The 57,671-nt window shown below is 56.8% G+C and carries 47 protein-coding genes and 2 tRNA genes (1 of these 49 running past the window's edge); 16 read left to right on the forward strand and 33 right to left on the reverse strand.

What is annotated here, in order from left to right; all coding sequences use genetic code 11:
- Positions 1 to 112: 112 nt before the first annotated feature.
- Positions 113 to 1,414 carry an ISL3 family transposase gene (locus tag ACQQCD_RS10485; RefSeq protein ID WP_364275828.1) on the forward strand — a complete coding sequence of 434 codons (1,302 nt, stop codon included), beginning with the start codon at positions 113 to 115 and terminating at the stop codon, positions 1,412 to 1,414.
- Positions 1,415 to 1,521: 107 nt separating this feature from the next.
- Here the strand turns inward: ACQQCD_RS10485 and ACQQCD_RS10490 are convergent, their stop codons facing one another.
- Positions 1,522 to 2,985, reverse strand: coding sequence for a glycosyltransferase (locus ACQQCD_RS10490; protein WP_430268333.1), 1,464 nt, complete (start codon positions 2,983 to 2,985; stop codon positions 1,522 to 1,524).
- Between the two features lie 11 nt (positions 2,986 to 2,996).
- Positions 2,997 to 4,316 carry a hypothetical protein gene (locus ACQQCD_RS10495; RefSeq protein WP_430268334.1) on the reverse strand — a complete coding sequence of 440 codons (1,320 nt, stop codon included), beginning with the start codon at positions 4,314 to 4,316 and terminating at the stop codon, positions 2,997 to 2,999.
- A 271-nt stretch (positions 4,317 to 4,587) separates the two neighbouring features.
- Between ACQQCD_RS10495 and ACQQCD_RS10500 the strand changes: the two genes are divergently transcribed.
- The 5 genes from ACQQCD_RS10500 (at position 4,588) to ACQQCD_RS10520 (ending at position 12,587) form a co-directional block, all read left to right on the forward strand.
- The gene (locus ACQQCD_RS10500) at positions 4,588 to 5,892 is read left to right on the forward strand and encodes a hypothetical protein (RefSeq protein WP_430268335.1); all 1,305 of its coding nucleotides are present in this window, start codon (positions 4,588 to 4,590) and stop codon (positions 5,890 to 5,892) included.
- 308 nt (positions 5,893 to 6,200) lie between these two features.
- Complete coding sequence (locus tag ACQQCD_RS10505) at positions 6,201 to 7,457, forward strand: nucleotide sugar dehydrogenase (RefSeq protein ID WP_430268336.1); 1,257 nt, start codon at positions 6,201 to 6,203, stop codon at positions 7,455 to 7,457.
- 9 nt (positions 7,458 to 7,466) lie between these two features.
- The gene (locus ACQQCD_RS10510) at positions 7,467 to 10,253 is read left to right on the forward strand and encodes a glycosyltransferase family 2 protein (RefSeq protein ID WP_430268337.1); all 2,787 of its coding nucleotides are present in this window, start codon (positions 7,467 to 7,469) and stop codon (positions 10,251 to 10,253) included.
- 197 nt (positions 10,254 to 10,450) lie between these two features.
- Positions 10,451 to 11,707 carry a glycosyltransferase gene (locus ACQQCD_RS10515; protein ID WP_430268338.1) on the forward strand — a complete coding sequence of 419 codons (1,257 nt, stop codon included), beginning with the start codon at positions 10,451 to 10,453 and terminating at the stop codon, positions 11,705 to 11,707.
- Between the two features lie 277 nt (positions 11,708 to 11,984).
- The gene (locus ACQQCD_RS10520; RefSeq protein WP_430268339.1) at positions 11,985 to 12,587 is read left to right on the forward strand and encodes a hypothetical protein; all 603 of its coding nucleotides are present in this window, start codon (positions 11,985 to 11,987) and stop codon (positions 12,585 to 12,587) included.
- Here ACQQCD_RS10520 and ACQQCD_RS10525 read toward each other — a convergent pair.
- The 8 genes from ACQQCD_RS10525 to ACQQCD_RS10560 all read right to left on the reverse strand — a co-directional run bounded on the left by ACQQCD_RS10525 (position 12,580) and on the right by ACQQCD_RS10560 (position 22,174).
- Complete coding sequence (locus ACQQCD_RS10525) at positions 12,580 to 13,323, reverse strand: DUF6270 domain-containing protein (RefSeq protein WP_430268340.1); 744 nt, start codon at positions 13,321 to 13,323, stop codon at positions 12,580 to 12,582. The two genes, ACQQCD_RS10520 and ACQQCD_RS10525, sit on opposite strands and share 8 nt — an antisense overlap.
- Entirely contained in the window at positions 13,323 to 14,615 is a 1,293-nt protein-coding gene (gene wecC, locus ACQQCD_RS10530; protein ID WP_430268341.1) for a UDP-N-acetyl-D-mannosamine dehydrogenase, read from the reverse strand. The genes ACQQCD_RS10525 and wecC overlap by 1 nt, the downstream gene beginning before the upstream one ends.
- Before the next feature lie 66 nt (positions 14,616 to 14,681).
- Positions 14,682 to 16,373 (reverse strand): glycosyltransferase family protein, encoded by a 1,692-nt coding sequence (locus ACQQCD_RS10535; RefSeq protein ID WP_430268342.1) that lies wholly within the window; start codon positions 16,371 to 16,373, stop codon positions 14,682 to 14,684.
- A 212-nt stretch (positions 16,374 to 16,585) separates the two neighbouring features.
- Entirely contained in the window at positions 16,586 to 17,467 is an 882-nt protein-coding gene (locus tag ACQQCD_RS10540; RefSeq protein WP_430268343.1) for an ABC transporter ATP-binding protein, read from the reverse strand.
- Positions 17,454 to 18,332: an ABC transporter permease gene (locus tag ACQQCD_RS10545; RefSeq protein WP_430268344.1), complete on the reverse strand. Its 879-nt coding sequence runs from the start codon at positions 18,330 to 18,332 to the stop codon at positions 17,454 to 17,456. Before ACQQCD_RS10545 ends, ACQQCD_RS10540 begins: the two co-directional genes overlap by 14 nt.
- Positions 18,332 to 19,888 carry a glycosyltransferase family 4 protein gene (locus ACQQCD_RS10550; protein ID WP_430268345.1) on the reverse strand — a complete coding sequence of 519 codons (1,557 nt, stop codon included), beginning with the start codon at positions 19,886 to 19,888 and terminating at the stop codon, positions 18,332 to 18,334. The genes ACQQCD_RS10545 and ACQQCD_RS10550 overlap by 1 nt, the downstream gene beginning before the upstream one ends.
- A 224-nt stretch (positions 19,889 to 20,112) precedes the next feature.
- A complete protein-coding gene (locus ACQQCD_RS10555; protein ID WP_430268346.1) occupies positions 20,113 to 21,309 on the reverse strand; it encodes a glycosyltransferase family 4 protein in 1,197 nt (398 codons plus the stop codon).
- A 55-nt stretch (positions 21,310 to 21,364) separates the two neighbouring features.
- On the reverse strand, positions 21,365 to 22,174 hold the full coding sequence (locus ACQQCD_RS10560) for a hypothetical protein (RefSeq protein ID WP_430268347.1): 810 nt from the start codon (positions 22,172 to 22,174) through the stop codon (positions 21,365 to 21,367).
- A 273-nt stretch (positions 22,175 to 22,447) separates the two neighbouring features.
- On the opposite strand from ACQQCD_RS10560, the gene ACQQCD_RS10565 reads away from it, so the two are divergent.
- On the forward strand, positions 22,448 to 24,106 hold the full coding sequence (locus ACQQCD_RS10565; protein WP_430268348.1) for a sensor histidine kinase: 1,659 nt from the start codon (positions 22,448 to 22,450) through the stop codon (positions 24,104 to 24,106).
- Here ACQQCD_RS10565 and ACQQCD_RS10570 read toward each other — a convergent pair.
- Genes ACQQCD_RS10570 through ACQQCD_RS10580 form a run of 3 tightly spaced genes read right to left on the reverse strand, consistent with a single transcriptional unit; the run spans position 24,075 to position 26,901 of the window.
- Entirely contained in the window at positions 24,075 to 25,547 is a 1,473-nt protein-coding gene (locus ACQQCD_RS10570) for a glycosyltransferase family 2 protein (RefSeq protein WP_430268349.1), read from the reverse strand. The genes ACQQCD_RS10565 and ACQQCD_RS10570 overlap by 32 nt on opposite strands.
- On the reverse strand, positions 25,547 to 26,530 hold the full coding sequence (locus ACQQCD_RS10575) for a HEAT repeat domain-containing protein (RefSeq protein WP_430268350.1): 984 nt from the start codon (positions 26,528 to 26,530) through the stop codon (positions 25,547 to 25,549). Before ACQQCD_RS10575 ends, ACQQCD_RS10570 begins: the two co-directional genes overlap by 1 nt.
- A gap of 2 nt (positions 26,531 to 26,532) precedes the next feature.
- The gene (locus ACQQCD_RS10580) at positions 26,533 to 26,901 is read right to left on the reverse strand and encodes a response regulator transcription factor (RefSeq protein ID WP_430268351.1); all 369 of its coding nucleotides are present in this window, start codon (positions 26,899 to 26,901) and stop codon (positions 26,533 to 26,535) included.
- A 182-nt stretch (positions 26,902 to 27,083) separates the two neighbouring features.
- On the opposite strand from ACQQCD_RS10580, the gene ACQQCD_RS10585 reads away from it, so the two are divergent.
- On the forward strand, positions 27,084 to 27,530 hold the full coding sequence (locus tag ACQQCD_RS10585) for a DUF3515 domain-containing protein (RefSeq protein ID WP_430268409.1): 447 nt from the start codon (positions 27,084 to 27,086) through the stop codon (positions 27,528 to 27,530).
- Positions 27,531 to 27,551: 21 nt separating this feature from the next.
- On the opposite strand, the gene ACQQCD_RS10590 is transcribed toward ACQQCD_RS10585, so the two are convergent.
- From ACQQCD_RS10590 to leuC, 6 genes are all read right to left on the reverse strand, one after another.
- Complete coding sequence (locus ACQQCD_RS10590; protein WP_430268352.1) at positions 27,552 to 28,682, reverse strand: D-alanine--D-alanine ligase family protein; 1,131 nt, start codon at positions 28,680 to 28,682, stop codon at positions 27,552 to 27,554.
- A 23-nt stretch (positions 28,683 to 28,705) separates the two neighbouring features.
- Positions 28,706 to 29,779 (reverse strand): NAD(P)H-dependent glycerol-3-phosphate dehydrogenase, encoded by a 1,074-nt coding sequence (locus tag ACQQCD_RS10595; protein WP_430268353.1) that lies wholly within the window; start codon positions 29,777 to 29,779, stop codon positions 28,706 to 28,708.
- On the reverse strand, positions 29,776 to 30,552 hold the full coding sequence (locus ACQQCD_RS10600; RefSeq protein WP_430268354.1) for a lysophospholipid acyltransferase family protein: 777 nt from the start codon (positions 30,550 to 30,552) through the stop codon (positions 29,776 to 29,778). The genes ACQQCD_RS10595 and ACQQCD_RS10600 overlap by 4 nt, the downstream gene beginning before the upstream one ends.
- Before the next feature lie 12 nt (positions 30,553 to 30,564).
- Positions 30,565 to 31,890, reverse strand: coding sequence for a UDP-N-acetylglucosamine 1-carboxyvinyltransferase (murA, locus tag ACQQCD_RS10605; RefSeq protein WP_430268355.1), 1,326 nt, complete (start codon positions 31,888 to 31,890; stop codon positions 30,565 to 30,567).
- A 224-nt stretch (positions 31,891 to 32,114) separates the two neighbouring features.
- Complete coding sequence (leuD, locus tag ACQQCD_RS10610) at positions 32,115 to 32,714, reverse strand: 3-isopropylmalate dehydratase small subunit (RefSeq protein ID WP_430268356.1); 600 nt, start codon at positions 32,712 to 32,714, stop codon at positions 32,115 to 32,117.
- A gap of 28 nt (positions 32,715 to 32,742) precedes the next feature.
- Positions 32,743 to 34,197 carry a 3-isopropylmalate dehydratase large subunit gene (gene leuC / locus ACQQCD_RS10615; RefSeq protein WP_430268357.1) on the reverse strand — a complete coding sequence of 485 codons (1,455 nt, stop codon included), beginning with the start codon at positions 34,195 to 34,197 and terminating at the stop codon, positions 32,743 to 32,745.
- A 112-nt stretch (positions 34,198 to 34,309) separates the two neighbouring features.
- Here leuC and ACQQCD_RS10620 point away from each other — a divergent pair, with 112 nt between their 5' ends.
- Both ACQQCD_RS10620 and ACQQCD_RS10625 read left to right on the forward strand, forming a co-directional pair.
- Positions 34,310 to 35,029, forward strand: a complete 720-nt coding sequence (locus ACQQCD_RS10620; protein ID WP_430268358.1) for an IclR family transcriptional regulator — start codon at positions 34,310 to 34,312, stop codon at positions 35,027 to 35,029.
- Positions 35,030 to 35,064: 35 nt separating this feature from the next.
- Positions 35,065 to 35,607: a DUF1697 domain-containing protein gene (locus ACQQCD_RS10625; RefSeq protein WP_430268359.1), complete on the forward strand. Its 543-nt coding sequence runs from the start codon at positions 35,065 to 35,067 to the stop codon at positions 35,605 to 35,607.
- Here the strand turns inward: ACQQCD_RS10625 and ACQQCD_RS10630 are convergent.
- The 4 genes from ACQQCD_RS10630 to ACQQCD_RS10645 all read right to left on the reverse strand — a co-directional run bounded on the left by ACQQCD_RS10630 (position 35,585) and on the right by ACQQCD_RS10645 (position 39,380).
- Positions 35,585 to 37,204, reverse strand: a complete 1,620-nt coding sequence (locus ACQQCD_RS10630; RefSeq protein ID WP_430268360.1) for a GTPase — start codon at positions 37,202 to 37,204, stop codon at positions 35,585 to 35,587. The two genes, ACQQCD_RS10625 and ACQQCD_RS10630, sit on opposite strands and share 23 nt — an antisense overlap.
- Positions 37,201 to 38,961 (reverse strand): dynamin family protein, encoded by a 1,761-nt coding sequence (locus ACQQCD_RS10635; protein WP_430268410.1) that lies wholly within the window; start codon positions 38,959 to 38,961, stop codon positions 37,201 to 37,203. Before ACQQCD_RS10635 ends, ACQQCD_RS10630 begins: the two co-directional genes overlap by 4 nt.
- A gap of 166 nt (positions 38,962 to 39,127) precedes the next feature.
- A tRNA-Glu gene (locus tag ACQQCD_RS10640) sits at positions 39,128 to 39,200 on the reverse strand.
- A gap of 108 nt (positions 39,201 to 39,308) precedes the next feature.
- A tRNA-Gln gene (locus ACQQCD_RS10645) sits at positions 39,309 to 39,380 on the reverse strand.
- Between the two features lie 334 nt (positions 39,381 to 39,714).
- Between ACQQCD_RS10645 and ACQQCD_RS10650 the strand changes: the two genes are divergently transcribed.
- Positions 39,715 to 41,394 carry a hypothetical protein gene (locus ACQQCD_RS10650; RefSeq protein ID WP_430268361.1) on the forward strand — a complete coding sequence of 560 codons (1,680 nt, stop codon included), beginning with the start codon at positions 39,715 to 39,717 and terminating at the stop codon, positions 41,392 to 41,394.
- Positions 41,395 to 41,409: 15 nt separating this feature from the next.
- Here the strand turns inward: ACQQCD_RS10650 and ACQQCD_RS10655 are convergent, their stop codons facing one another.
- From ACQQCD_RS10655 to ACQQCD_RS10670, 4 genes are read right to left on the reverse strand one after another with little or no spacing between them, the layout of a single operon-like run.
- Positions 41,410 to 42,171 (reverse strand): HAD family hydrolase, encoded by a 762-nt coding sequence (locus ACQQCD_RS10655; protein WP_430268362.1) that lies wholly within the window; start codon positions 42,169 to 42,171, stop codon positions 41,410 to 41,412.
- Between the two features lie 17 nt (positions 42,172 to 42,188).
- Positions 42,189 to 43,700, reverse strand: coding sequence for a glutamate--tRNA ligase (gene gltX / locus ACQQCD_RS10660; RefSeq protein ID WP_430268363.1), 1,512 nt, complete (start codon positions 43,698 to 43,700; stop codon positions 42,189 to 42,191).
- A 21-nt stretch (positions 43,701 to 43,721) separates the two neighbouring features.
- Positions 43,722 to 44,498, reverse strand: a complete 777-nt coding sequence (locus tag ACQQCD_RS10665; RefSeq protein WP_430268364.1) for a fumarylacetoacetate hydrolase family protein — start codon at positions 44,496 to 44,498, stop codon at positions 43,722 to 43,724.
- Positions 44,499 to 44,533: 35 nt separating this feature from the next.
- Entirely contained in the window at positions 44,534 to 45,310 is a 777-nt protein-coding gene (locus tag ACQQCD_RS10670) for an MBL fold metallo-hydrolase (protein ID WP_430268365.1), read from the reverse strand.
- Positions 45,311 to 45,438: 128 nt separating this feature from the next.
- Here ACQQCD_RS10670 and ACQQCD_RS10675 point away from each other — a divergent pair, with 128 nt between their 5' ends.
- Positions 45,439 to 46,047 (forward strand): hypothetical protein, encoded by a 609-nt coding sequence (locus ACQQCD_RS10675; protein ID WP_430268366.1) that lies wholly within the window; start codon positions 45,439 to 45,441, stop codon positions 46,045 to 46,047.
- A gap of 97 nt (positions 46,048 to 46,144) precedes the next feature.
- On the opposite strand, the gene ACQQCD_RS10680 is transcribed toward ACQQCD_RS10675, so the two are convergent.
- Together ACQQCD_RS10680 and ACQQCD_RS10685 are read right to left on the reverse strand one after the other, a co-directional pair.
- The gene (locus ACQQCD_RS10680; RefSeq protein ID WP_430268367.1) at positions 46,145 to 47,257 is read right to left on the reverse strand and encodes a branched-chain amino acid aminotransferase; all 1,113 of its coding nucleotides are present in this window, start codon (positions 47,255 to 47,257) and stop codon (positions 46,145 to 46,147) included.
- Between the two features lie 139 nt (positions 47,258 to 47,396).
- Positions 47,397 to 48,449: a 3-isopropylmalate dehydrogenase gene (locus tag ACQQCD_RS10685; protein ID WP_430268368.1), complete on the reverse strand. Its 1,053-nt coding sequence runs from the start codon at positions 48,447 to 48,449 to the stop codon at positions 47,397 to 47,399.
- Between the two features lie 169 nt (positions 48,450 to 48,618).
- Between ACQQCD_RS10685 and ACQQCD_RS10690 the strand changes: the two genes are divergently transcribed.
- The 4 genes from ACQQCD_RS10690 to ACQQCD_RS10705 all read left to right on the forward strand — a co-directional run bounded on the left by ACQQCD_RS10690 (position 48,619) and on the right by ACQQCD_RS10705 (position 53,952).
- On the forward strand, positions 48,619 to 49,815 hold the full coding sequence (locus ACQQCD_RS10690) for a sensor histidine kinase (protein ID WP_430268369.1): 1,197 nt from the start codon (positions 48,619 to 48,621) through the stop codon (positions 49,813 to 49,815).
- A gap of 1 nt (position 49,816) precedes the next feature.
- Complete coding sequence (locus ACQQCD_RS10695; RefSeq protein WP_430268370.1) at positions 49,817 to 50,518, forward strand: response regulator; 702 nt, start codon at positions 49,817 to 49,819, stop codon at positions 50,516 to 50,518.
- 90 nt (positions 50,519 to 50,608) lie between these two features.
- Positions 50,609 to 51,421 carry an ABC transporter ATP-binding protein gene (locus ACQQCD_RS10700; RefSeq protein ID WP_430268371.1) on the forward strand — a complete coding sequence of 271 codons (813 nt, stop codon included), beginning with the start codon at positions 50,609 to 50,611 and terminating at the stop codon, positions 51,419 to 51,421.
- Entirely contained in the window at positions 51,421 to 53,952 is a 2,532-nt protein-coding gene (locus ACQQCD_RS10705) for an FtsX-like permease family protein (RefSeq protein WP_430268372.1), read from the forward strand. The genes ACQQCD_RS10700 and ACQQCD_RS10705 overlap by 1 nt, the downstream gene beginning before the upstream one ends.
- Positions 53,953 to 54,090: 138 nt before the next feature.
- Here the strand turns inward: ACQQCD_RS10705 and ACQQCD_RS10710 are convergent, their stop codons facing one another.
- The 4 genes from ACQQCD_RS10710 to ACQQCD_RS10725 form a co-directional block, all read right to left on the reverse strand.
- On the reverse strand, positions 54,091 to 55,335 hold the full coding sequence (locus tag ACQQCD_RS10710; protein WP_430268373.1) for a type II toxin-antitoxin system HipA family toxin: 1,245 nt from the start codon (positions 55,333 to 55,335) through the stop codon (positions 54,091 to 54,093).
- On the reverse strand, positions 55,319 to 55,663 hold the full coding sequence (locus ACQQCD_RS10715) for a helix-turn-helix transcriptional regulator (RefSeq protein WP_430268374.1): 345 nt from the start codon (positions 55,661 to 55,663) through the stop codon (positions 55,319 to 55,321). Before ACQQCD_RS10715 ends, ACQQCD_RS10710 begins: the two co-directional genes overlap by 17 nt.
- 124 nt (positions 55,664 to 55,787) lie before the next feature.
- The gene (gene metG / locus ACQQCD_RS10720) at positions 55,788 to 57,344 is read right to left on the reverse strand and encodes a methionine--tRNA ligase (RefSeq protein ID WP_430268375.1); all 1,557 of its coding nucleotides are present in this window, start codon (positions 57,342 to 57,344) and stop codon (positions 55,788 to 55,790) included.
- A 44-nt stretch (positions 57,345 to 57,388) separates the two neighbouring features.
- Positions 57,389 to 57,671: the 3' portion of an ABC transporter ATP-binding protein gene (locus tag ACQQCD_RS10725; RefSeq protein ID WP_430268411.1), read on the reverse strand. 470 nt of this gene lie beyond the right edge of the window; 283 of the gene's 753 nt are visible here — the last part of the coding sequence; its start codon lies off the right edge, out of view; the stop codon is at positions 57,389 to 57,391.

Raw genomic sequence — 57,671 nt, forward strand, 5'->3', positions numbered from 1 at the left:
GGCTCTTCGCAGTTGAGGGTGTAGTCGAGGGTCGGCGGCTGGTTCGTGGATAGACGTCGAGGTCTTCCAGGATGGAAGTTCTCACACTGCCCATCTGCCGGAAGACCTCGACTTGCACCACCCTACGTTCGCGACCCCTGACCTCACCACGTTCTGCCGTCTCGATGAGCTCGGCCTCGAAGCCATCGGCCAGTTGATCGAGCCCGACCGGGCGGTACTCGAGTGCCGCGTCGTTGACGATGACCCGTGGTGTCGGAAGTGCGGCGCCGAGGGCGTGCCGCGCGACACCGTGACGCGTCCGCTCGCGCACGAGCCGTTCGGGCACCGGCCCACGACGCTGCTGGTGCGGGTGCGCCGCTACCGGTGCGGCCACTGCCGCCGCACCTGGCGGCAGGACACGACGAACGCGGCGGCGCCGCGGGCGAAGATCTCCCGCGGCGGGGTCGGGTGGGCGCTGAAGGCGATCGTGGTCGACCACCTCACCGTCTCCCGCGCCGCGGCAGGCCTGGGTGTGTCGTGGCACACCGCGAACACCGCGATCCTCGCCGAGGGCAAGCGGCGGCTGATCGACGATCCGGCCAGGTTCGACGGCGTCACCACGATCGGCGTCGACGAGCACGTCTGGCGTCACACCCGGTTCGGTGACAAGTACGTGACCGTGATCATCGACCTCACGCCCGCCCGCAACAAGACAGGTCCCGCACGGCTGCTGGACATGGTCGAGGGTCGGTCGAAGGCGGTGTTCAAGCAGTGGCTCGCCGCCCGGCCCAAGGAGTGGTCGAAGCAGATCGAAGTGGTCGCGATGGATGGGTTCAGTGGGTTCAAGACCGCCGCGTCCGAGGAACTCCCCGACGCGGTCCCGGTGATGGATCCGTTCCATGTCGTCCGGCTCGCCGGTGACGCCCTGGACCGGACCCGGCAGAGGGTTCAGCAGGACACTCTCGGGCACCGCGGTCACGCCGGGGACCCGCTCTACGGGGTCCGCCGCACCCTCCACACCGGCGTGAGCTTCCTCACCGAGAAGCAGACCGCACGGCTGGACGCGGTGTTCGCGGTCGAGGAGCACGTCGAGGTCGAAGCGACCTGGGGCATCTACCAGCGCATCGTCGCCGCCTACCGCGAACCCGACAAGAAGAAGGCGAAGGAGATGATGCGGTCGGTGATCGATTCCGTCAGCAGCGGCGTCCCCGCGATGCTGGCCGAGATTCGCCGGCTCGGTCGGACGTTGAAGCAGCGCGCCGCGGACGTCCTCGCGTTCTTCGACCTGCCCGGCACGAGCAACGGTCCGACAGAGGCGATCAACGGCCGACTCGAGCACCTCCGCGGCTCCGCGCTCGGCTTCCGCAACCTCGCGAACTACACAGCCAGGAGCCTGCTCGAGGCCGGAGGTTTCAGACCCTCGCTACACCCTTGATTCCGAAGAGCCGGTTTACACCAAAAATAAAGAGAGCAGGCCAGCCGATAAATCGCAGGGCCTGCTCTCTCTATCTACAAGCCCGAAGCCAATAAGACAGGCACTTGTTAGAGCGATTCGCGACGAGCCGCGGTTACGCCACGGCGAATCTGCGACGATTCAAACATGTCAATCCAACGTTGAATTACTGCTGGCCCGCTGTAGGTCTTCGCCTTTTCCAAAGCCGCTGCCCTCATACGGTCTCTTGAAGCTGAATCCGCTTCGAGGACCCGGAGCATTGCTCGTTCCAGCTCCGCTATATCTCCCGATTCGACCAGATAGCCGTCTTTTCCATGAGAGATCATGGTTCGGGGACCATAGTCAATGTCATATGCGACTACCGGGCAGCCCCGCGACATGGACTCCAGAATGGTCATGCCGAATGCTTCTCGTGTGCTCGTCAGCAATGACAAAGCCGCGCCCGCGCAGGCCTGGGCAGCACCGGCGCTATACCCGTGGAGCACCACAGCGTGTTCGACTCCTAACTCAGCAATCAGTTTGAGCAAGTCGTCACGCGATGGCCCCTCGCCAAATACCTCTAGTGTTGCGCCTGGCCGCTTCTTGAGGACTCCACTGAAAGCCAAAATCGCGTCGCCAACACGTTTAAGCGGTGTCAAAGAGGCAATCAGGATGCAGCGTTCTCCATCTTGGTTCGACTGCTCGAAACTGTCGACCATGCATTCGTGCGGGATCGAAAATTGGTTGGGATTTTGGCCGAAGCGATCCGACCAATGCTCCAGCTGTTGGTCCGTAAGAAACACCAGCCCATCGGACTCTGCGTTATATCGATCAGCAGCAGCCCATCCGGGAACCAAGTGTGTAGTGGGAGTGATCGGGGCAGCCAGCGTTGCGCCGTGGGCAACACGATAATTGTAGACATTGCTACCGCTGATCAAATCAAAGAAGATCTCGTCGCCAGACTGAGACATGTATTGGAAGTCCTGAATGACGAACACCTCATCATCCCCGGCAATCTGTTGCAACCAGAACGCCCATAGATCACGTGTCGATGCCAGCTCGGCGCGAACTTGACCGTCGGAACCTAGGAGTTGAATATCTTGGGCACCCTTCCACATGGAGCGATCCCCGATTACGGTCGCACGCATATAAATCGAACCGTTGTCACGGAAATACTCAACGAAGTGCTTGTCTTCCCCTATCGGCCAACTTCGAGAGCGAATGATCAACTTATAACGAAGAACATCGGCCTCTGATTCTTCGAAATCATCGCCCACAGGTTTCGCATCAATAACCGGTAGGCTATCTAACGCATCGGACTTTAGGTATTCGTGGATGTTTACAAGATCAACTTGATCGTTCATACGTCCGGATTGAACTAATTGCTCTCGAATAAGCGGATAATCCAGATGGTAATCAAATGTCAATATTTGCGCGCTCAGACCGTATTCTACGAATCGCCGAGCTCTCCACAGGACCGACAGCATTCCCCCACGAACCCCTGAACGAAACGCCCCGAAGACTATTACAATCTTCGCGTTGGTGAGACTGGATGGAATTTGGACATCACTCATTTGACAGACCTTTACGATTTGGTGCGCGCCGCGGGGGAAGGAACGGCACGGATCCGTTGTCTGGGCGAATTAATATAGGCGTTGATGCGGGCAATTGAATCTGCACGGGACAGAGGGAAATGCCCTCCCTTTTTGAGATGCCACGCGCTATACGTTTCAACACTGAATTGCGCGTGCGCCCAGTCGTGTTCTTCCATGAGTTCGCTGATTTTGTACAAGAACGCCCCCATTTGCTTCGCCACATGCTGGCTGTCTCGGTTGTTCTGCAGGTAGAGGAAGTCCGGAACGTACTTTTCGCGTCTGAAGCGTTCCACGACGTCAATGCGGTGGCGAAATTCGGGTTCGACGTCTTCGGCCGTTTTGTAGCCGAGTCCGGCGGCGATGGTTGCATCCGATGCGGAGCGGGCAAAGTACTTGGTTAAATCAACTTGGGGAATATCAACAATGGCTCGGGAACCGTGGAGGACAGCAGCCATTTGGAACGATGAATACCCCCCTGCGGATGCTCCGAAAAATGTCACATTTTCCGCCAAGATGCCCTGTTCAGCCATGATCTTGCGAATAATCGAAACCATTTCCTCGATGTAGTCACGTTCCCTAGTTCCTACCCACCATCCGGCCAGTAGCCTTTCGTCGGCATAGATAGAAGGGTCATTCAGGAATAAAGCCGAGGCATCGATCTCACGAGCCCAAGACCACCTATAAAAGTGAGGCAATCCGACAACTTGTCGGTTCAATGCGTCCTGACCGAAGACAACGAGCTTCTTCGAATTTGCCTTAAGCTCGCTAATGAACTCGAACCTGACGCCGCCTTCATTGACCTCGACTACGGTTCGCTTTCCGACGGTGGGGGCGTAATCAGCAATGGACGCGAATTTTTCCGTTTCTGTGGGGAATTCGTCATTCTTGGGATTGTATTTAGACCCGGAAGGCTGATTGCTAACGAGGCGGTGAATATGCCCAGTCACTTTCAGCTTGAACTCGTCATCCGTTTCGGCCGCTACCAGACGGGAAACGATGCTTGGGTGGCCTGTGTCGACATAGTGGCGCAAAAACACCATAAGCTGCGATGCCTCCGGCAGTGCGTCTAAGATCTCAATCAAGTGGTCCACAGTGACAGGAGCTTCGAAAACCGCAAGGCCCAATACGTGAGTTCTGTCCATCGCGGCAGCCAGCGATCGCGCGTTTTCCAGCGGGATCGCGTTGCGAACGGCAGTCCGATCCGCTAGGAAATGCTCGTATTGAAGGTGCTCTAAGGCGGCATCTATTACGCCCCCCGGAGCGTCCAAATTTACAATCCAGTCAAACCGCCCTGACACCTCGACCGCCAAAATATGAGTCCGTTCTCCTAAGTTCAAGCACAGGTAAACCGCCTGCGCCTATGTACTTTCATTACTGTCTCATGTTGCCCCTCCAATCCGGTAGCTGCCAGCCGCCTGGCAAAGTTTCCAATGCTGAATCACCCTCGTCTGGCGCGCAAGTCCTGTCTGCAACTAGTTAGTTTTCGCATTCGATCGCAACGCGCTTGCACGAACATGTAGAATGTGGCGACCTCTACTAAAGCCGCTGCGACCGGTGCTGTCCTCCAGGAGACTTAACCATATGTTCGACCAAGATCCGGCTGTCATCGATTGGCTTGTGAATTTAGATGCTCCAGGCGGCACGATTGATTCCTACATTGAATCTATGCAGCTACATCACCGAGATCTGACATCAAACTTCCAGCGGGGCCAGTCTAGGACCGCCAACCTCGAATCATTCATGACCTATTGGCGCTCGACTGGCATTCAAGACCAACGTGTGGTGGCACTGGTATCGGCGCCTAGTGGAGCGCCCAGCATCGATTATGTTGCCCTGAATAAAGCCCTTTCCCCAAACGTTCATGTGCTGGCGTTCGTGCGCAATTATCAAAAGTCTGAGTTTCCTCAAATCTTCGTCCAAGGTTGCACAGTGGATCTACCGAAGGAGTTCGCCCTGAAAATTGGCGGTCATATGTCACGGCTCATCCGGGCCCAACCAGAAGGATCTCCATTCAACCCTCCATCGGTTCCTTTCCCAACCACTCGATATGACTACGTTGGGATTGATTCCTACAGTCCCGTTGTCGATGAAGTGCACACGCTGAGCGTCGATCTCGATGGAGTCAAGTTCGACATGCTTTCAGATTTGCGTTCGAGATCCCGTAAGTTGGTCGTAATTGGCCAGAGCGCACTGACTCGAAGCCAAGTGAATTTGCCGCTCTTCCATCGCTGGAGCTGGACTGCTGACCTCGATGGTTCGGCGCTCGTCCTGAATGATCCCACCCTCTATCTTGATGACGCGCTCGATGCAGGTTGGTGGATCGGCACAAGAGAGCGAGATTACGCACGTGAGATGTCGGCAATAGTGGCGAAAACGGCTTCGTCGTTGGGACTCAGCAACGAAGACGTCATTTTCTATGGCGGATCGGCTGGCGGGTTCGCGTCTTTCCATATGGCGGCTTGCCTCCCCGGCTCAAGTGTGATCGCAGATATTCCACAAACAAACCTACGGCTCTACCACGTCCGAAAGGCCGTCGACCACGCGGCCAAGGCCGGCTTGGGATTCGAGTCAATTGAGCACGTAGATGCGGACTACCTGCACCGAATCGACGTCATCGAACGCTTCGTTCACGAGCAGCACGTACCGGATTTCCTGTACCTGCAAAATAATCGAGATCAGAGTCATCTAATGTCTCAGTACGTGCCGTTCGTTACCCGTCTCGCCGAGCTTCAAATGAAGCATTCCTGGGCGCGCAGTCGGAGTCGAATGGAGATCTACAGTGCTTGGAGCAAGATTCGCGGAGGGCACTTTCCCCTGAATCGCCACGACACCATGCAGTACCTAAACAATTGGAAAAAAGAGTTAGTGGGCCCGATTTTCCGCTGAAATCCGACTGCCATGGGCCGAACCATCTATGCAAGATGTAACGCGCCACTTTTTACCTAGTAAATCGCTGACAATCGAGCCCTAAAATTATGCTGTCGATATGAGGCATCGATCGTCAAGACGGTATGATCATCAGACTTGGGGATCGCGCCGTCTTTTGGCACGGCTCACTGACATCCCATCCAAGGGGTCATCGGGGATTGCATTTGTCGGGATCGGTCACAAAACTCCAGCTGGAGAGATCCTCCCGACAAATTCGGTATGAACCGACATTTTCCATTAGGGCAACGTTGAAGAAGGATGAACGGTTGAAAAATCTCGTTGTTATTGGTCAAGGTTACGTCGGATTGCCATTGGCGCAAGGCGCAGTGTCTGCCGGACTAAGCGTGACCGGCCTAGAGCTAAACCAAGCTGTCGTCGACAACCTGAACAATGCCGTGTCGCATGTCGATGACCTCAGCAATTCCGAAATCCAAGCCATGATCGATGGCGGCTACAACGCTTCATCCGACCCATCCGTGATCAAAGATGCAGACGTCGTAGTCATCTGCGTGCCCACGCCGTTGGGTGAAGCAGGAAGCCCCGATTTGCGAGCAGTTACTTCCGCTACCACCACTATTGCGGCACACCTCACAAAGGGAACTCTTGTGGTCCTAGAGTCAACCACTTACCCCGGCACCACCGAGGATCTTTGCCAACCCATCCTTGAAGCTGAAGGCCACAAGATCGATTCTGATTTCTACCTAGCCTTCTCCCCCGAGCGAATCGACCCCGGAAACAAGGTCTACAAGCTTAAAAACACGCCGAAAGTAGTCGGTGGTGTCACCTCAGAATCGACTCGATTGGCCACGGATTTCTACAGCAAGTTCGTTGACACCGTCGTTCCAGTCAAGGGTGCCAAGGAAGCCGAAACGGCGAAGCTCCTCGAAAACACCTATCGTCACATCAATATTGCCCTCGTCAACGAAATGTCTAAGTTCTGCCACGAGCTGGGCATTGATCTCTGGGACGTCATCGACGCCGCCAAAACTAAGCCCTTCGGATTCCAAGCGTTTTACCCGGGCCCGGGCGTAGGGGGCCACTGCATCCCAATCGATCCGAATTACTTGAGCTACCAGGTTCGCAGCGCCCTGGGATACCCGTTCCGCTTCGTGGAACTGGCTGAAGAAATTAACAACTCCATGCCCCGCTATGTCGTGGACCGAGTACAGTCGCTGCTGAACGATACCTTGAAACCCCTTCGCGGCTCCCGCGTCCTTCTCTTAGGCGTTACATACAAGTCAGACATCGCAGATCAGCGCGAATCACCCGCTATGGATGTCGCCGAAGTACTAGCGGCACGCGGAGCAGAAATCTCCTACCACGACCCGAAAGTATCTACGTGGACGGCTGCAGGTCGGACCTACGAGTCGATTAAGGACCTTGGCGATGCCGTTTCGGACGCCGACGTCGTTGTGCTTCTTCAGAACCACACGGCGTACGACGTCGAGGATCTGAGCTCACGCGCAAAGATCTTCTTCGACACTCGCGGCGCGACAAAGTCCGATTCAGCGGACCGTCTTTAGAATTTGCGAGTGCGAGTGCTCAAAGGCATAGGTAAATGGCAGGCAGTCGGCGGTCTTATTGCGAGTGCAGGACTGCTGGCCACCGTCGTCGGCTCGATTCTCGATCTCCGCATTCTGGTGGTAGCTGGTTTCGCTCTGTTCTCTTGGGCCGCGCTGGCCATAATTGTCACCAACGGTCGGACGTCAAATCTTCGAACCAAACAGATTAAATCTGCGCTGGCCCGCCTTGAGAAGCGGGACAAAAGGCCAGATTCCAACGAGGCAGCCAAGAAATCCGACTCACCAGTACGCCTTCAGAGGGCTGAGCATGGCATAGGCCCGGAATTTGAGTACGCCTCGCGAATGGACTCAGCCCAATCGCAGCTTGAGACATTCGCCCTACGATCCCGTAGCCAAGACATCCGAAATGCATTTGCTCGTCGGGCCACTAACGGACAATCCCGGTTCGCTGATTTGATGCGCCAGGTTGCAGTCTTCGACGTAGGCGGCGGTTCCTCAGTATTTTCGGAGACGGTTCCCACCTGGCGCCCCGAGGCTATGCTTTCGCTCGCCCGGATTCTAGTCAACCAACAGTCGCTAAGAACCGATGTTGAGGACGCCGCGCGATTGTTCAAACTCGTGGAAAAACAGTTCGGTACCCAAGAACTTGGACGAACTGACCGCTTTATCTACCTCGAGGCATTGGGTATTCTCGGTGCGGATCGGACATTACACGATGCCTTATCTCGATTTAGAACTAAGTCCAATTTCCCTGTCCAAGCTTCGCTGTTATCCCTGAACGCCATAGGTCTGAAGGACCAAGCGACCACGAATGTTTGGCTCGAGCGTCTCAATGAATTGATCGAGGGACATGCACTGGCTCCGGTAGCGATGGTTAATCCCCAAGTACCCTCAATTGATACCCTTCGAACGAACATTGACCAGGCGACAATTGACGGACCCTTAGTAACCGTCATAGTGCCGACATATAACGGGGCCGACCTGATTGATACCGCGCTAAGTTCTCTGACTGGTCAGACGTGGCGAAACTTGGAGATTATCGTCGTCGATGATCACTCGGATGAGGAGCAATTTGCGCGGCTGCAGCAGGCATGCGCCGTTGACCCTCGAATTGTGCTGAAGAGACAATCATCAAATCTTGGACCTTATTGCGCGCGAAATCTTGGTCTGAGCGTGGCGAGGGGAGAATTCGTGACCATCCATGACGACGACGATTGGTCTCACGCTCAGAAAATCGAGCTGCAAGTTCAAGCTCTACTGGAAACGCCTGCGGTAGCGGCCAATATGAGTCAGCATGTTCGATGCACACCTGAAATCAATTTCTTACGCATCAACAACAATCCCCAGTTTACCCAACCGAATTTCTCATCCCTTATGGTACGACGCTCGATTTTGGAGCAACTGGGTGGGTGGGACGCAGTTAATCGCGGCGCAGACGCAGAATTCCGTGACAGATTGGTCAAGTTCACGGGTCAGGCAGTTCCAGTTGTCGGTCAAGTCCCTCTGTCATTCACCAGAACTCGGACAGGATCCCTAACCGCAGGCGAACTCTCTCGTGGATACGTTGACCCATCCCGATTGCTATACATGTTCGCATATCAAGCGTGGCATGAGCGTGCCGAGAACTCAGGATCCTTTGCGATCAACAACGAGCCATCGAGACCCTTTGTGATCCCACGGAACATGCAACCCGGTCCCAGGAACGGACACCTTGGCGACTACGACGTTGTCTTCGCAACGGATTTCAAATTCCCAGGTGGAACTACGGCGCTGACTCTCACTGAAATTCGACTGGCGTCGTCATCGGGGCTTCGAGTCGGTGTAATTCAGATCGATTCTCCCCTCAACTCATTCTCGTCTCCTATCGCTTCGGGGCTCTTTGAGGTCACAAACGTTCCCAATGTCGACATCTTAGGACTGAACGATCGAGCAAATGTCGCTTTGCTCGTTGTCCGTCATCCCTCTGTGGTCACATTCTTGGACGGTGCAAAAAGCAACCTCGTGGTCGGCTCATGCGTGCTCATCGTCAACAACCCGCCATTCCTCAGGGACGGGTCTGGGATGGTCTTTGATCTTCGCTCCTGCCTTCTCAATCTCGATTCCTTGTTCAACGTCGCCGCTATGGTTTTGGCTGAGTCGAAGTTGACGCGAGAGTTATGCGTTGGGCTCGTGGAGAGTAGCCGGTTGTCTGAGGACACATGGCCAGGCGTAATTGACGTTGTTCTAAGTTCACCGGCTCTCCCTTCAGAAAGCTCGGCGATCCTCGGAAGACATTCCCGGGACCACGGGCTCAAGTGGCCGTCTCGGATCGAAGATTTTGAAGCAGCATACAAGTCGAAAAACGGTGAATTCTCTACGTCGATTCTTGGCGGTGCAGACAGCCTCATCAAAAAATTCGGGCCCAGTGCCATTGCCGGCATCAAGGTCCACCCATTCGGCTCGATGAACGTTTCACAGTTTCTGACAGGAGTTCACTTTTGGGCTTACTTCCATGACGACCAACTTACAGAGTCCTTTGGAATGGCCGCGGCAGAGGCCATGGCGGCAGGCAAGGTTGTCTTCTTGCCCGCCTACATGGAGAAAACGTTCGCTAACGGCGCCGTATACTGCTCGCCGGACGAAGTCAGCGAACTGGTATCTAAATTTTCGCGGAACTCCGACCTCTATTTAGCCCAATCAGCGAAAGCTCAAGCAGTCGTTGAAGCTCGGTTCTCGCGGAGCGCTTTATTGCAGAGAATCTCCAAATTTTCGATAGCTCAGGAATCAGGCACAACACCTTCAGGAAGCGTTGGATGAAACGACTGCTACGCATCGGACTAAGTGCAGCTGCAGGTAGCGTAATCAGTGGGGTTGTCGTGGTATCTCTGATTAACGTTGCACCCACGGGGCAGCGTGGTCCCCTTCTAGCTAGCGTCATCATAAGTCTCCTGATTTACCTTGCTCTGTCTTGTGCCTTTTTGGTTCGCCACCAAACCTCCGGGCTGAACAAAGCCATGCGGCAGCTTTCTCTGATGAAAGAAGCGGAGTCCCGCCACGACTATCATCGAAGCCGCGAACAACAGGAAGTGTCGTTGACTTTGGTCCGTCTACGCGCGCTGGCCGAGGGACTAGTCGGCGATCATTTGCCCTTAGACGAAACGCTACGCCTATCGTTCGACGAGTCATCGAAGCTTCCGCGTGTCTTATTCGTGACCAGCAACGGCGCAGGCATGGGGCATCTGACACGCTGTATGGCCATTGCACGCAGTGGTCGGGAGTCTTTTCAGTCGCACTTTGTATCGCTGGCCTCCTCGGCAGCAATCGTGAACTCTTTAGGTTTCGAGGTTCTCAAGTTTCCCAGCCAAAAGGCGTCTAGCGGGATATCGCATCGTGAATGGAACGATAGATTTTCAGAATTTTTTGACGCTGTCTGCAGAGCCAACCGACCTGACGCCATAGTTTTCGACGGGACTTGGATTTATCGGGGCATTCACGAATCCGCGCGCCGGCATGGGATCAAAATGATTTGGCTGAGAAGAGGCCTCTGGCATGACGGCGCCAGTACGGCCCAAATCAAAGACAGTAAGTCGATCGTTGATCATTTGCTCGTCCCCTTTGACATTGCCGCTGAAGCCGACACCGGGCCCGTTTCGAGGAGCGAAGGAACCCAGGTTAACGCCGCAACTCTTACGACGCCCGCCGACAGCACTGACCGAGATCGCGCAATCCAAGACCTGGGACTGGACCCCCGACGCAGGTATGTACTAGTCCAGCTTGGTGCAGGTGTCATCAACGACATTAATGATCTCAGGGAACTTGTCATCTCCGAGGTCCTCAAGAGGTCTCCGGAAGTAGACATTGTTCTCGGCTTGTCGCCTCTGAGTCCGGACTACGAGGATGTGCGACTGCGTGTGCACGTCCTTCGCAAATATCCGATCGCCGACTACCTCCAAGCCTTTGATTTTATGGTCATCGCCGCTGGTTATAACTCCGTCCACGAGTCCGTCCGCTTCACCACACCGGCAATCGTGATCCCCAACTTGGAAACGCTGACCGATAATCAATCTCTTAGGGCCAGCGAGTTTGAGCGACTCGGTTACGGACTGGCGGCTATAACTAGGCAAGAAATTATTTCGGCGCTTAGCCGGATGCTAACCGATTCTGAGCTGCAGACATTTCGCAAATCCTTAGAATCGTCCGTCCGCTCTGATATTGATTCGGGCGAAGACGCCGCCCAAGTCATAAAAGATTGGTTGAGCTCCAATGGCTGAACGCTCTCACCCAGAAGAATACTACGCACTTCCCTTACACCTCAGCCGAAGTCTTGGTTCACTTCGTCTAACTCCAGAACCAGCCGTAGAACGCGTTCGACTGGGGCCATCCGTCGACCTCGATTTTCTCTGCTCTTTGGCACCCTCGGAAACACTTTTCGTGGCATTCCATGGAGCAATGCGACCAGGAGTCGATCTATATCCTCGTTTTGAACGAGCCGAGTCGCTCCGACGACGTACTTCCACTTACTTGTCCTTTGCAGATCCAACGTGGCATTTGAACCACAAGCTGGCAATTTCGTGGTTCCTAGGCGGCCCTGAATGGGACGCGCTGGACCCAATCGAGCTAGTCATCAAAGAAGCTATGACAGTCTCTGGAGCAAATAGAGTGATATTCGTCGGCGGTTCTGGCGGCGGCTTCGCGGCACTCAGAGCCAGCATCCGTTTCCCTGGGTCGTTGGCCTATGTTCAATCGCCCCAAACAGTTGTTACTCGCTACCTGCCGGCTGCGGTGGAGGCCTACTTCGGCTCAGTTTGGGGGCAAAACAAAACCGATGTGGCGATGTCCTCCCCGCAGCGCTTCGATTTGGCTTCACTATATCGTGTCAATGCCGGTCTCAACGTCGTTTACTATCTCCAGAATTTGAATGATCCCACCCATATTCGCGACCACTATAAGCCTTTCAAACGCATCCACGGCGTTACAGAAGCGGAGGGGGAAAGCGTAGACGGAACCAAATACTTCTATTTGTCAGACTCTGAGCTGCTGCGCCATGGTCCCCCGACCGCCGCTGAATTCGAGCTCAATTTCGACCGAGCGATTCGGTTCTATGAATCAGTGCTTCTCAAACGTCCAACGAAGATGAAAAATTTTATCTAGAAGACGTGGCAGCGAGTTCAGAGAGCCTCCTTCCCACAAAATCGTAGAATTCCTGAACATAGTGGAACGGCGCAAGACCCCATTTCTGCTGCGGATCACTGATCGTCACAGCGGCTGGAGGCCGAATTAGATTCGCTTCCGACAATTTGCTACGCAAGAATTCTCGATATCGTTCATAGAGTTCGTTTGCCTCGGACGGCTTCATGCCAGCATGTACTAGCTTGCTGTCTAGTTCCGGGCCAGCGATGGTCGACGCCCAGTCAGCATCTATAAACGCTACCTCCACTCTCCGAGGCAACTCAGCTACTAGTTTCAGTAGTTTGTCCACGGCAATAGTCCACTCAGCGAAATGCTCATCACTGCCGCTAGCTATCTTGCGCCAGGACCCTGGCTTCGCGGTTAAGAACTGGCTTTCTCGGAATGCGGACGAGTCAGTGATTCGTTCCTCTCCTCTAACGAGAACGTGAAATCGTTCGTCGATAATGTCGAGGAGAAGTAGGTCAAATTGTTGTGTCCGCAAATTTTCGACAAGCGACTTGGACGCATCGGCCTCTAGCATCCTTCGTTGGAAACTTGACCTGACCAAAGCCGGGGCCGTGCCGAGGTCCGTCTTTCTTCGACCAAATGCAGAGATAATCGAAGATCTAGCAAAGTATCCTGCGAGCTCGACTCCGGGTTGAGGCGAAAGTTCCATAGCGTCTCGCGATACACAGCTGCCATAGATTAAGACTTGCATTAGTTTGCCTGGACTGCCGCGATTGGAGCCGACGCAGCTTGTTTCGACCACAGTCCGCAAGTATCAAGAATTCGCAGTGCCGCGAAGTCCTCTCGACAATAAGCGCGAAAAGCCGTGTGCTCGACAAGCACGCATACGACGCCTGCTTCGGTTTTTGCAGATTCCACGCTTCCCAACGTGACATTTTGAAATGCTGCGAGTTTCTGCGGCAGCGTCTTAACGTGGGGCTCAACGACGCTGATTGCAAGATCCGGCATGGTCTCAGCAAGCTCACCAACGATGGCCACGGCAGGCGATTCGCGCAGGTCATCTATGTCTGGCTTGTATGCCAGCCCCATGACTGTCACCGACCTAGCGCCGGAATCAATCACCATCGACCGTATCGTTCCTGTCACCTCGGCTGGTTTGGAATCGTTGATCTGACGGGCTTGCCGCATTAGTAATGTCTCGTCTGGAGCAGCGCTAATGAGAAACCATGGGTCAACGGCAATGCAGTGTCCGCCTACGCCAGGTCCCGGCTTCAAAATGTTCACCCGTGGATGGTGGTTGGCTAGATCGATCAATTCCCATCCGTCGATGCCCAGCGAGTCGGCTACCTTAGCAATTTCATTTGCCAACGCAATATTGACGTCCCGGTAAGCATTCTCAACCAATTTGGCCGTCTCCGCAGTCGTGGCGTTTGTCGTCAGCAACTGTCCTTTACAGAAAGTGTTGTAGAGGGCAGCCGCTCGAATAGTCGACGCCCCGGATAGCCCTCCTACAATACGATCGTTTTGGATCATTTCGATCATGATTCGACCCGGTAGTACTCGCTCGGGACAGTGAGCGAAATGCACTGCCCGCTCGCTGTGCTGATCGTTTAGTGCAACCTCGATATCCGGTCTCAACGTCGAAACTAGTTCAGCAATCCTACGCGTTGTTCCTGGAGGTGAGGTGGACTCGAGAATCACAAGCTCTCCCCCAGTCAGGACTGTGGCAATTGACGAGGCTGCCGCTTCGACGTACGAGAGGTCCGGAAGGCGATCGTGGCTGAAAGGCGTAGGGACGGCGATGATGAACACATCAGACGCTGGAATAGTTGACTGAGCTCGTAACCAACCGCGACTCACCGCACCAGCAACAGAAACGTCCAAATCCGGCTCAACAAATGGAACTTGTCCGGCGTTGACTGCGTCAACTACCTGCTGTTTAGTGTCAACGCCGACGACGTCGAAACCTTGACTCGCCAAAACTGCGGCCGTCGGCAGACCAATGTATCCCAGGCCAATGACTGAGATTCTCATGTTGTCCATCAAAGCTATCCACTCTTTCCTGATAAACGCCGACTCACGTTCGCTACGCGTATTCCATGTGGCGAGCTATATGAAGACGTGTTCCCCAAAATTGCCGTGCACTTCAACGTCCCCTAACGACAAAGCCTCCAAGTCGCTGAGACGCCATGTGTGTTGATGACTCTTGCGCACCTGAACAAAGTTAAACCGGTCGGCCGCGTATATCGAGGCTCCAGAAGCAACCACGCGGGACAAGAATTCGGTGTCCTCGCCCTGTTTCAATGCTGCAAACCGGATGTCAGTAAAAAGACTTCGCGGGGCCGTGATTGTCGGGCCCATGACATGATTGGCGAAACGATGCTCTTTGTCAGCGAATCTACGTAGCAAGACGTCCAGCCCTTCAATTCTCATGTAGTGGGCACCCTTGCCCACTACATCTGCACCGCTGAAACTTAAAGCGTTGACGAGGTCCTGTAAGTAATGAGGACCATAGAGATCGTCGTCGTCCATTTTAGACAGCACGTCGCCGTCGCTAGCATCTATCAACTCATTGAGACACTCGCCCAATGTTCGGTCGGCGAAACCATGAATAAGCTTTATCTCCTCTATGGCATAACGGCTCTGAAGGTTTTTGATTTCCTGAGCTGCAGGCTCGAACCCATGCGTCAAAATGACTAGCTGCCGGCTCTCGTAAGTTTGTTGTCCGAACTGACTAAAGACGTGGTCGAGTTGATAAGGGCGGTTGGTGGCAACTAGGCAAGAAACATACGGCGAACGAATCTCATCGCGCCGCTTTACGGTCTCCAAAATTGTAGACACTCGCTGCGTGTAAGTGTGTTGGGCCCAAATCCGACGTTGCGCGAGGTGGGCTGCGCGCTCGCCAATGTCTTCGTTTCGAATGAGTGCGCGTACCGAGTGCTGGGTCTCCAGCGCGTTGCGAGCTACCCACACTTCGTCCGGTGGAAAGAACTCTCCGATAGCAGCACTAGGCGCCGTAACGACAGGAGTTCCAGAAGCTTCAATCTCAAAAATCCGCCTCGCACACATGCTCGGCGAGTCTGTAACTGAATTGACATTGAGGAAAACTTTGTACGATTTGTATGCAGTGAGCATCTCTTCGTAAGGCAATTGACCTACAACGTATCCGGAGAAGTGGTCTGGAAATTGGTATCGTGGATCCCCACCGAGCATCCGCGAAAAAATCTCGAGACCGAAGCCTGTCCCCTTCGAGCCCGCGACGGCACCGGATAGCAAGTAGTCAAGTTGCGCGCGTCGCTCTGGATACTTATGCGTAAAGTACATCCCCGCAAACGCTATGCCCCGTTCATGCCAACCGTGGCTGGGGCGAACGGGGTTGTGAACTGCTGGCTGGGCCGCAAATGGCAGAACATCAACACGGTCATGACCAAGATCTCGAATATAGTCTGGGATCTTCCTCTGATCGCTTGTGAATACAACGTCGAAGAGTCGCGCAGCCCCTAAGAAGTCCTCGTAATGTGGGGGGTCCTCTTTGTTCCAGAAAACAGTGGGAATCCCTTGCTGCTGGCACCACTCAACGAGAGAAATGAGATCTTCGCTCGGGCCGTTGTTGCCTGTCAATTTGTATTGCCACGCGCCAGAATTTCCTGCCCACGCCGACTCCACAAAGAGCAGATCTGGGAGACATGATTCGAGCGTCTGCTTCCATGAACCTGGTTGGACTGTGATTGCGTTCCACTCAAAGCCAAACGCCATAAGCGAAAATTCGTCGAGAATGACTGCGACCGACAAATCTCTCACTGGGCCCCTACGCCGCTGTGGCACTGTTGGTTCGAAGCGTAGATTCTTTACACGCGACCCGAAGTTCAGGAAGCCTGATCGTCCCCGAACCACAGCAGACGGCTGTCGGCTTTCGGCTATCTGACGTTGTCGCCAAAGCTTGAACCCATCGACGCCTCCGGTTCGAAAATGCCAAGCTGCAGTTCTCGCGTTTCGCACCTTACGTCGAAGCGTCATTCGACCCTCCGACGTCCAGCTGCCCGCTCCAAAACCTGCACACGCTGAGTCTCCTTGCGCGCGGCTCGTTTCACACGGTCTGCTGAGGCGCTGTCGCCTTTTCGAAGGTGCCAAATGAATTTCTCATAAAGATCCACGACGCGATCCACCTCACCGTCCTGAATCATTTCGCCCTGATCAAGCCAAATCGCTCTGGTGCAGAGGTCCCGAATTGTGGGCATGCCATGGCTCACCAAGAATACGCAGCCCGCTCCTTCTCGCAACTCGGTCATTCGGCGGCGAGTACGCTCACCAAACTCTGCATCCCCAGTATTGAGCGCCTCATCCAAAATTAGAATCTCAGGATCGATGGCCGCAGCGATCGCGAATCGCAGCCGAGCGGACATACCCGAAGAATACGATTTCATAGGCAAATGGATGGAATTTTCCAGAGCAGAAAGTTCGACAATCGAATCAAATTTTTCCCGAATTTCTTTCTTGCTCATCCCCATAGCCAGACACCCCAACATGATGTTGGCATCGCCTGCCAAATCGGGAACAAGCGCCGCGCTGACGCCGAGGGAAATAGGAGTACTTGTAGCTAGCACACTACCCGTAGTGCTGGTCTCTTGTCCTCCGATCAAGCGCATCAACGTGCTCTTGCCGGATCCATTGCGACCAATTACACCTATGGATTCCCCATGCTGGGCAACCAATGAAATCGGTCGAAGAGCCTGCACGGTGACTCGCTTCTTGGGGTTCCACACACGAGACAACGCGCGCCGTGCAAACCCGGAATCGGGTCCATAAACGTTCTCCGAACTCCCCACCCGATAAGTCATGCTGACATTGTCCAAGACAACAGCTGGTGACGAAACGGAATAATCAACTACGTCCATAGCTTTCCTCCCCTCGCCAAAAGAAGATGAGTCCGACCGTCAGACTGGCCACTGCCCAAATTGCAAGTGTAAGCCACCTTGTCATGCTCGGCCACGTGTCATAGAGCAAACAATCGCGGACGATATCAAGAACGGCAAAAAGCGGATTTGCATGCATCAGATTCATCAGCACTGGATGGCCGGCAAAGCGATCGACAGAGAAAAAGACTGCTGACACGTACATCCATGCACGAAGTCCAAAACCAACCAAATACGACAGGTCAGGAATGACCGAGACCATCCGAGCCAGAAATAGAGATAACCCGAGGTGAAACATAACTTGCAATAATAGTGTCGGCAAAAGGAAAAGCCACTTCACAGAAATGGTCTCGGCTGGCGGGATCAGAATCACGAGAATCAGCATGATCAAAATCGTTGGAACGCTAGCCATGGCTTCCCTGACGTTAACAGCTATCGGTAACGTCGCCCGCGGAAACTTAAAAGCCTGAAGGATATTCTGATTGGAAACCATCGATCGAGCCGACGTCGTTATCGGCCGCGTACTGAACTGGAATAGAAAAATCCCGATTAAGAGATAAGAAATAAAATTTGGAATGCCTGCTCCTGTTCCGAGCATCACACCAAAAATTAAATAAAAAACCAAGCCATTTAGCAATGGATTGAGTAGCAGCCATGCACCGCCTAAACGATCTTTGGCGTTGCCGCTCAGCACACGCGCGCGTGAATCGTAGTATATGAAAAATCGGTAGTCCCATAGGCTCACTAGATAATCTAGGAAATTTGGTCGAGCCCCCACTCGGCGCAACTTCCTGATATTTACCGAAGTTGGAATGGGTACATCGACCGCTCCAGCTGTCTGTTTCATCAGCCTCCATTCTTTGTAAGTCGGTCGTATGCAGACAACGCTCGCTTAGCGTTCGCTTTCCAAGTTCGATCCAAAAGAGTCACTTGCCGAGCTCGGCGTCCAAGCTGGTAACGCTTTTGGGGTGAAACAAGTAGAGGGTCAATACTACTGGCAAGCGACGCCGGATTTTCCGCCTGTGCAAACATACCTGTTTCGCCTTCGGCCAGAAGTTCACGTAATGCTGGCAGGTCGCTCGCCACAACCGGACGCGCTGAAGCCATAGCCTCTACTGGCTTCAGCGGAGTTACATCTCTGGTGACCGAAGAATCAATGCGAGGCACCACAAACACGTCCAATGCAGCATGATAGATCGGGGTGAGATTCCGAGGTACCCTGCCAGTAAAAATCGTTTGAGCAGAAATACCCAACTCTTGTGCTAGGGCACGGAGGCTGGGGGCGGACACGCCGTCACCGACGATCAAGACACGCAATTTGCTGAAGCGCGGGATCAATAGCGCTGCAGCCCGCAGTAGTGTGTCCAAACCCTCATAATCAACAAGACTGCTGACCGTTCCGATCATCAAAGCGTCCTCAGCCAGGCCTAGCTGCCGGCGGGCATCCTGCTGAGTCATCGGTTCGTCGAGAAATGCACCACCAACAGCATTCGGCGCCACCAAAATATTAGCCGAATCAACCCCGGCATCCACGATATTGGCTCTCATAGCTTCACCTAGCGTCACTACAAGGTCCGCGCGCTTCATCACATCGGCTTCTCGTTCTCTAAACAATCTGAACCGTTCACTTCTAATGGCTTCCGGCCCACGAGTGGACGCCCATGTGTCAGCGAGCTGTCCCCGCACTTCATAGACCCACGGAATACCCAGTGCATCCGCTGCGGCTGCCGTAACCAGAGCGTTAGTAAAGTGAGTTGTTGTGTGTAGGACGCTCGCGCCGCGGCGGACTGCTTCATCCGCTACCAATTCCGCTTGCTGTTGAAGTCGCGCCGCCATACCCTCTTTCAGCCGTCCAGGGTTTATTCTCACATAATCAATACCGTCAACCGAGTCGGCACCAGAGGCCAGAACTTTCCCCACTTGGACCGGATAACCCAGCCTTGTGACGGCCGAGACGTTCCAACCCAAATCCCGCTGAGCGGTCAGAATTGAGTGTGTTCGCTGCGCGTAGCCACTTCCAGTGTGAGGTAGTGAATTGGTGAGAACGTGCATTACAGTGCGTTTTCTCGGTTGATGTTCTCTAGGGGTCAGAACCGGGAGGAAACCGGTGAACACCTTGAGTTCTGACTCAAGCCGCCGACGTTGAGAAGCGAGACGCTTCGCACTACGGCTGCCGCCGTGCTTCGCCTCTTCCAACTTCAAGTGTTCAACTGCGGCGGTCATCGCGCCGTCATACCAAAACCGCCGCGCGATAAAAGCAGCATGATTAGGCGCTTGGGCTCCGTTGAGGGCTAGCGAGTCAGCCTGCTCCAGGCACCCGGCTGCGAGCGCCAAGTCGGCGAGCCGAACGGCCGAGGACCCTGAAATTGATTTGGATAAGGCCGTGTCCAACGCGTTTTGCACACTAGTGATCTTCCCCAACGCGAAGTTGGCCAATATCGCCGCAAATGTGGTGGAATTCCGCCCTAGGAATCTCCCAGCTGCTGGCATGACTTTCCGCACCAGCCCTCCCGGGAGTCGCCGGATCACCTGAATCGCTAGAACTGCAGGATCGTCATTAAGGTGTTCTGACGCGGTGGCGGCTGCTAGCCGAAGGTTCTGTAACAGCTGTGGCTTAGCGGAAAGGGTCACCTGTCACCGGAGCTTCGTGCCAAAAGTTCATCAATCAGTTCCATATAGTGTTTGGCAGATGCACGAATTTCCGCATGGTCTTCCACCCAGTCGCGCCCCCTGCTACCTACGTCTAAGCGGCTCCTATCGTCCGCTAAGTCATTCCACAACTGCGCAATGGCTTCAACCGTGCTCGGGACTACGTCACCGGCGTCAGAATCAGAGATAATGCGTGCCGCTTCGCCACGTACCAAGGCTGTAACGTGACGCCCTACGGCCAGAACTTCGTACGTTTTAGAGGGAATAGTGGTCTCGAAGGACTTCCAGTCATCTCGTAGGGACACGATGCATGAGTCCGCCAGCTTGTAGGCTTCCAAAACTGCCTCACGTTTTACCGGGGGGTGAAAGGTGACTGGAGCGCCGATCTCGCGAGCGAGTTGTATTAGTCCTGGCCTGGCAACTCCATAACCCACCATGTGCAAGTGCATACGGCTACCAACCTTTGCAGCAGCCTGAACCATCAGCTCCAAACGTTGGCTTTCACCATGGTTGCCCAGATACAACACGTCTAGCTGTTCTTTGTCCACAACTGGTGCCGGAAGGAGAGGGACGGATCTCAAGTCCAGACCGTTGGGAACAGTCGCAACTTCGGCAACTCCACGTTCTAGAAGAGTCTTAGCAAAACCCTCAGTGACTGTGACAACCAAGTTTGCTTTGTTTTGCACAAACTCCACGGCTTTTTCTGCTAGAGACTTCACTTGTCCTTGAACTAGGCGTGCGTCGCGTGCCAAGTCCGGCCAAGCGTCCCGCATTTCCACTACCAATGGGACGCGGAAAATTTTGGCCACCACATGACCGGCAGCCAGAATTGGCAAGCTAGGCGCAGTGACAACAACTACTTCTGGGCGTCGCTGCATCATGGCAGCTGGGACGCTCAGCACTGCCGTGTACAGGTTGTCTATAAATCTGCCAACGCGGGTCTGAGCATGCCGTAAATACGGAACTCGCCGAATGCGTTCGCCATGTTCGCCCCGTTGATGACCCCAAGGATATCCGGCGTCTGCGCGCCGTTCCGTGCGTTTGCCGTTCGGGAAGTGCGATACGGGAGTAACTACATCTACTCGCCATCCGGCCGCTTGGAACTCCCGGACAAAGGAACTCCAGCGCCGTTGCGGGGGACTTTGGTCTGGCCAGTAACTGTGAGTAAGCAACATTACGTGCCGTATTTGGACGGGACGTTCTCCTACAGTGAAGCCTTCCAAGATGCCCCTACTTGCTCAGTGAGCCGGGTGCGCGAGTTCCCTTGGAATTCATTGCCCGGAAGTACAGAACCCCAAGACCAATAAGTACCACCACAACGATTCCCTGTGTGAGCGGCGACGTTACTGCTGCGGCAGCCTGGGTGGAGATGGTTTCAAGAGAAGGCAGCGCCGGGACAGCGTTCTGCTTGTTGGACGTAGCCGCGTCCACAACTGCCTGAGACTTCTTGGCGGCCAGCGTCTCTGCAGCAGCCCCCGCGTCAGAAAGAACTGGACCCAGTTCGGCCGGTTGTCCATCTGCAAGGGACGGGTCCAGAGCGAGGGCAAGGTCCGGACCGAGCGCAGCGGCCACATCAGCGGCGACGGCCCCCGGTAAATCAGTCTGGGTAGCCACCCCGGGGATGGTCTGAGCGGGAGGCTGCACTGCACCTGGGTTCGAAACTTGCCCACCAGATACAGCACCACTGGTTGACGATGGTTGCGGGGTTGGAACTATCCCACCGGTTGACGGCGCTGTTTCCGACGGATTCGTATCCACGGGAGCCGGAAGAGTTTCTACAGGTGCCTGCGGAGAGTCGCTGGGTGCTGGCACAGGCAATTCAACCGGTGTCTCGGGAGGGGCCGGAATATCCGAGGGCACCGGTTCGGCGGTAGGTGTTGCCAACGGGTCACCGTCCATGGGGGCAGTCTCGCCAGCAGTCGCCGGGTCTGAACTGACTGTATCCACTGTGGTTACAGATGCATCGTCAGCTATTGCCGCGCCAGCAGGGAGGAGCAATAGAGCTAAGGTCAAAAGGCCAGATGCCAACTTCTTGTTCAAGCGAAACCCCCCACACACGAAACTTCCCGATTTGTGCCCTAATTGGCCGCAGAGAAGGCGAAACACTTCATTGTACTAGCAATCTGGTTGCTTAGGACAAGCAGCCAGCGATGCTCAGCGATTGATACAGAGTTGAGACTCGGCATCCCCTTGTGTGGCATACACTGACCATGACCATCACAACACTGATTCCGGCGGGGTCCAGCCCGCGTTCGCCTATCACAGAGAGACGAGCGGTTGCACGTGAAAATTAGCCAAAGAACTTGGCCGACCATGCTTTACCAAGCTGGCAACGTTCGTTTGGAATCCTTACTGAGTCAAGCCGCATTCTTGGGGCTATATGGAACTGTTTCCTTGGTCACGGGCCTGAGCGAGCCGAATCTTTTGGCTACCGGCACGTTCATTTCTTCAGCCATCGTGGTGGCTCTGGCTACCGTCTGGACAGTTGCATTCAGGCCACAACGGTTAGGATCCGCAGCCGGCAATTGGTTGATCGCCGGGATTCCGGCTTTGGATTTGGCAGCCGTCGTAGTTTTGCGCAATGGGAACGGCCCTCTGGAACCTGTTTATGCCTTTGGCTACCTAGCGGTCATTCCCGCTTTCTGGCTTGGGTCAATCACAAAAGGTTGGTGGATAGGCTTGGGCGGAGCAGTGGCTGTTGCGCTCGTAGAAATCCCCCAACAGGGCATCGCGGAAACGTTGGATCATGCCACCGCGCAGTTTATGGCCGCCAATACTCTGATTCCCCTGCTGATTATTGTTTCCACGTTGGTGGCCCAAGGGCAACGTCACCAATTTGACGAACACCGCAAACTTATTGCTGCCCGAGAATGCGAGCTCGCTAAGAGTCTGGCTGAGCAAAAGCAAGGGCAAGAAGTGCTCGCAAAGGTATTGGACACCGTCAATATTGGCATCTTGGTGATCGACAAGAACGGAAAGGACGTTCTAGTCAATCCAGCCATGAGGAACCACCCAGTACTAGCTGGCAAGAATGAACAAACCATGGAACTTGAACTACGGCAACAGTTTTTGGACGCCGATGGAGTTACAGCAGTTGCCCCTGGGCATGGCCCAGTCAGTGCTGCTGTGCGCGGAGAAACTTCACGAGGACGAGTCTTCTGGATGCAAAGTCCTGACGGGGCCCGCTATGCAATCAGCATCTCGGCCACACCCATTGAGGATGACAAGGGAAACTTCACTCGATCAGTGGTTGCGCTGGATGACGTCACCGAATTCATGAACAACCTGCAGGCGAAGGACGACTTTCTTGCCTCGATCTCGCACGAGCTCCGGACACCATTGACCTCAATTGGAGGTTATCTGGAGCTCCTTCAAGACCAAACCGCTGGTACCGATACCAAATTCGCAAAGTACCTCGAGGCGATGGAGCGCAACGTGCGGCGTCTAAAAGTCCTTGTGGCTGATCTCCTCACGGCCGCACAGTTCCAGCGCGGAAGCCTAGAACTACGTCCCAGAGCGGCCGATTTGCAAACGATTGTCCGTCACGCAGCGGAGCAATTCCTCTCTCAAGCCATCGCTAAGGGGCTTCACTACACCGTTCAAGACGGCCCTGAGCTGCCAACGACTCTTGATGTTCAGCGCATGGGCCAAGTGTTGGAGAACCTCATTTCTAACGCCGTCAAGTACACTCCAGCAGGCGGAAGCGTCACAATCTCGGCCACGGCCTCTCCTGATACTAAAACTCTGGAGGTAGTGATTGAAGACTCGGGCGTTGGAGTGTCCACAGGCGATCAAAGCCACTTGTTTAGCCGGTTTTACCGGGCGACGTCTGCCGTTGAATCCAACGTTCCTGGAATAGGGTTGGGGCTTGCCATTAGCAAATCAATCGTGGAGGGCCACTGTGGAACTCTTGAGTTTCACAGTGTTGAAGGACGCGGAACTACCGTGAGAGTCGTTCTTCCGCAGCAGTAACAGCAGCATCACGTTCATCGCTGAAACCAGTCCGGGTCATGGTTCCCCATTCAGCAGCGGATCCACGCAGGGCTGCCCACCACCCTTGCAAGCGCCAAATGGCCGTCAACTGCCGGTAGCCGAAGTTCTCTACTACCGCAGCCAAAATACACGCCCAAAGATCCCGCCACTTGGTGTAGCGGTGGAACGATGCTTCTTCCACCACCAGAGCTACCAAGCTGACAAAAATTGCGTACACGTAGGACACAAGCAAAAGCAAGAGCGCATAGTGCGGATCCACTAGCCCCAACCACAAACCAAGTGGAACCAAGATGAGTCCCGAGAGCTCCAACGCTGGTGCGATCAACTCGAAGAGCCAATAAAACGGCAGGGCAATCATGCCAACCCGCCCGTACCGCGGATTCAGTGTCATGCCTCGGTACTGTGACAGAACTTCCCAAAGACCGCGGTGCCAGCGTCTGCGTTGGCGCGCAAGGACAGTCAAATTTGGCGGCACTTCAGTCCAGCTCACCGGCTCAGCAACAAACACAACCCGGTACCGCCGTTTAGAGTCGATCATTTTCTTGTGGATGCGCATCACAAGTTCAAAATCTTCACCAATGCAGTCCGGGTCCAGACCGCCGGCTTCGAGCAAAACGTCGCGCCGGAACATTCCAAAGGCGCCCGAAATCAGAATGAGTGCTTTGAGCTGTGACCATCCAGTTCGGCCCAAGAGGAACGCCCGGAGGTACTCAACTACTTGGATTCGGGCCACCATCTCCTTGGGCATACCCACCTGGACAACACGACCTGCAGAAACGCGGCAACCGTTAACCGCCCTCACCACTCCCCCAGTGGCCACCACATTTTCTGGGTCATCGGCAAAAGGTTTGGAAACGGTGAGGAGCGCATCGGGGTCAATCAGTGAGTCAGCATCCACCATCACCACTAGATCTTTGGCCGAAATGTTGATGCCTGCGTTAAGACTGTCAGAGCGGCCCGAATTTTCCTTGTCCACCACCGTCAGTGGAATTGCCGGATCGTTAGATCGCCAAACCCCCCTCAATGCACCCCTGACCGGAATGCGTTCCGGGACTTCACGGGCGTCCAACTCCAAGGAAAACGTCTCAATCAGCTTCTGAAGAGTGGCGTCCTTACTCCCGTCGTTGACCACAATGACTTCATGGTCCGGATAGCGGAGGTCCAACACGGAACGAACGGAAGTGGTGATGACCATTTCCTCGTTGTAAGCCGGCATCACCACCGATATACCTAGACTTAGCGGCGATCCTGCCACAGCACGCTCACCGCTAAAAAACGTCCTGCGCAGGTATGCGGCAAAGTTCGTTGAAGCGAGCCCAATCAGCACTAGATAGGAGGTGTTGATCACCAAAAAGTACAGCAACATGGGCCACGCAACGATGGCAAAAATGGTGGTAAGTATGCCGCGAGCAATTTCCATTACTGTGCTTTCACTTCGGTGTTTTGCGGCCAAATCGCCGTTGCGTATCGCACTTCAGGATCGGTGCTGGTAGCCAAGGCTGTACGGACGTTGAAAGTCCAAGCCTCTGGAAGCTGCATGAGCGCATGTGCCGCGGCCAGCCGTACTGCTGGAACCGCATCGTTCATCGCACGGTGAAAAAGTGGCTGAATGGCTGCGCTGCCATGTAACTGCCCCAGCGAACGGGCCGCGGCTTGACGCACCAATGCATCTGAGTCACCCAACAGCGTTATGAGCCGAGAGGACGCACCGGGGCTCTGCAAGTAACCAGCCAATTGGGCGGTGGTACGCCGGACGGCAGCGTCTGGATCCGTAAAGCCGTCGTCAATAGCTGTTCCTGAGTGCTCGGCGAGGTTCAACAGAGCCGAGGCGGCCACTGTGGTTGGCACACCTGAATCGCTTCTAAGCGCGTTCAGCAACGGCCTAACGGCACTGGGGTTTCCCGTACGGCCCAAAGCACGGACTGCCACAATCCGAACTTCAACATCCGGGTCTACGGCAAGGTCCAATAACGGCGCAAGGCTTTGCGGCCCAGCTGTTAGACCCAAGACTTCAGCGGCCCGTGCACGTACCACCGCATCCCTAGCATCTGCGTCCTTAACGGCGCGGTCGATGGTTCCACAGGCTTCAAGCAATTGGGTCAGAGACTCGGCGGCCTCGCCTTGGACTTCCACAAGAAGTCCCAAAATCGTTTTCTCTGCTGCAGCCCTTTCCGCCCTGCCGTGGGAGTTTAACTCCCGAGCAAAGGACTCAACTTCGTCCGGCTCAGCAACCGTTGCCTGCAAGATCAGCGAACGCGTCCGCTGCTCAAGCGCGGCAGCCCGCCGCGCGGTCAACTTTCGCGTGACTCGCAAGAGAACAAGGAGCAGCAACACTGCTGCTGTTGCTGCGGTACTTCCCACCAAAACCGCTACGACCACGGGGCCGGCCAGTAATGTCTGCACGTTTAGTTTCGTGCTATCAGCGCGTTTACCCGGACTAACAACTCACGTGGACTGAATGGTTTGGCTACATAGTCATCGGCACCAACAGCAAATCCCACTTCAATGTCACGTTCTTGAGTACGCGCCGTCAGCAATAAAACTGGTGTGGTGATTTCTGCGTTTCGCATGGCACGCAGCACGTCGATTCCGGACATTCCAGGCATCATCACGTCAAGAACGACGGCGTCGAACTCACCTGTGGAGGCGCTTTCCAGTCCACTAATACCGTCGTGCGCCGAGGTGACGAGATAGCCTGCCGATTCGAGCTTGATTCCCACCAAATCACGGATGTCCGCGTCATCGTCGACCACAAGAACTTTCTTGCCTGACATGTTGTACAACCCACTTCGTTTCGGCAACCCCCACGGTTGCATACGCTGAAATTCTAACGTGTACGGTGCGAGGTAGCACGGCGACTATCGGCAAGCGTGGGATCGCATTGGCCCGGTAGGCTGTTTAGGTGTCTTCTTCTCCTCGTTACCCCCGTACTGTTTCTCTTTTCGCTGTAGGCAGTCTGCTCGCGGCAGGGACTCTATCGGCTTGCTCACCAACAGTGAACGTTACTGCTGCCAAAGATGCTGCCAACCCCGAATGCGCCAAAATGATGGTGGCCTTGCCGGACACACTGGGGGATCAAAAGCTGCGTGCTACCAATGCGCAAGCGACCGCTGCCTGGGGTGATCCGTCCCAGGTTGTTCTTCGCTGTGGGGTCAATCCCCCTGGTCCCACCACTGATCGTTGTGTAACAGTCAATGGCGTGGATTGGGTCATCAAAGAAGGTAACCCAGCATGGACACTCACCACTTTTGGTCGCGTTCCAGCGACGGAGATTTTGATGGATCCGAACAAGATCAGTTCTGCTACCGTTTTGGCCGAGTTAGCAGCACCAGCGGCCAAGATTCCGGCAGGCAACAAGTGCGTTGGTCAAGAGGATCTTCAGAACTTACCCACTACTAAGTAGGTGCTCCGGTCAGTAGGAACTCTAGCGTAGGCCGGTCTTGCGCTCTAGCGCCAAAGCAATGAGCTCATCAATGAGGTCTGGGTAATTCATTCCACTAGCGGCCCACATCTGCGGGTACATACTCTTGGGAGTAAAACCGGGCATCGTATTGATCTCATTGATGATGAACTCCCCGTCCTCGGTATAGAAAAAGTCCACTCGGCTGAGCCCTTCAGCGCCTACAGCGTCGAACGCCTGCGATGCGAGCTCGCGAACGCGTGCAATGGCAGCATCTGGCAAGTCGGCAGGGCAGCTGAGGGCAGCTGCATTGTCCACGTATTTTGCTTCAAAATCGTAGAAGCTATGCGCGCCGGTAGCAACGGCAATTTCCCCCGGAAGGGAAGCTCGTGGCGCGTCAGTTCCTCGGCCCTCTAGGACTGCACACTCAATCTCACGGCCCACAATTCCGGCTTCAATGACCAATTTGGGATCGTGCTCCCGAGCCTGTGCAATTGCCTGGTCCAGCTCTTGAAGTGAATCAACTTTGGAAATTCCCATACTTGACCCGGCTCTAGCCGGCTTCACAAACACCGGAAAACCTAACGCCTCAACCTGAGCTCGAACCGCTGCTGGATCGTTGGTCCACTGACGGTCTGTGACGGCCACATAAGGTCCAACCTTCAGACCGGCTGCTTCGAAGACCACTTTCATAAAGTGCTTGTCCATACCCACAGCTGATGCCAGCACACCGGAGCCAACGTAGCGTGTGTCCGAAAGCTCAAGAAGTCCCTGAATTGTTCCGTCTTCACCAAAGGGCCCATGAAGGAGCGGGAAAACTACGTCCACCGTTCCCAGCTCAACCGGGACTTCATTGGGCGCGGCAACAATAAGTTGGTGCTCTCCACCAATTTCAGCCAGCGCCACCGTTTTGTCTGATGCCAAAACTTCGGGCGCCGCACCAGCCGCCAGTGACATGCTGCTGAGGTCCTCGTTAACAAGTACCCATTGCCCACTCTTAGCGATGCCGATTGGCACAACGTCGTACTTGTCCCGGTCAATGGCGCCGAGTACGCCCGCTGCCGTGACACAGCTAACGCCGTGTTCGCTTGAGCGTCCTCCGAAGAGGACAGCGACGCGCGGTTTGTTGGGATTGCTCACAAGATTTCCATTCATGTTTTCAGCGAACACGGGCACTACTACTGGCTGACTTCTGATTTGAGTTCCCTCGACAGCAACCGAGGGCCTAGCTCTTCTACTGGCAACCGGCCAGCAAGAACTTCAACCACTGCTGCAGTGATGGGCATGTCAATGCCGTGTTTCAACGCTAATTCAAACACGGCCTCAGCCGACTTGGTACCCTCGGCGGTTTGCGTCATTTGCTCTGCAAGCTCATCTTGAGAAAGTCCCTCGCCCAGCAGCCGGCCAGCGGTGTGGTTCCGAGAAAGTGGAGAGGAACAGGTTGCCACCAAGTCTCCCAAACCGGCTAGGCCGGCCATGGTTTGAGCGTGGCCACCCAGCGCCAGCGCAAGTCGTGATGTCTCAGCCAAGCCTCTTGTGATCACGGAGGCCTTTGTGTTGTCTCCCATGCGGCGGCCCTCGCAGATGCCAACAGCAAGCGCAATGATGTTTTTGACGATTCCCCCAATTTCTACACCCACCACGTCGGTGCTGGTGTACGGGCGGAAATATGGCGCAGTGCACAACGTCGCCAACCGGTGAGCCAGATTCTCGTCCTCGCAAGCCACCACTGAGGCGGTCGGTTCACAGCGGGCGATTTCCATAGCCAAATTTGGGCCGGAGATCACTGCTACACGCTGAGCGTCTATACCAAGCTCGTCAACAATGACTTCACTCATTCGCGCATCAGTCCCCCGTTCCAGCCCCTTCATCAGGGAAACTACAACGGCCCCGGGCGCTAACAACGGTTTCCAGATCCGAAGTTGAGCTCGCAACGATTGAGCGGGGACGGCCAGCACAACGATGCCCGCGCCATCAAGAACCTCCGCAATATCAGCTGAGGCACTGATGTTGCTTGGGAGTTGAGTGTCCTTGAGGTACTGCTGATTAGTGTGTTCGGAGTTAATCTCTGCGGCAATATCTGGCCGTCGCGCCCACAACTGAACTTCTCGAGTGGCCCCGGCACTGAGTGCAGCATCACCCAGAACTTTCGCGAAGGTAGTTCCCCAGGAACCGGCACCAAGCACCGCGACTTTAGCTACGCCGTCGTTCACCACTGTGTGGTTTCCTTGCACAGGCTGTGCAGGGCTCATTCTGTTGCTCCCGGCTTTGTGGCGCGTTGATTCTCGCCTCGATCACCAACCCTGCCGTGGGCGCTTTGGCCGTGCTGCGCCGGATCCCAGCGTTCCTCCGGTGCTTTTTCGCCGCGCAGTTCCTCGAGTAATACTGTGATAGCGTCCATGATCTTTTCAGTGGCCGCAGTGAGCGTGGCTTTGTCCATGGGGCGGCCTTGGAACTCGCTAAGATCTACGGGGTCACCCACCAAAACGCGCGAAGTCTTGCGCGGAAAGACATGAAGACGCTTGCCATAACGCGGGAACACCTCATGGGCGCCCCATTGGGCGATCGGCACCACCGGAACGCCAGTCTGCAGCGCTAGCCGAGCGGCACCGGTCTTGCCTTTCATCGGCCACAAATCGGGGTCACGGGTGAGGGTGCCCTCCGGAAAAATAACAATGGAACCGCCGCCATCAACAACTTCTTGGGCAACCGTTAAGGAACCATTAGCTCCAACCCCGGTGCGTTCGACAGGTATCTGCTTGCAACTACGCAACAGCTTGCCAAAGACCGGGACATCAAAAAGACCGGCCTTGGCTAGGAAGTGAGGTGGGCGTTTGTTGCTATAAAGCATGTGACCAACCGCCACTGGGTCTAATTCGGTGCAGTGATTCGGCACAGCGATGAAGCCACCCTCCGGTAGCTTCTCCAAGCCCCGCCAGTCCTTGCTCATCAACGCGTTCATGATGGGGCGCAGGACGCCAGCCAAAAATGCGAAAGTTGCTCGGGCCGTTAAAGTTTCACTCACAGTTTTAGAACCCTACTTTGTGGTGGTCAGATCAAAGTCGGCGCCCAAGGCAGCCAACTTGTCCGTAAAGTGCTCATAGCCTCGGTTGATAATGTCAATGCCGGTCACCCGAGATGTTCCTGTGGCGGCCAGCGCTGCGATTAGGTGGCTGAATCCCCCTCGGAGATCGGGAATATCAATGTCAGCGCCCTTGAGCTGGACTGGACCCGAGATCACTGCTGAGTGAAGGAAGTTTCGCTGCCCAAAGCGGCACGGAACACTGCCCAAGCATTCGCGGTGCAGCTGGATGCTGGCGCCCATTCGAATCAGGGCATCGGTAAAGCCAAAGCGGTTCTCATATACCGTCTCGTGAACAATCGACACACCCTCGGCCTGAGTCAGCGCGACTACAAGAGGCTGCTGCCAGTCCGTCATAAAGCCTGGGTGCACGTCCGTCTCAAGTACTAGAGGGGACAGCTTTCCGCCCGGGTGGAAGAACCGGATGCCATCATCGGTGATGTCCATTCCGCCGCCGACTTTTCGGTAGGTGTTCAGGAAGGTCATCATGTCCCGCTGGTTGGCACCCTCAACATAGATGTCACCCTTGGTAACCAGCGCGGCGGAGGCCCAAGACGCGGATTCGTTGCGGTCCGAGAGCGCTTTGTGCTGGTAACCGCCGAGTTCTTTGACACCCTCAATGCGGATGGTGCGGTCAGTCTGGACGCTAATAATCGCGCCCATCTTCTGAAGCACAGCAATAAGATCGATGATTTCCGGCTCAGTCGCTGCACCGCTGAGTTCAGTGATGCCTTCGGCGCGCGTGGCGCTCAGGAGCACCTGTTCGGTTGCCCCGACGCTGGGGTACGGCAAGGAGATCTTGGTCCCGTGCAGGCCTTTGGGTGCGGAAATGTGAATGCCACCGGGGCGCTTCTCCACCACGGCGCCGAATTGGCGCAACACATTTAGGTGGTAATCGATAGGGCGGTCACCGATTTTGCAACCGCCAAGGTCAGGAATGAATGCCTCGCCAATGGCGTGGATCAAGGGACCGCACAAAAGAATGGGGATTCGCGAATCGCCAGCGTGAGCATCGATAGCTGAGGTCGAGGCGGTTTTGGCGTTTTTGGGATCCAAAGTGAGATCCCCTGTGGCAGAGTCCTTCACTACGGAAACGCCGTGTAGCTGCAAGAGGCTGGTAACTACTTCAACATCCTTGATCTCTGGGACGTTGCGCAGAGTGGAGGGCTCGTTGCCGAGTAGCGCCGCGACCATCGCCTTAGGAACTAAGTTCTTCGCGCCACGCACGGAAACTTTGCCGGAAAGCGGCACGCCGCCGCGGATAGTCAGAACACTACTCATAGATACCAGTTCCTTACAGTCAATGGCCTCCCATACGGGCTAAGGCCTCAACCAAGCATAGAAGCTGGGGTTGGCAATTCGAAACACCGCGGCCCTGCGTCGCCCAGCACCTTAGATAGGGCTCCAACCTTGGCCATTGAAATTGGCGGCTCTCCCTAGCAAATACTCAGCATCTATGGTGACAGCAGGGCCCGGAATCATATTCCGGGCCCTGCTGTACTCTGCTAGCTCTTGACCGGCAGCGTCTTCGGTTTGAAATCAGGCCGTGTGGCTTCGAAGGCGGTAATGTCCGGCTCGTGTTGGAGGGTCAGGCCGATGTCATCCAACCCTTCGAGCAAACGCCAGCGTGTGTAGTCATCTACTTTGAAGGGCGCAACAATGTTGCCGCACTCCACGGTCTGGGACACCAAGTCAACTTTGACTGCCGTTCCCGGCGCATGCTCGAGTTCTTTCCAGATCTGCTCGATGTCCCCTTGGTCCAACTCTGCAGCCAGTAGGCCTTGCTTTCCGGAGTTGCCGCGGAAAATGTCTGCAAAGCGGGAAGACAAAACGGCTTTGAAGCCATAGTCCTTCAGTGCCCACACTGCGTGCTCGCGGGAGGACCCTGTTCCAAAGTCGGGGCCAGCAACAAGAACTGATCCCGTAGTGTACGGCTCTCGGTTGAGGATGAAGTTTTCATCCTTACGCCAGCCAGCAAAGAGGGCGTCTTCAAAACCGGTGCGGGTGATCCGTTTGAGGTAGACGGCGGGGATGATCTGGTCAGTGTCTACGTTGCTTTGGCGCAGCGGGACGCCAACGCCGGTGTGAGTGGTGAACTTTTCCATGGGAACTCCTGGTCTGTGTCTGGAAGTCTCAGGCGGCGTGAGACGCAGCGCTGGCAGCGGACGTGATGGGATCCAAGTCCGACGGCGAGCTGAGCGTTCCGCGGATGGCGGTAGCGGCAGCAACCACGGGAGAAACCAAGTGGGTACGGCCGCCCTTGCCTTGACGGCCCTCAAAGTTTCGGTTGGACGTGGATGCGCAGCGCTCCCCTGGTTCTAACTGATCTGGGTTCATACCCAAACACATCGAGCAACCGGCAAATCGCCACTCAGCGCCGAAGTCTTTGAAGACTTGGTCCAAGCCTTCGGCTTCTGCTTCGAGGCGAACCCGCGCCGAACCCGGCACTACCAGCATCCGAATGTTGGGATCCTTTTCACGCCCGCGAATAATATCCGCAGCCGCACGCAGGTCCTCAATACGAGAGTTGGTGCACGATCCCAAAAAGACAGTATCCACACGGACCGACTTCATGGGAGTACCAGGAGCCAAGTCCATGTATTGGAGAGCACGCTCTGCCGCTGCTTTGGCGTTCTCATCGCCAAAGTCTTCGGGGTCCGGAACGGATTCGGACAGCGAGACACCTTGGCCAGGGTTGGTACCCCATGTAACAAAGGGTTCCAGTGTGTTCGCGTCGAGGTCCACTTCAACGTCAAAGACTGCGTCCGCGTCAGTGGCCAAGCTGTCCCAGTATTCAACTGCGGCATCCCACTCAGCACCAACGGGTGCGTGCGGGCGGCCCTGGACGTAGTCATAGGTGGTCTGGTCAGGCGCCACCATGCCTGCGCGTGCACCAGCTTCGATGGACATGTTGCAGATAGTCATACGAGCTTCCATGGACAGCGCCCGAATGGCGGATCCGCGGTATTCCAGCACGTATCCCTGACCGCCGCCGGTGCCGATCTTGGCGATAACAGCCAAAATGATGTCCTTGGCTGTAACGCCCGGACGCAATGTGCCTTCGACATTGATAGCCATGGTCTTGAAAGGCTTGAGCGATAGTGTCTGGGTGGCCATCACGTGCTCCACCTCAGATGTACCAATACCCATTGCCAGCGCACCGAACGCTCCGTGGGTAGAAGTATGTGAGTCACCACAGACCACCGTCATACCCGGCTGAGTGAGCCCCAACTGGGGACCCACCACGTGAACAATGCCCTGTTCCGCGTCTCCCAAGGAGTGCAGGCGCACACCGAACTCGGCGCAGTTGTTACGCAAGGTTTGAATTTGCGTACGGCTGGTCAGATCAGCAATGGGCTTGTCGATCTCCAAGGTAGGAGTGTTGTGATCCTCTGTGGCAATGGTGAGGTCCGGGCGGCGCAGCTTGCGCCCAGCCAAACGGAGCCCCTCGAAGGCCTGAGGTGAGGTCACTTCATGAACCAAATGAAGGTCGATGTATAGGAGATCTGGCTGAGCGTTGGCGCCCTCACCTTCGCCCTGGCGCACCACGTGCGCGTCCCATACCTTCTGGGCCAGTGTCTTTGCCACGGCCAGCTCCCTTCACTGCTTACGGATGTGTTCTTCAACTGAACCAGCAGCACAAGATGTTTTACTAGCTCAACGATTTGCATCTCAGATAATGAGACGGCAATATCATTGTATGGACAACTCAAGTGGAGTCGGCGTGATCGACAAGGCAGCCCAAGTACTCGACGCACTCGAGGCTGGGCCCACTACATTGGCGCAACTCGTTGCTGCCACCGGATTGGCACGCCCCACGGTGCACCGCCTGGCTTTAGCATTGGTCCATCACCGCTTGGTCAGCCGAGATATTCAAGGCCGCTTTGTCCTGGGCAGTCGGCTAGTGGAGCTCGCTTCTGCAGCTGGTGAAGACCGTCTGATCGCCTCCGCCGGTCCGGTACTTCTGCAATTGCGGGACGCTACCGGCGAAAGCGCACAAATCTTCCGCCGGCAAGGCGAATGGCGCGTCTGCGTCGCTTCCGCTGAGCGCCCTATTGGTTTGCGGGACACCATCCCCGTCGGCACTCAACTTTCTATGAAGGCAGGCTCCGCTGCCCAAGTGCTGCTCGCCTGGGAAGACCATGACCGCTTGCTCCAAGGTCTCCAAAACGCACGGTTCACACCCACCGTCCTAGCGGGCGTCCGCCGTCGTGGTTGGGGACAAAGCCTAGGCGAACGTGAACCTGGCGTTGCCTCTGTTTCTGCCCCCGTTCGTGGCCCCTCGGGAAGAGTCATTGCAGCAGTGTCAATCTCTGGCCCCATCGAGCGGCTGACACGCCAGCCCGGCCGCATCCATGCTGAAGTTGTGTGCAACGCTGCGAGAGTTCTCACGGAAGCTCTGCGAAAAACGAACGACTAGCCCCCAACAAACGGCGAAGCACCTAGGCTGACTCCATGAGTACTTTTGCCGTATTTCTGCGGGGCATCAACGTTGGTGGTATCAACATCAACATGGCTGCCCTTGCCCAAGCCCTCAGCGAACTGCACGTGAGTAAGGTCAAGACATTGCTGGCCAGCGGAAACGTTGTGTTGAGCACCGAACTCTCAGCAGAGGAACTCAAAAACAGTGTAGAGACCCAGCTGCGCAGCGAATTTGGCTACGACGCTTGGGTGATAGTTGTCTCTGCGGCAGCTCTGGCCGAAATTGTGGCCAAATGTCCCTATCCGGCAGACAACAAAACCACTCACAGCTACATCACGCTCGCCTCCAATGCAGAGGTTCTGGATGAGCTCGCTGAGGCCTGCCAAAGCGTAGCTGCCGCCGATTACCAACGGCTTTCCGCCGAAGCGCTAGCGTGGCTGGCGCCGGCCGGTGGCACCTTGGAGAGCCCCATCAGTAAACTCACGGCGAAAGCGCGCTACAAATCCAGCACCACCACACGCAATCTGCGCACACTGATCAAAGTCCTGGACGCTACCGCCCGCGCGCAGTCTTGAGCGCTTTGTTGAAGGATTTCAGCCGATTCACTTCCAAATCCACTGGCTCCACAATCTCGCGTTGAGCCACGGCTCGGATGGATGCCGCCAGCTTTTTACGCGCTGATGCTGCACGCGCCCGGGCTGCACCAGCGGCAAACACCTTGCCCAACATCGCTAGCAAGATTCCCAGCGCCACTCCCCCGGCAATCATCAATGTGGGGTAAGGCCAGCCTTCAACTCGCGGGACTTCAGGAACAGGCATTTGTAAGTAGCCCAGGACTGCCAGTACACCCAACCAGCCAAGGCCACCTACTGCGGTGAGCAGAGCGAGCCATTGGAGCACGTTGAAGATCCCCCACCACCAGGACTTGCGTTCAGCCTTTAAATCCGTTGAGGCAATGGCATGATCCAAGGCGCCGGGCAGCTTCTCGCGGCCTTCACGGGCCGCCCCGCGGATGGCATTCCGCCACGGCCCTGGGGCGCCTTCGGAGGCAGCATCGGCAAAATCGCGGACGGCAGAGTCTGTTCTGGCGCGTTCCGCGGCGCTCGCCTTTGGAAGCGAGGTGCGGTTGGTGTCTGCTGCAGCACCCACGCGGCGAAGATTCAGCCTGCGTAGCGGATCGGCCCTCAATCCGATCATCCACCGTGTGACCGGCCAACCGGTACGCGCGGTGGACTCGCGTTTGTAAGAACGTGCGACGGCGTCCACCACCACGTGCACGTTTGCCGCCGTGGCGAGTTGTTCAGTTAGCCGGTCTACGATTCCAGCCTTAATTCCGGCAGCGTCACCTTCACCGGCTGCGCCGGCCAGTTCGTCGGCGGCTCGTGCCACATCGGCAGAGAGCCGTTGGGAGATTGCTTCCCGCGCCTGAACCACTTGGCGGATTGATGCGCGCACTTTGTCGACACCAGCGCCGGTGAGTGCCGAGGCGCCAAGTACCTTGACCGTCCCCAGACCGTCACGTTTGAGGATGCCTTGAAGGGATTCCAACACATGGGGAACCTCAGCGGCTGGCAATTTGTCGATCTGGTTGAGTACAACGAGCGTTACTGCCCCGTGTGAGGCCATGGGTGTCAGGAACTCGTTGTGGACTGCGGCGTCGGCGTATTTCTGTGGGTCTAATACCCAGACGAGGACATCAACCAAACCCACCATTCGTTCCACCACCGCACGGTTCGCGGCACTGGTGGAATCGAAGTCCGGCAAGTCTAGGAGGATCAGCCCGGTGCTTTCATCGGCGAAGCCATCAACTGCTTGGGCGTGGTGCCTTTTGTTAACCTGCAACCAGTCCAACAGCGGTTCGCTGCCCTCGACTCCCCATACGCTGGCAAGTGGTTCCGACGTCGTGGGCCTCCGCGCCGCCGCGGTGGCAATTTCTGCCCCGTTCACTGCGTTGAAGAGCGATGATTTCCCACTTCCAGTGGCGCCGAAGAACCCCACCACGGTGTGGTCCGCTGACATTGACCGGCGGGAGCTTGCCCGCTCGAGCAAGGCCAAGGTGGAATCCAAGGTTGCATCCGGCAAAACTCCACCGGCAAGTTCACGGGCTGCGTTGAGTCCCTCTAGCCTGCGCTGGAGCGCCGAGGATTCTTTGGCCACTGAGTGCCGGCTCATGCTTGTGCCGCCAACCGTTGCAAGGCCTCAGCGTGTTTGCCGAGCTCCGCCGCTGGAGTCCCAACACGTAGGCGTTCCAAGAAGCGCTGTTGTTCGGCCACCAGGAGTGCCTCGCACCGCGTTTGAAGGTCCTCCCGGGCTTTCTGAGCTAGGCGGCGTACTGCATCTTCACCGAATACTGCTTCGAGAACGCGCTGCCCAACCACTGCGGTGCCACCGGCTACACCAATCTCAAGTCCGGTCAGGCCCGCTGTCATGGAGAACACCACAATCATCAGGGCGGCGCCGAGTCCATTGACCCCAAAAGAGAGCCAACGGGCTTGGTTACGTTTCCCTTGGCCTTCGGTACTGATGAGTTCCATCAGGGAACCCTGCCACGCACGGATCTCTGCCGCTGCACGCTCCGGGAAGTTCGCGGATACGCCGGAGAGGTCATCTGTGCCTAGCAGGTGGCGCCCTGCAGGGTCTTGACGCCAGCGTTGGTCTGCATCTTCTGCAGCGTTGGACGCTTCATCAACAATGACAGCCTGCAGCCCTGTTTCGATGGCGGTCTCAACTTTGACGGCAGGAGCCGGTTGGCCTCTAAAAAATGCGCCGAGTCTGTCTCGCAAGCGGCCAACATTTTGCTCCAAGGTACGGAAGAACTCGCCGGTGCCTACAAAGTCTTGCCAACGGGCCAGTACTTCTCCACGAAGTAGAGCGCCGTCTTTGGTTGCCGCGAGGATACGTTCCACGGCGTCAGAATAGGAACTCCGTACATCTTCAGCAAGCTGCTGCCCAGCTTTGTCCTCAGCTTCGGCAGCTTGAGCTACTAGCTCTACGGTTCCGCTCAGTGCCTTGACGGTTCCGTTGAGGGTGCGCCTGGCAATATCTGCCCGGCCAGCAGCGTCCTTGGCTAAGGTCTTGAGCCAATCAAGTAAGGGGGCCACGGTCTCCGCGGGCAGCATTCCCAAGTTATCTAGCGGGACCTCGGGCACCACAAAAAGCTTCGCGTCCGCGAGGCCTTGCTTGGCCAACATGGAACGCAAATCTTCGCTGACCTCGGCCTCCGCAGCTGGCGGGACCCGGTCCAAGATCACGGCGACCATAATGTCCCTAGAAGCGGCGTCCAAAAGGAGCTTCCACGGGACAGCATCGGCATAACGATTGGCGGTTGTCACAAAAACCCACAGATCCGCAGCAGCAAGCAATTGTCCTGCGAGTTGCCGGTTGTCATCTGAGATCGAGTCAACGTCCGGTGCGTCCAAGAGCGCTACGCCCTGTGGGACCGCCGAGTCTTCAACGAGTACCAGAGACGAAATGGCTGCAGCGTCAGGGGTTGCACCAGCTTGGTTAGCGGGAATGGGTCCGTCAACCTTCACTCCACGGATGCGGCTAAGGTTCGGCAGCACACGTTGATCAGCGAACCACAACCCGTCCGCCGGGTGGTGCAGCAAAATTGGTTGACGTGTTGTGGGGCGAATAGCCCCGGCCCGAGTCACTGGGTGCCCCACCAGAGCATTAACCAGCGTTGACTTCCCGGCGCCAGTTGAGCCTCCCACCACAGCCAATAGCGGGGCGTCCAAGCTTCGGTAGCGAGGAAGAATGTAGTCATCCAATTGAGCCAGTGCCGATTTGGTGGCAGCCCGCGCTTTGTCTGTACCTGGCAGTTCAAGTCCCAACTTCACCGCAGCAAGTTCTGAACGAACAGTCTCCAAGAGAGCCACGGCCGCGGCAGAGGAGTCGGCTGCCTTGCTTGATGTGTCATTGCCTGGCACGGCAGCAGGTAGGTGCGGTGGTCTTGACGGCGGTGGGCCGGCACTATTGCTTGTGGTCACAGCATCATCATGCCAGCCAAGGAAGCATTTTTGGTGAAGGTGAGCTTGGTCAACAAAATAAAAAGAACCTCTGATCTACGTTTCCGTAGATCAGAGGTTCCGTTTGTGACCCCAGCGGGATTCGAACCCGCGTTACCGCCGTGAGAGGGCAGCGTACTAGGCCGCTATACGATGGGGCCTTGCACTTTTCAGCTCAAGAAGTTTCTCACATCCTGAGCTGCGGTTCAAATCGACAATTCGATGTAAACCACTCAAAAATCCTACAGAAATCTGCGAATTTTCAAGAGCTGGGATACCAGGACTCGAACCTAGAATGACGGTACCAGAAACCGTAGTGTTGCCAATTACACCATATCCCAATGGCACTTTCCGGGCTTCCGCGTTGCAGCTTCATGCTGCTCTGCGCCCGTCAGCACGAGTAATTACTTTACCTGCCATCGACCGTTGGCACAAATCGAGAACTGGGTGGGGCGGCCAATCCGGACGCCCAAAAAACGCACCAGCTCTCCAGGTGATTCCACCTAGGCCCTTGCGCATGCCCAACGGCCTGGTTTACTCTCGGTAAGTTACCAACTAGTAACCACAATCCCCCACACTCCTCAGTGGGAACGTTTGAGCAAAACGGGCTGTAATCCAGATCACAGTCTTTGGCCGTCGGGCAACGTCGCCCGGCAGAACAGTTAGGGAGCGTCAGTGTCGACTAGCCGAGCAGCAGCTTCTGCATCAGCCAAGAACCGGACCAGGCCACAGCAGATCGCCATCATTGTGTTGTCCCTTCTGCTAATCCTCTTTTTGGCCTTTTATACCTATCTCACAGGCCAGGTGGCCGATGGAGCCGCCCGGCTCAAAGAGGGGGCCGGACAGGCAGCTTCCGGTTCCGTGCAGCTGAAAGAAGGAGCAAGCAAACTTGCTACTGGCGCCGGTGAGGCAAACAAAGGATCCGGACAAGTCAAGGATGGGGCCGGGCAGCTGAACTCTGGCGCCGGGGAACTCAACTCCGGGGCAGCACAACTGAATGCTGGAGCTGGCAAAGTCTTCAGCGGCGTGCGTGACCAGCTGGCCCCCGGAGCGGACAAGTTACACGCAGGAACCACCAAGCTTCAGAATGACGTCATCAACAAGCTAGTACCGGGCGTTTACAAGGTGGATGACGGCGCCCAGCAACTTAAGTCAGGCGCTGTTCAGCTCTCTGCCGCTTTGACTCCGACGGCGTCAGGCAAGGCGCCGAATAACCTCGCCGATGGTGCCGGACAGATCGCTACTGGTACTAAACAACTTGCAACAGGTACGGGCCAATTGGCCACCGGCACAAGCCAGCTCGCCACGGGCGCAAGTCAAGTTGATGCTGGTGCCGGGAACCTTAGCGCTGGAACTGTCACCCTTAAGCAGGGCACTGCTCAGCTGGCTGCGGGAACTCAGCAACTCAAGGGTTATCAAGGTGCAGGTGGTGATCCCACCAAGGGTGATGGACTCGCTGCTTTGAGCCAAGGCTTGGACCAACTGGAACAGGCTGCCAATGGGGCTCAGGGGATTGTGCCGTTGGGATTGCTGAAGGACAAGATCGCCAAGCTAGCCGACGGTGCCCGCCGCGCGTCCGCGGGAGCTGGCCAACTTGATGCCGGAGCGGATCAGCTCAACGCTGGCGCCGCCGAACTCAGCAATGGTGCCGCGCAGCTCAAGGCAGGAACCGCTCAGCTGAACACTGGAGCCACCCAGGTCAACGACGGCGCCCAGCAGGTCAATACGGGTGTTGGCAAACTCAACACCGGTGCCGGTCAGTTGGTGGCAGGATTCGCCACGCTTGACCAAAAGCTGAACAGTACGGATCCTGCAGCACCTGGAATGGTGATGGGAACGTCTCTGTTGGCTGACGGCACCACCAAAATCCGTGTGGGTATGGACGGTGTTCCGGGAGACCCGGACAGCCCCGGCCTGATTTATGCTGCGAATAACCTACAGGATGGAACCGCCAAACTCTCTGCTGGAATCTACGGTTCCGGTAACTCCTCCAACCCCGGGCTACTGGCTGGAACAGAAGCGCTTTCTGACGGTTCCACCAAGCTCGCTGACGGAACGGTGAAACTTAAGGATGGCACCACCAAGCTGGCCGATGGAACTGTGAAGTTGGCGGATGGCAATGGCCAGCTGGATGACGGCTCTGGCAAGTTGGCCGATGGTGCAAGCAAGTTGGCGGACGGAAACAAACAAATCGCAGATGGCACCGACTTGCTGTATTCGAAGGTCTCGGCAGTGTCGCCGTCGAGTCTCTTTACTGGGCCCGGCGCAGCACTCTTGCTCGTGGCGTTGCTGGTCATTGCAGCGATCGCTGGCTTCCTGATATTGCGCAATCGCGCTAAGAAAGCAGCTGTCTAATCGGCCGCTAAAGACCTAGCCCAAAGGCAGAAGGTCAAGCAACGAAGAAACCGTGGAGCCATCACCGTGGCCCACGGTTTCTTCGTTAACCCTGGTGTTTGAATCAGGGCTGTTACCGGAGCGATTGAGCCAGACTCCGCGCAAACCCGCAGCTGTGGAACCAACACAATCGATCAGACGGTTATCCCCCACATATAAGGTTTCAGCTGGGGAACCGCCCAAAAGCCGAACACCTTCAAGGAAAATCGCAGGATCTGGTTTTGCCACACCTACAGTGTCAGTTCCCACCAAAACGGCTATCCGCTGGAGCCCGGCGCGGTCCAGCTTGGCCCGCTGATATGAGTGGACGTTATTACTCACTGCGCCGTAAGGAATTCCGGCAGCATCAAGCGCATCCAAAAATGGGTGGACATCAGCGAAGGGCCGCACGTGCGCTTCTTGAATTGACGCGTAGTGGCTCACCCAAGCAAGCTCGGCGTCCTCCCCAGGCATGTGCACCCCAAAGTGCGCCAAGGCTGTGCGGCCACGCAAAACCCGTTGCTCCTGAAAGCTCAGCTCGCCCGCAAGATACCGATCATAAATATGCGTGGTCTCATGAGTGAATATCCGGAAGAAATGATCCCACCCAGACGCGTCCAAGCCGGGCAACAAATGCTCGCTGGCTGTGCGCAAGCCGGTGGTCATGGCGAACTCAAGATCCACCAGGGTGTCATCAATGTCCAGCAGGACGCCGGTCACCCGACCGGCGTCCTGCTGGAACACTTCAAACTCGCTCATGACTTTGGCGCAGCAAACTATCCGCGGAAAGCCTTGAGACGGTTCAACGAGGACTCTTTGCCCAAGATCACCATGGACTCAAAGAGTGGCGGAGAGATTCGGCGTCCGGAAATTCCTGTCCGAACCGGTCCAAACGCTAGCCGCGGTTTGATCCCCATGTTCTCAACCAGCGCAGTCTTCAACGCCGTCTGAATACTCTCAGCGCTCCAGTCCTCCACCGGCTCCAAAGCTGCCAAAGCAGCGTCCAGAACCTCGGACAAATTCTCCGGCAGACCCTTCTTAGCGTCTTCCGCGATGTCAATCTCGGCGTCGTTCTTAAACAAGAAGCCCAACATCTCAGGCGCCTCACCCAACAAGGTGATGCGCTCCTGAATCAGCGGTGCGGCCTCGGTGAGGATCTGCTCCTCACGCTCGCTTAAGGTCTCCCCCAGTACGCCAGCTGCCTGCAGGTACGGAATCAGACGGTTGCGGAAGTCGGTGGCTTCCAACAGGCGCACGTGTGTGCCGTTGATAGCGTCAGCCTTCTTCTGATCAAAGCGGGCCGGGTTGGCCAGAACATCGTGGATATCAAACTTCTCCACGAGCTGCTCCACACTGAAAATGTCCTCATCGGCGCTCAAAGACCAGCCCAAGAGAGACAAGTAGTTCAGCAAACCTTCGGGGATAAAGCCCTTATCGCGCTGCAAAAACAGGTTGGACTCGGGATCGCGCTTGGACAGCTTTTTGTTGCCCTGGCCCATCACGTACGGCAAGTGACCAAAGAGTGGCATGTACTTGGCCACTCCAATGTCCACGAGCGCCCGGTACAGGGCAATCTGGCGCGGAGTGGAGCTGAGCAAGTCCTCGCCGCGCAACACGTGGGTGATACCCATCAACGCGTCATCCACCGGGTTGACCAGCGTGTACAGCGGTGCACCATTGGCACGAACCACTGCAAAGTCGGGAACCGAGCCAGCCTTGAACGTGATCTCACCACGGACGAGGTCGTTGAACGTCAGATCTTCATCCGGCATCCGAACGCGCAGCACCGGCTGGCGTCCCTCAGCCTTGAACGCTGCAATCTGCTCTGCACTGAGATCGCGGTCAAAACCGTCATAACCAAGCTTCGGATCGCGGCCAGCAGCCTTGTGGCGAGCCTCGATCTCTTCCGGGGTGGAGTACGACTCATAAACGTGACCCGCTGCAACCAGCTTGGCAATCACGTCCTGATAAATGTCCGAACGCTGTGACTGACGGTACGGCTCATGCGGGCCGCCAACCTCAACGCCCTCATCCCAGTCAATGCCCAACCACTTGAGGGCATCCAACAATTGGTGGTAGCTCTCCTCAGAATCGCGCGCCTGGTCCGTGTCCTCGATACGGAAAATGAGCTTTCCACCCGTGTGACGAGCGTAGGCCCAGTTGAACAAGGCGGTGCGAATCAGACCCACGTGAGGGGTACCAGTGGGCGAGGGGCAGAAGCGCACCCGAACTGGCGTATCTTCGGTGACGGTGGGGATGGCCGAATTGGCCGCAAGAGAGGTAGTCATAGTGACTCCAACTTTACGCCCCTAGCGGCGCACCACGGGATTCGACAACCGGCCGATGCCTTCGATCTCCACCTCGTAGCGGTCTCCAGCCTTAACCAAGTCCACACCAGCAGGGGTCCCAGTCATAATCACGTCGCCGGGCAACAGGGTAAAGGCCTGGGAAACGATCGAGACCAGTTCAGCTACACCGCGCACCATCTGGTTGGTATTGCCGTCCTGACGCAATTCGCCGTTGAGGTAACCCTTAATGTCCAAGTCATCCGGGTCAAGTTCTGTCTCGATCCAGGGACCAAGCGGCGCTGAGGTATCAAAACCCTTAGCCCGGGCCCACTGCAAGTCAGTCTTCTGGACGTCCCGCGCCGTCAAGTCATTGCCACAGGTGTAGCCGAAGATCACGTCCTTCACGCGATCTTCCGGAACGTCCTTGCAGATCCGGCCAATCACCACACACAGCTCAGCCTCGAAGGAGACTTCCTCAGAGAAGTCTGGCAACACAATTGGATCGCCTGGGCCAATGACCGAGGTGTTCGGCTTGAGGAACAACAGCGGAGCAGCAGGGACTTCATTGCCGAGCTCGTGAGCATGCTCAACAAAGTTCCGCCCCACACCAATGACCTTGCTGCGAGGAATGATCGGCGCGAGCAAACGCACGTCTTCCAGCTTATGAGTGGTGTGAGTGCGGACCACGCCGTTAAAGAACGGGTCGCCGGAGATAACGGTGACTACTTCGCTACCGGGCTCACCCTCCACAACGCCGTAGAGAGGATCAGAATCAACAACAAATCGAGCAATACGCATGTCTCCAAGCCTATAGCTTTACGCCCCGTACTTTCCTACCCACGCAGATACGCCAACTGGGCCTCGACGCTGAGCAGCGCCGCGCGCCACACTGAAGGGTCGACGTCGTGATAAACCTTCCGAGCCACGGCTTCACTGGGTGCCTGCTCACCCAAGACCGCAAGCGCGTCCCTGACTTGATCAAGGCGCTGGTGCCGGTGGTTCCGGTACTCGCGCGCCACGACGTCGACCGCGAAAAGTACCGGCCCGTGGGCTGGCAAAACGGTGGCCGCACCGAGTGCTTCAAGGACGTCCAAGGACCGCAAATAGTCGCTCAGAGTACCGTCGGGGAAGTCTAGGACCGTGGTTCCCTTGCCTAATATGGTGTCCCCTGTCAGCACCGAGCCGTTAGCGCCGTCCTCAGGCAGATAAAAACACAGGGAATCGGCAGTGTGCCCGGGGGTGGCGAGCACACGAATTTCTACACCAGCAGCGCGGATTTCTTCTCCACCTTGAAGCGGCTCGGCAGCATAGCAGTGCGTTCTGTCCCCTGCCCGTACTGGTGCACCGGTGAGCTCATGCAACCTCAACGCCCCTGCCGTGTGGTCAGCGTGCCGGTGAGTGATCAGAATCAGCTCCACCCCCCCCGCGCTAGCCAAGCCCTTCAGGTGATCTTCATCCGCTGGCCCCGGGTCCACCACCACACACTGTGCCGAACGCGGCGCCGAAATCACGTAGGAATTAGTTCCGTCCAAACTCATTGGCCCGGGATTAGGCGCCAAGGAAAAAGCCGTCAATTGACTGCTTTGCTGGAACTCGCGGCGAGTGCTCATCACCGCACCATCCTATTCATGCTTGGCCCGCACCGGTTTCTGAATGACCCCGTTGCGGAATAAGCTCACCCGGTACGCAGGTTATGGATGGGGAAAGCACCGTCCACAGAGAGCATGCAGACACACCCATGAGCACTTCAACTTCCGCTTCCCTATCCGAGCTCTTGGCCGCAGCCGCGTCAGCTGGCAACGACCACACCGCCACCGAGAAGACCAGCGGCCTCCAGCACATCCACAATCACGCTAACGGCACCGTGGTCTGGTTCCCCACCTGGCAGAAGTTCCGTGAAACGTCCGATTGGGAGCCCACGGTAGTTGAGCAGGAAAAAATCCTGACCGCCGCCACCGAGGACGGCACCTCACTCAATGAAGCCGCAGCCGCCCTCTTGGCAGCGAACCTGACAGATCTCCTCCAGCGCGCAGCTGCCTCCACGGACGCCAACGTTTTTGTTGCCGAGAACCTCTCCCTGCACTTGGCACAAACCTGGGCTATTGACGACGCCGTGGCGCGCAAGGCCGGAACAGAGCTCTCAAAAGGCAAACCTTCGCCGGCCTTCGCCGCTTACCCGTATGACATCTACGCTCAGGATGGCGGAAGTTTTGCCGCAGCACTGTGGAACGACGTCATCGATGCTGGCCGCAAGCGCGCCATCGCCGAGGAAGCCGAGCGCAAAGCCCTCAAGCCCGTCTCCCGCAAAGCGCTCAAAAACGCTGCGCGCAAGGCCGCCCGCCGCTAAACCTCACCCGCACACACCAACGCGGGGTCACTTACGGCCCATGTTTCAGCTAAACATGGGCCGTAAGTGACCCCGCGTTGGTTTTAAGAGGCAGGTACTAGGCCAGGCGAGTCAACCAGCCGTGCGTGTCCTCCACGGTACCGGTCTGAATACCCAATAGACGCTCACGAATAGCCATGGTGACCTCGCCAGCCTTGGCATCCTCGGAACCGATAACCTCATTCTCATCCTTGAGGACACCAATCGGAGTAATCACAGCAGCGGTGCCACAAGCGAACACTTCAGCGATCTCACCGGAGGCAATTCCTTCACGCCACTCATCCAGAGTGATCTTGCGCTCGGCAACCTCCCGGCCCATGTCCTGAGCAACCTGAATCACCGAAGAACGAGTTACACCCTCCAAAATGGTTCCAGAGAGCGCCGGAGTAGCCAATGAACCATCTTTCAAGACAAAGAAAACATTCATTCCGCCGAGCTCTTCAACAGCATTGTCATTGAACTGGTCCAAGAACAGCACCTGCTTGCAACCGTTAGCCTCGGCCTCGATCTGGGCGATCAAGGAAGCCGCGTAGTTGCCGCCGCACTTAGCTGAACCGGTACCACCACGGCCTGCACGGGCGTAGTTGCGGGAAATCCAAATGGAAACCGGCTTCAGCTCGCCGCCGAAGTAGTTTCCGGCCGGGGAAGCGATCACGCGGAAGGACACCTCGTGCGCCGGGCGGACACCCAAAAATGCCTCGGTGGCAATCATAAACGGGCGAATATACAGGGCCTCGCCGTCGCCGGAAGGAACCCAATCCTTGTCCTGAGCCACAAGCGTCCGGACAGCTTCCAAGAAGTACTCTTCCGGAATCAGCGGTAGAGCCAACCGCTCAGCGGACTTGTTCATCCGGGCAGCGTTTGCCTCGGGCCGGAACGTCCATACCGAACCGTCGGCGTGACGGTAGGCCTTCATACCCTCAAAAATTTCCTGACCATAGTGCAGCACCGCAGCTGCCGGGTCCAGGCTAATGGGGCCATACGGCTCAATCCGGGCGTTGCTCCAAGAACCGTTGCCGTCGGCGTCGACCTTGAAGTCAACAATCGTGGTGTGATCGGTGAAGTGGTTACCGAAACCCGGGTTGGCCAGAATCGCGTCGCGTTCCTGCGCGGACTTGGGGTTTTCAGAGATGTGCCGGGCAAATTCAACGCCATTGGCCGTCTGGGTCATGGTTCCTCCATGGTCAGCCGACGGGTGCTTTTTGCGGCTAAGTCAGCAAGGAATTAGCCGCACCCGGCAGCAGGTGAGTAAGACTGTTTCAAGCTTACGCCGGAGCAGGGCCCGGTAGCGTCGCCTGGTGAAGCGATACTTACAGGGCAGCCGCGATAGCAGCACCGATCTCGCTGGTGCTGCGGACGTTTGAATCCCGCGATTCAATGTCCGCTTCTACCGCCCGCTCAATCCGGCGGGCAGCACTCTGGTGACCCAAGTGGTCCAAAAGTAGCGCAGCGGACAAGATTGCCGCCGTCGGATCTGCCTTCTGCTGACCGGCAATATCCGGAGCCGATCCGTGAACTGGCTCAAACATTGACGGTGCTGTGCGGTCCATGTTGATGTTTCCGGAAGCAGCCAGGCCGATGCCACCGGTTACGGCTGCGGCGAGGTCGGTAAGGATGTCGCCAAAGAGGTTGTCCGTGACAATCACATCGAATTGCGAGGGGTTAGTCACCATAAAGATCGTGGCTGCATCAACGTGCAAATAATCGTGCGTGACCTCAGGAAATTCCGGAGCAACTTGCTCAACAATCCGCTTCCACAAGTGACCGGCAAACACCAAAACATTGTGTTTGTGGACCAGCGTGAGCTTCTTGCGCGGACGTTCATTTGCTCGGCGGAAGGCATCCCGAACCACGCGCTCCACGCCGTGAGCCGTGTTGAGCGAAACTTCGGTAGCAATCTCATGTTCAGTGCCGGAGCGGAGGGATCCGCCGTTACCAACGTACGGGCCCTCGGTTCCTTCGCGGACCACCACAAAGTCAATCTCACCCGGATTTGCCAGCGGGCTACCCACGGTTCCGTACAGCTTGGAAGGACGCAGGTTCACGTAGTGGTCCAGACTAAAACGCAGTTTGAGCAATAGTTCGCGCTCAATCAATCCAGACGGAATCTTGGTGTCACCCGGAGCCGCACCCACTGCACCAAAGAGGATGGCGTCCCGAGTCCGAAGATCCGCCAATACCTCATCCGGGAGCGTCTCCCCCGTGGCCAACCAGTGCGCAGCACCCAGGCTGTACTCGGTGGCCTCTACTGTGACGCCTTCAGCTTCGGCTGCCTTGGTGAGAACTTTAAGGGCTTCCGCCGTGACCTCCGGACCAATGCCGTCGCCGGGGATAACTGCCAGATTGATGGTACTTGAGCTCATAAAACCAGCTTTCCAGAGCATCCACATTCTGAGCAAGGCATCTCACTATGCGGAACTCAGTGTGCCCTACATTCAAGTTATAGGGCCATTGCACCGAAGGTTATTGCCTGCGAAAACTCAGACCGCAGCATGACGCCAAGCCCCCACCCTCGGCGCTAGAGTCGAAGCAATGGATAGGCGACACACGATTTACCAGTGGTTCCGAGATAACCCCTTCAAGGTAGACCTCGGGGCCGCTATCTTGTTGTGCCTGCCGTTTGGTGCGCTGTACGCCGTAGCGGGCGCGCTGCCTGAGTCGTTGATCTCCACAACCATGATTCTGACCATCGCGTGGCGCCGCACCCGGCCCGAGCTCGCAGCCGGAGCCTTGGTGATCCTGTGTCTGATTCACATGGTGATTCCCACCGCGGTAGTGGCCGGCATCCTTGCCGTTCCCGTGATCATTTACTCGACTGCCGCCTACGGCGCAGTGTGGGCTAGCCGCAGCGTCCTAGTTGCCGGGCTGATCGGCGCAGTGATGATCGTGGTCCGATTAAACAACAGCGAAACGTCCAGCACACTTCTATTGGGGCTCACTGTGGGTGCCCTCTACGTCATCCTCGTGTCTCTCCTGGTCCTGTTTAGCTGGACTTTAGGAGACCTCACCCGGACCAGACGCCTCCAAGTCCAAGCCCTCGAAGACCGTGCGCGGCGGCTAGAAATCGAGCAGCATCAAGAACGCGCTCTGGCAGCGATGGATGAACGCTCCCACATCGCCCGCGAAATGCACGACATCATTGCCCATTCCCTCTCCGTGATCATTACCCAAGCAGATGGCGCACGCTACGCAGCAGTGGCGGACCCCGCCGTCGCGCCTGCCACCCTGGAAACAATTGCCGCCACCGGTCGCGGCTCACTCGCCGAAATGCGCCGCCTCCTAGGCATCTTAAGGAACGACGGCGACACCCCCACCCGTCCGCTGCCCGGTCTCGCTGACCTCGATGAGTTGTTGCTGGGTGTCCGCGCCGCCGGGCTCCCGCTGAGCTTTGAGCAGTCCGGAACCCCACGCGCCGAGCTGCCGGCTGGTGCGGAACTCACCGCCTACCGGATTGTCCAAGAAGCACTGACTAACGTCCTCAAACACGCTGGTCCTTCGGCGAAAGCAACTGCGCGATTGGATTGGACCGCCAAGGGCTTGGACCTGAGGGTGCAGGACAATGGTTTCGGCTCAGCAGCAAGCTCCCCTGCCCCCACCGGAAGCAATGGCGGCAACGGGCTGCGCGGTATGCAAGAACGCGTAAAACTCTACGACGGTCAGCTCACCGCCGGTCCACACACCGGCGGCGGCTTTTTAGTCACCGCACACATCCCCTACTCGGAAGCATGAAATGAACACCGCAGAACCCATCCGCGTAGCACTCGTGGACGATCAACAACTGGTCCGCTCGGGCTTCAAAATGCTGATCAACTCCCAGCCCGACCTGACAGTGGTCGCTGAAGCCGGTAACGGGCGCGATGCCATTCAAGCCCTAGGATCTACCCGTGCAGACGTGGTCCTGATGGACGTTCGGATGCCCGGAATGGACGGTATTGAGGCTACCCGTGTGCTCTTGGAGAACCGTGTCACACGAACCGGAGACGACGATCTCAAAATCGTGGTCCTGACCACTTTTGACCTAGACGAGTATGCCCTCGCCGCCATCCAAGCCGGTGCCAGCGGCTTCCTCCTCAAAGACGCTCCCCCTGAGGAACTCCTCGAAGCGATCCGCACCGTCCACCGCGGCGACGCAGTGATTGCCCCCTCCACCACACGCCGGCTCCTGGACCATGTGGCACCGCTACTGAGAACACCGGGTCCAGCTCATGACAAAAACGCTGCAGCCGTGGCGAGCCTGACTGCCCGCGAGCGGGAGATCTTTGAGCTCATCGCTCGCGGCGAGTCTAACCCTCAAATTGCTGCCGGCCTGTACCTATCCGAGGCCACCGTCAAAACCCATGTGGGCCACATCCTAGCCAAACTCCAAGCCCGCGACCGGGTCCACGTAGTGATGATCGCCTATGAAACCGGGGTAGTGATCCCAGGGAGGTAAATGCCTATCCCACCGCAGTATGAGTCTCCGGCTGAAGGATCCAGACCACAGCCCGATCCGCTCAAGGGGCCCACAATTTAGCGTTGAAGTATGAACCGCGACCTTGAGTACTCAACTCCACTACCAACGCAGTCCGCATCCCCAGCGGCCGCGCCTAACCCGTCTGAGCTAGGCCCCAACGCACCGGCAGTTGCTGCCATCAACCTCAACAAAAGTTATGGCAGCGGCGATACCCGCGTCCTCGCCCTCAAAAACGTCAACGTCAGCTTCGAAGCCCGTAAATTCACTGCCATCATGGGGCCGTCAGGCTCGGGCAAATCCACGCTGATGCATTTGCTGGCTGGTTTGGACACGGCTGACTCCGGCTCCGTGGTGCTAGGCGGGACGGACCTCACTACGCTCAATGACGCTCGACTGACCAAGTTGCGCAGGGAAAACATCGGCTTCGTTTTCCAAGCCTTTAATCTTGTCCCCAGCCTCACCGCGGAACAAAACATCACCCTGCCGCTGTCACTAGCCGGTGCCCCTACGGACACAGAGTGGTTCGACTTTGTGGTCACGACTCTGGGTCTGGGCGACCGCCTCAAGCACCGCCCTCACGAGCTCTCCGGCGGTCAGCAGCAGCGTGTTGCAGTGGCCCGCGCGCTACTCACCCGCCCGCAAGTCATCTTCGGCGACGAGCCCACTGGAAACCTCGATTCCCGCTCGGGCGGCGAAGTCCTCGCGCTGATGCGCCGCAGCACCCAAGAGCTGGGCCAGACCATCATTATGGTCACCCACGATCCAGTGGCAGCCAGCTACGCCGACCGTGTGGTGTTAATGTCCGACGGCGAATTGGTAGGTCAAATTCAAGACCCCACCAGCGATTCAGTCTTGTCCGCCCTAGCCCGGTTGGGTGCCTGATGCTCCAGATAGCGCTCTCCCAATTGCGTTCCAACGCACGCCGATTCATCGCCGTCGGCTTGGCGATTATGTTGGCTGTGGCATTCTTGGCCACCACGCTGATGGTAAATGCGAGCACCAAAGCCTCCCTCACTGCGAGCGTTGGCGAGTCCTACCGGAAAGCGTCATTGGTGGTAACGCCCTCAAGCAGCACACCGCTGCCAGATTCCGCCGTAGCTGCCGCACTGGCGGTTCCTGGTATTGAAGCTGCGTATGGCCAGCAGCAGCTCGCCACCGAGATGGTGCTGGACGGCGCAGTAACAAGTACTTCCGGAACCGTACTGGCGATGGTGCGTAACGCCGCCCCACCCGGGCTCGAATCTGCACGGCTCGCGTCCGGCTCCATGCCACGCGGTGGTGCCGAGATTGCCGTTGATGCCAAAACTGCGTCCCGCTACGGCATAGCTCTGGGCAGCACCGTGCACTTGCGTCAGAAAGGAATCGACTCAACACTTGCGGTGAAGGTCACCGGAACGCTGAAACCCCAAGCTGATCCCTTCTCCGCTGGGGCCTCGTCAGTAGTGGCCGCCCAAACTGTGCTGAATACCATTGCCAATGGCATTGCCGTCCCGATCTCCACCCTTCAAGTGCAGGCCGCGGCTGAAACGGTCTCAGACAGCGTGCGCGGACCACTCACCGCAGCCCTAGCAAAAGCCGGCGCTGCGGGAGCCGCTATCACCACACCTGAGCAACTAGCCATTAACCAAGTGAAAGCCATGAGCGGCGGAGAAGATCAACTGACCATTATCTTGTTGGCATTCGCCGTGGTGGCCATGGTGGTTGCGGCCCTAGTAGTGAGCAATACGTTCTCAGTCCTCATCGCCCAACGCACGCGTGAACTGGCACTCTTGAGATGCCTGGGGGCGCAGAAGAACCAAATCCGAGCTTCCGTTTTGGTGGAGGCCACGGTAGTTGGGCTGATCTCCTCGATCCTGGGAGTTCTTGCCGGGACCGGACTGATGGCCGCATTGATTGCCTGGGCCAAAACTGATCCTGAGCGAAGCTTCGCTACCTTGGCCGTACCGCCGTCGGCAGTTATCGCCGGGTTGGCTACCGGGACGTTGATGGCCGTTATGGCGGCGCTGATTCCGGCCCGCGCAGCCACAGCTGTTGCACCGCTTGCAGCCCTGCGCCCGGCTGACGCACCCAGCATTGGGAACCGGGCAGGTAGGTTCCGGCTTGGACTTGGAATCCTGTTGCTCGTGATCGGTGTGCCACTGCTGGTCTTCGGGGCTGTGATGAACACACTGCTCATTGCACTACCCGGCGGGATCTTCAGCTTCTTAGGAATCCTGCTGTGCAGCACACTCATTGTGCCGCGACTCGTCTCCGCCGTTGGTGTGTTGGTCCGGCCCACGGGTGTTCCCGGCCGGCTCGCCGCGCTGAACTCCATCCGCAACCCGGGCAGGACAACGTCCACCGCAACGGCTTTGCTGATTGGCGTCACGCTGGTAACCATGATGATGTCCGGGGCTGCGTCCTCACGTGAAGCTTTCAGTTCGGTGTTGTCCCAGAACTACCCGGTAGACATGGCGGTTCAGCCAAGTGGCAAGGCCTACACAACTGCTCAGGCAGATGCGGTGGCGAAGCTGGACGGTGTGGCAAGTGTCGGCGTCGTTCATGGTGCAGGTGTTGGCACCCAGGCCGGCGCGCAGTTCCGCGTGTGGAGTATGTCTGACGCCGATGCCGCCGCGGTCTTGCGGGACAAAACGCTTGTGGTGGCTGCCGGAACCATCCTGCTGCCCGAAGGATCCGCGCCTGATCCTGTTGTGGTGGAGGGACCTGGCGGTTCTGTCACGCTGAAGGCCGTGGTGCTCAAAAGCCGGCAGATTGATCCGATGATTCAAGCCTCGGATGCCGCGAAAATTGCCAGCACGGGCACGGGCGCTGGGGTTCCACCGGTCAAGGCTGAACCCTCCGCTATTGCCGAGACCGCGAACAAATCGATGCTGTGGCTCGAGCTGAGCGATTCGCTGTCCACGGACCAAATGCGTGAGGTCCAATCCTCGGTGGCTTCAACCCTGAAGGTCTCCGATTCGCTGGTCTCCGGCGCTGCCCTGGAGCGGGCAACGTTCAACCAGATCATCGACGTCCTACTGCTGGTGGTCACTGCTTTGCTGGCCGTGGCGGTGGTGATTGCACTGATCGGTGTTGCCAACACACTCTCACTTTCGGTCCTTGAGCGAACGCGAGAGAACTCGCTACTGCGGGCCCTTGGCCTTACTCGCGGGCAGTTGCGAGCCATGTTGGCCCTGGAAGGGGTGCTGATTGCCGGGGTTGCCGCCCTGCTCGGAACCGTGCTGGGAGTGACGTTCGGCTGGCTTGGTGCCAAATCGGCGCTGGGCGCCCTCGGTGCCGTGCCGCTGATGATTCCGGTGTGGCAACTGCTCGCGGTGATTGGTGTGGCCCTCGGTGCCGCACTGCTCGCGAGTGTGATTCCCGCGCGTCGTGCTTCACGGCTGTCCCCGGTGGCCGGGCTGGCCACGCTCTAACCGCCTCTGTTGGTAGCCGGTCTTGGGTTTCCCACCCGAGGCCGGCTACTTGGCGTTTTTCCGGAGTCTGTCTGGGAGAAATTGAAGAATTATCGCCAGTGAGAACAGGCTCTCCGGCCTAGCCCACGCTGAGCAGGATCACCGATCCCGGAAACCGTACAGGGTTCCGGGATTGAGAAATTGTCGCTCCCACAGGAGGCGTTTGTCGGCGCCGGTCAGCAGGCCGAAGTCTGCAGCTTGATCCCAGTACTGCCGGATTGTGTCTTCAATTCGGGCAACGATGCTGTTGGCCTGCTCTCTGGTCAGGTCATAGAGACTGCGGACAGCGATGAGGTCAGCTACGTTATTCCGCCTTGTTCCATTCCTGTCATAGGCGATGGCCTGCGAAGCTGTCTCTCCGCTTCGCCGCATTGGTGACAAATCATAGGCGGGGCTGAGCGTTGCTACAGATCCGTCCCAGAGCGCCGCATGGTTCCGAAGGTGGTCATCAGAGTTGGAGATCAGCATGTTGAAAGCGATGCGTGCGAACAGCTCGTAGGCAGTACCCGCTGGCGCACCGTGGCTGCGTAGTACGTCCAGGAACTCGACATAGCTGCCGCTACGCGCCTGCAGTTCGTCCAAGCCGGTGAGGGTCAGTGCGCTTGCCGCAAGGATGCGCCCTCCCCCTTCCGTTCGGTCAAACCGCTCGACCAGTAGGACAGTCCGGCCCAGAACGCGCTCGACCCGGGTTCGAGCAACGGTGAGCCCGGCTTTCTCGGCCAGGAACATGCCCGCCGCTTCTGCCCCGACCACTGGGAAGTGATCATTGGACGCCGTGAACTTCGCGATGTACTCGCGACCAGAGTCCTCGATTACCGACTTCGGGCGCGCCCCACCCATCGCTGTACCGCTCAGAAGCGCACGCTCGAGTTCGAATGGCAGATCGTCTCCGGCTTCAATCAAGTCTGCCGCATTGAGAAGAGTTTCCAGAGGCGCGGAAGCCGAAGCCCGCGGGATGTAGTCGGTGACTGATCCTTGAAAATCGATGGCACCAAAGCGGTTAGAGCCAGAATTCAAGAGGTATGTTCGTTCATCAAGGTCACCGGTGTCGGCGGTCTCACCTCGGTCACCGGTGACTTTGTACTGAACGACTCGACGGCCCCACGCATCTGGTGATGCGTCGCGCAGAGCACCAGGCAGCCCCATTGAACCAGTTGGCCCGAACGTTTGCTCGGATAGCGGGAGGGTTGGAGCCAGAGAGATAGCGTTGTGGCGCTCGAGGTACCGCCGGCCATAGTCGAAGGAAAACTGACCTGGCCCACGTTCTCGAAGTCGGCCAGCGGGCACCGGCGCCGTCTCCTCGGGCAACCAGACCCACACATAGATGTCAGAAGTCGAGGCCATCGCCGTCGTCCTTTCGCTTCTGGTCCACACGTGCGGGCAACAATGCGAGGCGTTCCTCGCCTCGCCGACGGAGCGCGATAAGTTCGCTGGGGTCCTCGACCCCGAACAATGGGACACCAACGATCGACGCAACGTTTAAGACGTTGCCGATGCTGCTGGCCGCGCTTCCATTCTCGATGGCTGCCAGTGTTTTCCGCGTAATCCCAGCTGCGCCCGCGAGGTGTTCAGCTGTCATACCTCGCGCAGCACGCGCCATCCGAATTTGCTGTCCGAGCACCGTGACCGCATCCTCCGCAGTGCGGGTTAGACCAAGCTCTCGACGTCCCATGGGTAATACTTTACCCCCAAAGATCACTTATGCGTAAACTATTACCCATCTTAAATGAGGACGGGTGCACACTCCCTTTGTATTCCGGAGTATGCACCCTGCCCAGCAAAGTGTAGCGAGAGAGCTATGCCGCCGGCTCTTCGTAACGCGGGAAGATCGGCGCCGGAGCGGGCAACTCAGTGCCTGCAACCAAGGCAGTGTCCAAGGCCGTAAACAACCGAGATTCCTCGGATGCTTGGCCCAAGGTCTCGAGCAGTTTGACCGACGCTGAAGGCATCACCGGCTGGGTCAAAATAGCCACCCGGCGAACCACCTCAAGAGTCACGTACAGCACGGTGTTCATACGCTCGAGGTCAGTCTTGCGCAGAACCCACGGAGCCTGATCAGCGAAGTACGCGTTGGTCTCGCCCAGAACCAGCCAGATGGCCTCAAGGGCACGGCTGAATTCTTGCTTCTCAAAGGCAGCGCGAACTGTTTCCAACAATCCCTGCGCCTGGGCCAAGATCGTATTGTCTGCCTCGGTGAAAGCGCCAGGGACCGGCACTTTACCTTCACAGTTTTTCGCCACCATGGAGAGTGAACGCTGTGCTAGGTTGCCGAAGTTATTGGCCAAGTCGGCGTTCATGCGGCCAACGATTGCCTCGTGATTGTAGTTACCGTCGGCGCCAAAGGGCACCTCACGCAAAAAGAAGTAGCGCACCTGGTCCAGACCATACTGTTCCACAAAGTCCGCCGGGGCCACCACGTTACCCAAAGACTTGGACATCTTTACACCGTTGTTGTGCAAAAAGCCGTGGATCATCACGCGCTTGGGCAGTTCAATCCCGGCACTCATCAAAAAGGCTGGCCAGAAGATCGCGTGGAAGCGCGAAATGTCCTTACCGATCACGTGAACATCGGCTGGCCAGAACTTCTTGAACTTCTCCGAATCAATATCCGGGTAACCCACACCGGTGAGGTAGTTGGTCAGAGCATCAACCCACACGTACATCACGTGCTTGTCATTGCCCGGAACCGGGACGCCCCAGTCAAAAGTGGTACGGCTGATGGAGAGATCTTCAAGCCCGCTCTTGACAAAAGAGATGACCTCGTTGAACCGGCTACGCGGGGCACCAAACTCCGGCTGCTCCTCGTAGAGCGCCAGCAACTTGTCCTGGTAAGCCGAGAGGCGGAAGAAGTAGCTCTCCTCGGCAGTCCACGTCAGTTCGGTGTCGGTTTCCTTGGAATACCTTTTGCCGTCTTCACGCAGCTCGGTCTCGTCTTCACCGTAGTACGCCTCGTCACGGACCGAGTACCATCCCTCGTATTTGTCCAGGTAGATGTCGCCGTTGGCTTCCATCTTCTGCCAAATTGCCTGAGACGCAGCTTTGTGATCGGCATCCGTGGTGCGAATAAACCGGTCGTAGCTGATACCCAGTGCAGCGTGGGTAGCCTTATAAATATCGGCATTACGGTCCACCAGCTCTTGAGGCGTAATGCCTTCTTTTTCAGCAGCCTGGGCAATTTTCATACCGTGCTCGTCGGTCCCGGTCAGGAACATCACCTCATGACCGTCCAAACGCTTGAACCGGGCCATCGCATCGGTGGCGATGTACTCGTAAGCGTGACCGATGTGCGGCACACCATTGGGATAGGTGATGGCCGTGGTGATATAAAACGGGGGCTTTTCTGCGTGCGTCACGTTATGAAGTTACCTTGTTTGCTGGTTCTGCTGATGCGGGAATGCTAAATGAGCTCGGTCATAGTGTCTGCGAGCCGGATCAATTCATGGTCATGCGAGGCCACTAGAACAGAAATTCCGTCCTTAGTGGTGTCCTTCAAAATACCAATAATTTTGTTCGCCGAGGCGCGGTCCAGGCTGGCGGTGGGCTCGTCCACCACCAGAACACGGGTACCCAAAATCAGGGCTCGTGCAATAGCTACACGTTGGCGCTCACCACCGGAAAGTTGCGCGGGGCGGTGACGCATACGCCGGCCCAGGCCCACGAGGTCAAGGAGGTCCTTCGCC

It is taken from the genome of Pseudarthrobacter sp. J1763 (assembly GCF_050490295.1).
Taxonomy (GTDB): domain Bacteria; phylum Actinomycetota; class Actinomycetes; order Actinomycetales; family Micrococcaceae; genus JBNPEO01.

What these genes read in the sequence shown, in the direction of transcription:
- gltX (WP_430268363.1), bottom strand. Translation starts at nt 43,700, where the DNA reads ATGACTACCTCTCTTGCGGCCAATTCGGCCATCCCCACCGTCACCGAA.
- wecC (WP_430268341.1), bottom strand. Translation starts at nt 14,615, where the DNA reads ATGGACAACATGAGAATCTCAGTCATTGGCCTGGGATACATTGGTCTG.
- ACQQCD_RS10695 (WP_430268370.1), top strand. Translation starts at nt 49,817, where the DNA reads ATGAACACCGCAGAACCCATCCGCGTAGCACTCGTGGACGATCAACAA.
- ACQQCD_RS10525 (WP_430268340.1), bottom strand. Translation starts at nt 13,323, where the DNA reads ATGCAAGTCTTAATCTATGGCAGCTGTGTATCGCGAGACGCTATGGAA.
- ACQQCD_RS10565 (WP_430268348.1), top strand. Translation starts at nt 22,448, where the DNA reads ATGCTTTACCAAGCTGGCAACGTTCGTTTGGAATCCTTACTGAGTCAA.
- ACQQCD_RS10570 (WP_430268349.1), bottom strand. Translation starts at nt 25,547, where the DNA reads ATGGAAATTGCTCGCGGCATACTTACCACCATTTTTGCCATCGTTGCG.
- murA (WP_430268355.1), bottom strand. Translation starts at nt 31,890, where the DNA reads ATGAGTAGTGTTCTGACTATCCGCGGCGGCGTGCCGCTTTCCGGCAAA.
- ACQQCD_RS10690 (WP_430268369.1), top strand. Translation starts at nt 48,619, where the DNA reads ATGGATAGGCGACACACGATTTACCAGTGGTTCCGAGATAACCCCTTC.
- ACQQCD_RS10620 (WP_430268358.1), top strand. Translation starts at nt 34,310, where the DNA reads ATGGACAACTCAAGTGGAGTCGGCGTGATCGACAAGGCAGCCCAAGTA.
- ACQQCD_RS10675 (WP_430268366.1), top strand. Translation starts at nt 45,439, where the DNA reads ATGAGCACTTCAACTTCCGCTTCCCTATCCGAGCTCTTGGCCGCAGCC.
- ACQQCD_RS10555 (WP_430268346.1), bottom strand. Translation starts at nt 21,309, where the DNA reads ATGTTGCTTACTCACAGTTACTGGCCAGACCAAAGTCCCCCGCAACGG.
- ACQQCD_RS10680 (WP_430268367.1), bottom strand. Translation starts at nt 47,257, where the DNA reads ATGACCCAGACGGCCAATGGCGTTGAATTTGCCCGGCACATCTCTGAA.
- ACQQCD_RS10685 (WP_430268368.1), bottom strand. Translation starts at nt 48,449, where the DNA reads ATGAGCTCAAGTACCATCAATCTGGCAGTTATCCCCGGCGACGGCATT.
- ACQQCD_RS10490 (WP_430268333.1), bottom strand. Translation starts at nt 2,985, where the DNA reads ATGAGTGATGTCCAAATTCCATCCAGTCTCACCAACGCGAAGATTGTA.
- ACQQCD_RS10670 (WP_430268365.1), bottom strand. Translation starts at nt 45,310, where the DNA reads ATGAGCACTCGCCGCGAGTTCCAGCAAAGCAGTCAATTGACGGCTTTT.
- leuD (WP_430268356.1), bottom strand. Translation starts at nt 32,714, where the DNA reads ATGGAAAAGTTCACCACTCACACCGGCGTTGGCGTCCCGCTGCGCCAA.
- ACQQCD_RS10630 (WP_430268360.1), bottom strand. Translation starts at nt 37,204, where the DNA reads ATGAGCCGGCACTCAGTGGCCAAAGAATCCTCGGCGCTCCAGCGCAGG.
- ACQQCD_RS10625 (WP_430268359.1), top strand. Translation starts at nt 35,065, where the DNA reads ATGAGTACTTTTGCCGTATTTCTGCGGGGCATCAACGTTGGTGGTATC.
- ACQQCD_RS10595 (WP_430268353.1), bottom strand. Translation starts at nt 29,779, where the DNA reads ATGAGCCCTGCACAGCCTGTGCAAGGAAACCACACAGTGGTGAACGAC.
- ACQQCD_RS10710 (WP_430268373.1), bottom strand. Translation starts at nt 55,335, where the DNA reads ATGGCCTCGACTTCTGACATCTATGTGTGGGTCTGGTTGCCCGAGGAG.
- ACQQCD_RS10715 (WP_430268374.1), bottom strand. Translation starts at nt 55,663, where the DNA reads ATGGGACGTCGAGAGCTTGGTCTAACCCGCACTGCGGAGGATGCGGTC.
- ACQQCD_RS10540 (WP_430268343.1), bottom strand. Translation starts at nt 17,467, where the DNA reads ATGGACGTAGTTGATTATTCCGTTTCGTCACCAGCTGTTGTCTTGGAC.
- ACQQCD_RS10545 (WP_430268344.1), bottom strand. Translation starts at nt 18,332, where the DNA reads ATGAAACAGACAGCTGGAGCGGTCGATGTACCCATTCCAACTTCGGTA.
- ACQQCD_RS10590 (WP_430268352.1), bottom strand. Translation starts at nt 28,682, where the DNA reads ATGAATGGAAATCTTGTGAGCAATCCCAACAAACCGCGCGTCGCTGTC.
- ACQQCD_RS10655 (WP_430268362.1), bottom strand. Translation starts at nt 42,171, where the DNA reads ATGAGCGAGTTTGAAGTGTTCCAGCAGGACGCCGGTCGGGTGACCGGC.
- ACQQCD_RS10515 (WP_430268338.1), top strand. Translation starts at nt 10,451, where the DNA reads ATGCGGCAGCTTTCTCTGATGAAAGAAGCGGAGTCCCGCCACGACTAT.
- ACQQCD_RS10700 (WP_430268371.1), top strand. Translation starts at nt 50,609, where the DNA reads ATGAACCGCGACCTTGAGTACTCAACTCCACTACCAACGCAGTCCGCA.
- ACQQCD_RS10580 (WP_430268351.1), bottom strand. Translation starts at nt 26,901, where the DNA reads ATGTCAGGCAAGAAAGTTCTTGTGGTCGACGATGACGCGGACATCCGT.
- ACQQCD_RS10665 (WP_430268364.1), bottom strand. Translation starts at nt 44,498, where the DNA reads ATGCGTATTGCTCGATTTGTTGTTGATTCTGATCCTCTCTACGGCGTT.
- ACQQCD_RS10705 (WP_430268372.1), top strand. Translation starts at nt 51,421, where the DNA reads ATGCTCCAGATAGCGCTCTCCCAATTGCGTTCCAACGCACGCCGATTC.
- ACQQCD_RS10500 (WP_430268335.1), top strand. Translation starts at nt 4,588, where the DNA reads ATGTTCGACCAAGATCCGGCTGTCATCGATTGGCTTGTGAATTTAGAT.